Annotated in this window: 49 protein-coding genes, 1 other RNA gene and 1 pseudogene; 22 read left to right on the forward strand and 29 right to left on the reverse strand. The window is 40.9% G+C overall.

Annotated features, from left to right (window positions below; translation table 11 throughout):
- Nucleotides 1–188 (reverse strand): type II toxin-antitoxin system HicB family antitoxin (locus V7K25_RS05815; protein WP_335155919.1); only part of this gene is annotated, 188 nt, incomplete at its 3' end.
- Nucleotides 189–381: 193 nt separating this feature from the next.
- On the opposite strand from V7K25_RS05815, the gene argS reads away from it, so the two are divergent.
- The 3 genes from argS to V7K25_RS05830 all read left to right on the forward strand — a co-directional run bounded on the left by argS (nt 382) and on the right by V7K25_RS05830 (nt 3353).
- Nucleotides 382–2145: an arginine--tRNA ligase gene (gene argS, locus V7K25_RS05820; protein WP_335155921.1), complete on the forward strand. Its 1764-nt coding sequence runs from the start codon at nt 382–384 to the stop codon at nt 2143–2145.
- A 139-nt stretch (nt 2146–2284) separates the two neighbouring features.
- Nucleotides 2285–2848: a Uma2 family endonuclease gene (locus V7K25_RS05825; RefSeq protein ID WP_335155923.1), complete on the forward strand. Its 564-nt coding sequence runs from the start codon at nt 2285–2287 to the stop codon at nt 2846–2848.
- A gap of 16 nt (nt 2849–2864) precedes the next feature.
- Complete coding sequence (locus tag V7K25_RS05830; protein ID WP_335155925.1) at nt 2865–3353, forward strand: cobalamin biosynthesis protein; 489 nt, start codon at nt 2865–2867, stop codon at nt 3351–3353.
- A 5-nt stretch (nt 3354–3358) separates the two neighbouring features.
- Here the strand turns inward: V7K25_RS05830 and V7K25_RS05835 are convergent, their stop codons facing one another.
- The 10 genes from V7K25_RS05835 to V7K25_RS05880 form a co-directional block, all read right to left on the reverse strand.
- On the reverse strand, nt 3359–3712 hold the full coding sequence (locus V7K25_RS05835) for a phage holin family protein (protein WP_335155927.1): 354 nt from the start codon (nt 3710–3712) through the stop codon (nt 3359–3361).
- A 29-nt stretch (nt 3713–3741) separates the two neighbouring features.
- Nucleotides 3742–3864, reverse strand: a complete 123-nt coding sequence (locus tag V7K25_RS05840; RefSeq protein WP_335155928.1) for a hypothetical protein — start codon at nt 3862–3864, stop codon at nt 3742–3744.
- A gap of 232 nt (nt 3865–4096) precedes the next feature.
- Nucleotides 4097–5122 carry a peptidoglycan-binding protein gene (locus tag V7K25_RS05845; RefSeq protein WP_442948065.1) on the reverse strand — a complete coding sequence of 342 codons (1026 nt, stop codon included), beginning with the start codon at nt 5120–5122 and terminating at the stop codon, nt 4097–4099.
- Between the two features lie 89 nt (nt 5123–5211).
- Nucleotides 5212–6483 (reverse strand): M16 family metallopeptidase, encoded by a 1272-nt coding sequence (locus tag V7K25_RS05850; RefSeq protein WP_335155930.1) that lies wholly within the window; start codon nt 6481–6483, stop codon nt 5212–5214.
- Between the two features lie 73 nt (nt 6484–6556).
- Complete coding sequence (locus V7K25_RS05855; protein ID WP_335155932.1) at nt 6557–7822, reverse strand: M16 family metallopeptidase; 1266 nt, start codon at nt 7820–7822, stop codon at nt 6557–6559.
- Between the two features lie 167 nt (nt 7823–7989).
- Entirely contained in the window at nt 7990–13377 is a 5388-nt protein-coding gene (locus V7K25_RS05860) for a trifunctional serine/threonine-protein kinase/ATP-binding protein/sensor histidine kinase (RefSeq protein ID WP_335155934.1), read from the reverse strand.
- A 193-nt stretch (nt 13378–13570) separates the two neighbouring features.
- A non-coding RNA gene (gene ssrS / locus V7K25_RS05865) (6S RNA) lies at nt 13571–13754 on the reverse strand.
- A gap of 60 nt (nt 13755–13814) precedes the next feature.
- Complete coding sequence (locus tag V7K25_RS05870; RefSeq protein ID WP_335155936.1) at nt 13815–14969, reverse strand: 5-(carboxyamino)imidazole ribonucleotide synthase; 1155 nt, start codon at nt 14967–14969, stop codon at nt 13815–13817.
- A complete protein-coding gene (locus tag V7K25_RS05875; RefSeq protein WP_335155938.1) occupies nt 14966–15490 on the reverse strand; it encodes a pentapeptide repeat-containing protein in 525 nt (174 codons plus the stop codon). The genes V7K25_RS05870 and V7K25_RS05875 overlap by 4 nt, the downstream gene beginning before the upstream one ends.
- A gap of 270 nt (nt 15491–15760) precedes the next feature.
- Nucleotides 15761–15913, reverse strand: a complete 153-nt coding sequence (locus V7K25_RS05880; RefSeq protein ID WP_335155940.1) for a lmo0937 family membrane protein — start codon at nt 15911–15913, stop codon at nt 15761–15763.
- 526 nt (nt 15914–16439) lie between these two features.
- Here V7K25_RS05880 and V7K25_RS05885 point away from each other — a divergent pair.
- The 6 genes from V7K25_RS05885 (at nt 16440) to V7K25_RS05910 (ending at nt 23513) form a co-directional block, all read left to right on the forward strand.
- Entirely contained in the window at nt 16440–16763 is a 324-nt protein-coding gene (locus V7K25_RS05885) for a hypothetical protein (protein WP_181373898.1), read from the forward strand.
- A 240-nt stretch (nt 16764–17003) separates the two neighbouring features.
- The gene (locus V7K25_RS05890) at nt 17004–18980 is read left to right on the forward strand and encodes a DNA cytosine methyltransferase (protein WP_335155943.1); all 1977 of its coding nucleotides are present in this window, start codon (nt 17004–17006) and stop codon (nt 18978–18980) included.
- 7 nt (nt 18981–18987) lie between these two features.
- The gene (locus tag V7K25_RS05895; RefSeq protein WP_335155945.1) at nt 18988–20298 is read left to right on the forward strand and encodes a hypothetical protein; all 1311 of its coding nucleotides are present in this window, start codon (nt 18988–18990) and stop codon (nt 20296–20298) included.
- Between the two features lie 224 nt (nt 20299–20522).
- Complete coding sequence (locus V7K25_RS05900; protein WP_335155947.1) at nt 20523–22568, forward strand: FAD-dependent oxidoreductase; 2046 nt, start codon at nt 20523–20525, stop codon at nt 22566–22568.
- Between the two features lie 271 nt (nt 22569–22839).
- Nucleotides 22840–23166, forward strand: a complete 327-nt coding sequence (gene clpS / locus V7K25_RS05905) for an ATP-dependent Clp protease adapter ClpS (RefSeq protein WP_335155949.1) — start codon at nt 22840–22842, stop codon at nt 23164–23166.
- 5 nt (nt 23167–23171) lie between these two features.
- Nucleotides 23172–23513: a DUF2103 domain-containing protein gene (locus V7K25_RS05910; protein ID WP_335155951.1), complete on the forward strand. Its 342-nt coding sequence runs from the start codon at nt 23172–23174 to the stop codon at nt 23511–23513.
- 34 nt (nt 23514–23547) lie between these two features.
- Here V7K25_RS05910 and V7K25_RS05915 read toward each other — a convergent pair whose 3' ends face one another.
- From V7K25_RS05915 to V7K25_RS05935, 5 genes are all read right to left on the reverse strand, one after another.
- A complete protein-coding gene (locus V7K25_RS05915; protein WP_335155953.1) occupies nt 23548–23868 on the reverse strand; it encodes a hypothetical protein in 321 nt (106 codons plus the stop codon).
- Between the two features lie 215 nt (nt 23869–24083).
- Nucleotides 24084–24569 (reverse strand): molybdenum cofactor biosynthesis protein MoaE, encoded by a 486-nt coding sequence (locus tag V7K25_RS05920; RefSeq protein WP_335155955.1) that lies wholly within the window; start codon nt 24567–24569, stop codon nt 24084–24086.
- A gap of 445 nt (nt 24570–25014) precedes the next feature.
- Nucleotides 25015–25431, reverse strand: coding sequence for a KTSC domain-containing protein (locus V7K25_RS05925; protein WP_335155957.1), 417 nt, complete (start codon nt 25429–25431; stop codon nt 25015–25017).
- A 144-nt stretch (nt 25432–25575) separates the two neighbouring features.
- On the reverse strand, nt 25576–26421 hold the full coding sequence (locus tag V7K25_RS05930) for a class I SAM-dependent methyltransferase (protein ID WP_335155959.1): 846 nt from the start codon (nt 26419–26421) through the stop codon (nt 25576–25578).
- A 372-nt stretch (nt 26422–26793) separates the two neighbouring features.
- Complete coding sequence (locus V7K25_RS05935) at nt 26794–28416, reverse strand: 2-isopropylmalate synthase (RefSeq protein ID WP_335155961.1); 1623 nt, start codon at nt 28414–28416, stop codon at nt 26794–26796.
- An 89-nt stretch (nt 28417–28505) separates the two neighbouring features.
- Here V7K25_RS05935 and V7K25_RS05940 point away from each other — a divergent pair, with 89 nt between their 5' ends.
- Nucleotides 28506–29186 carry a GntR family transcriptional regulator gene (locus V7K25_RS05940; protein ID WP_335155963.1) on the forward strand — a complete coding sequence of 227 codons (681 nt, stop codon included), beginning with the start codon at nt 28506–28508 and terminating at the stop codon, nt 29184–29186.
- Between the two features lie 181 nt (nt 29187–29367).
- Nucleotides 29368–29820 carry a (2Fe-2S) ferredoxin domain-containing protein gene (locus tag V7K25_RS05945; protein ID WP_335155965.1) on the forward strand — a complete coding sequence of 151 codons (453 nt, stop codon included), beginning with the start codon at nt 29368–29370 and terminating at the stop codon, nt 29818–29820.
- A gap of 60 nt (nt 29821–29880) precedes the next feature.
- On the opposite strand, the gene V7K25_RS05950 is transcribed toward V7K25_RS05945, so the two are convergent.
- Nucleotides 29881–30417 carry a nucleotidyltransferase family protein gene (locus V7K25_RS05950; RefSeq protein ID WP_335155967.1) on the reverse strand — a complete coding sequence of 179 codons (537 nt, stop codon included), beginning with the start codon at nt 30415–30417 and terminating at the stop codon, nt 29881–29883.
- A gap of 186 nt (nt 30418–30603) precedes the next feature.
- On the opposite strand from V7K25_RS05950, the gene V7K25_RS05955 reads away from it, so the two are divergent.
- A complete protein-coding gene (locus V7K25_RS05955) occupies nt 30604–31872 on the forward strand; it encodes a plasmid pRiA4b ORF-3 family protein (protein WP_335155969.1) in 1269 nt (422 codons plus the stop codon).
- 386 nt (nt 31873–32258) lie between these two features.
- A complete protein-coding gene (gene cobO, locus V7K25_RS05960) occupies nt 32259–32936 on the forward strand; it encodes a cob(I)yrinic acid a,c-diamide adenosyltransferase (RefSeq protein ID WP_335155972.1) in 678 nt (225 codons plus the stop codon).
- A gap of 8 nt (nt 32937–32944) precedes the next feature.
- Here the strand turns inward: cobO and V7K25_RS05965 are convergent, their stop codons facing one another.
- The 4 genes from V7K25_RS05965 to V7K25_RS05980 form a co-directional block, all read right to left on the reverse strand.
- Nucleotides 32945–33646 carry a hypothetical protein gene (locus tag V7K25_RS05965; protein ID WP_335155974.1) on the reverse strand — a complete coding sequence of 234 codons (702 nt, stop codon included), beginning with the start codon at nt 33644–33646 and terminating at the stop codon, nt 32945–32947.
- Nucleotides 33647–34158: 512 nt separating this feature from the next.
- Entirely contained in the window at nt 34159–35142 is a 984-nt protein-coding gene (locus V7K25_RS05970) for an RNA polymerase sigma factor, RpoD/SigA family (RefSeq protein WP_335155976.1), read from the reverse strand.
- 608 nt (nt 35143–35750) lie between these two features.
- On the reverse strand, nt 35751–37481 hold the full coding sequence (locus tag V7K25_RS05975) for an ATP-binding protein (protein ID WP_335156011.1): 1731 nt from the start codon (nt 37479–37481) through the stop codon (nt 35751–35753).
- A 95-nt stretch (nt 37482–37576) separates the two neighbouring features.
- The gene (locus V7K25_RS05980; protein ID WP_229554567.1) at nt 37577–38371 is read right to left on the reverse strand and encodes a glutathione S-transferase family protein; all 795 of its coding nucleotides are present in this window, start codon (nt 38369–38371) and stop codon (nt 37577–37579) included.
- 731 nt (nt 38372–39102) lie between these two features.
- Here V7K25_RS05980 and V7K25_RS05985 point away from each other — a divergent pair.
- Complete coding sequence (locus V7K25_RS05985; protein WP_335155979.1) at nt 39103–39936, forward strand: fasciclin domain-containing protein; 834 nt, start codon at nt 39103–39105, stop codon at nt 39934–39936.
- A gap of 147 nt (nt 39937–40083) precedes the next feature.
- On the opposite strand, the gene hemL is transcribed toward V7K25_RS05985, so the two are convergent.
- Entirely contained in the window at nt 40084–41382 is a 1299-nt protein-coding gene (gene hemL, locus V7K25_RS05990) for a glutamate-1-semialdehyde 2,1-aminomutase (RefSeq protein ID WP_335155981.1), read from the reverse strand.
- Between the two features lie 105 nt (nt 41383–41487).
- Between hemL and V7K25_RS05995 the strand changes: the two genes are divergently transcribed.
- A complete protein-coding gene (locus V7K25_RS05995) occupies nt 41488–41676 on the forward strand; it encodes a ChaB family protein (RefSeq protein WP_100899632.1) in 189 nt (62 codons plus the stop codon).
- A gap of 101 nt (nt 41677–41777) precedes the next feature.
- A complete protein-coding gene (gene hisIE / locus V7K25_RS06000) occupies nt 41778–42428 on the forward strand; it encodes a bifunctional phosphoribosyl-AMP cyclohydrolase/phosphoribosyl-ATP diphosphatase HisIE (RefSeq protein WP_335155983.1) in 651 nt (216 codons plus the stop codon).
- Nucleotides 42429–42561: 133 nt separating this feature from the next.
- On the opposite strand, the gene V7K25_RS06005 is transcribed toward hisIE, so the two are convergent.
- Nucleotides 42562–43833, reverse strand: coding sequence for an MDR family MFS transporter (locus V7K25_RS06005; RefSeq protein ID WP_335155985.1), 1272 nt, complete (start codon nt 43831–43833; stop codon nt 42562–42564).
- 206 nt (nt 43834–44039) lie between these two features.
- The gene (locus tag V7K25_RS06010) at nt 44040–44234 is read right to left on the reverse strand and encodes a hypothetical protein (protein ID WP_335155987.1); all 195 of its coding nucleotides are present in this window, start codon (nt 44232–44234) and stop codon (nt 44040–44042) included.
- A gap of 72 nt (nt 44235–44306) precedes the next feature.
- Between V7K25_RS06010 and V7K25_RS06015 the strand changes: the two are divergent.
- The 6 genes and pseudogenes from V7K25_RS06015 to V7K25_RS06040 form a co-directional block, all read left to right on the forward strand.
- A pseudogene (locus V7K25_RS06015) lies at nt 44307–44498 on the forward strand (DUF2811 domain-containing protein); the annotation flags it as partial.
- 526 nt (nt 44499–45024) lie between these two features.
- The gene (locus tag V7K25_RS06020) at nt 45025–45987 is read left to right on the forward strand and encodes an aldo/keto reductase (RefSeq protein ID WP_335155989.1); all 963 of its coding nucleotides are present in this window, start codon (nt 45025–45027) and stop codon (nt 45985–45987) included.
- A 442-nt stretch (nt 45988–46429) separates the two neighbouring features.
- The gene (locus tag V7K25_RS06025; RefSeq protein WP_335155991.1) at nt 46430–46876 is read left to right on the forward strand and encodes a hypothetical protein; all 447 of its coding nucleotides are present in this window, start codon (nt 46430–46432) and stop codon (nt 46874–46876) included.
- 530 nt (nt 46877–47406) lie between these two features.
- The gene (dxs, locus tag V7K25_RS06030) at nt 47407–49314 is read left to right on the forward strand and encodes a 1-deoxy-D-xylulose-5-phosphate synthase (protein ID WP_335155993.1); all 1908 of its coding nucleotides are present in this window, start codon (nt 47407–47409) and stop codon (nt 49312–49314) included.
- Nucleotides 49315–50055: 741 nt separating this feature from the next.
- A complete protein-coding gene (locus V7K25_RS06035) occupies nt 50056–50265 on the forward strand; it encodes a hypothetical protein (RefSeq protein ID WP_335155995.1) in 210 nt (69 codons plus the stop codon).
- A gap of 235 nt (nt 50266–50500) precedes the next feature.
- The gene (locus V7K25_RS06040) at nt 50501–51703 is read left to right on the forward strand and encodes a calcium-binding protein (protein ID WP_335155997.1); all 1203 of its coding nucleotides are present in this window, start codon (nt 50501–50503) and stop codon (nt 51701–51703) included.
- Between the two features lie 216 nt (nt 51704–51919).
- Here V7K25_RS06040 and V7K25_RS31550 read toward each other — a convergent pair whose 3' ends face one another.
- The 5 genes from V7K25_RS31550 to V7K25_RS06060 form a co-directional block, all read right to left on the reverse strand.
- Nucleotides 51920–52030, reverse strand: coding sequence for a hypothetical protein (locus V7K25_RS31550; protein WP_442948066.1), 111 nt, complete (start codon nt 52028–52030; stop codon nt 51920–51922).
- Entirely contained in the window at nt 52031–52552 is a 522-nt protein-coding gene (locus V7K25_RS06045; RefSeq protein ID WP_335155999.1) for a GNAT family N-acetyltransferase, read from the reverse strand.
- Nucleotides 52553–52955: 403 nt separating this feature from the next.
- Complete coding sequence (locus tag V7K25_RS06050) at nt 52956–54137, reverse strand: catalase (protein WP_335156001.1); 1182 nt, start codon at nt 54135–54137, stop codon at nt 52956–52958.
- A gap of 201 nt (nt 54138–54338) precedes the next feature.
- A complete protein-coding gene (locus V7K25_RS06055; RefSeq protein ID WP_335156003.1) occupies nt 54339–55970 on the reverse strand; it encodes a peroxidase family protein in 1632 nt (543 codons plus the stop codon).
- A gap of 79 nt (nt 55971–56049) precedes the next feature.
- Entirely contained in the window at nt 56050–57060 is a 1011-nt protein-coding gene (locus V7K25_RS06060; protein WP_335156005.1) for a DUF2235 domain-containing protein, read from the reverse strand.
- Between the last annotated feature and the right edge of the window lie 611 nt (nt 57061–57671).

The following is a 57671-nucleotide window of genomic DNA, read 5'->3' on the forward strand; positions in this document are numbered from 1 at the left end:
GATTTAATTATCCTATCGCTGCGGAAGTAATCAGAATTTTCGTGCAATATTACGTTGCCAAAATTGTTAAGCAATATTTCGCCAACAGTGTCTTCTAAAGTTTCACCCACAGCTACACAACCGGGTAAATCAGGGACATAAGCGCCGTAACTAGTTTCTCCTTTTTCAATCACAACTGTATAACGCATTACTCTTCCTCCAATTGAGCTTGTCTCCAGATATTTTTAAGAGTACCAATTGACACATTCACGTTTGGCTTACCAGACTACTAGCGTTGGGGAGCGATCGCTTCATGAATCGAGTGGCTCAAAATGAAATGCTAAAGTTAATAATCAAGCTTTTCCAGAGCTACATTCTCTCTCTCCCAGATAAAATTTATATATGAACGCTACACAAGAAAAACTAAAAGTTCAGCTAAGAGCCGCAATAGTTGCGGCTTTTGGCGCTGATTTTGCTGGAGTAGATCCAATTTTGGTTTCTGCTAGCAATCCTAAATTTGGTGATTATCAGGCGAATGTGGCTTTATCCCTGAGTAAAAAGAAAGCATTGCAACCAAGAGCGATCGCAGGTGCGATCGTTGATAAATTAGATGTATCCGAAATCTGCGAACCGCCAGAAATCGCTGGCCCAGGATTTATCAATCTGAAACTGAAAACGGCATACCTCGAAGCACAACTGAACGAGATTCAAGCTGATTCTAGACTGGGAGTTCCAGCCGCGAAAACGCCGAAGCGCGAAATTGTCGATTTTTCCAGTCCGAATATTGCCAAAGAAATGCACGTCGGACACTTGCGTTCTACGATTATTGGTGATTCCATCGCCCGGATTTTAGAATTTCAAGGACACGATGTTTTACGGTTAAATCATGTAGGTGATTGGGGTACGCAGTTTGGCATGTTAATTGCCTATCTGCGGGAAGTTTACCCAGATGCACTTACCACCGCTAATGCTTTAGATATTGGTGATTTAGTCTCTTTTTACCGCAAAGCTAAACAACGGTTTGATACAGATGCAGCTTTTCAAGAAACAGCGCGGCAAGAAGTCGTAAGATTACAAGCAGGTGCGGAGGATACACTTCATGCTTGGAAACTGCTGTGCGAACAATCACGGCAAGAGTTTCAAATAATTTATGAGTTGCTGGATATCAAGTTAACTGAACGGGGTGAATCTTTCTATAACCGCTTATTACCAGGAGTTGTGGAAGATTTAGAAAAATCTGGATTACTGGTAGAAAACCAAGGGGCAAAATGCGTTTTTCTAGAAGGGTTTACAAATAGAGAAGGTGAACCTTTGCCATTAATTGTGCAGAAATCAGATGGTGGTTATAACTATGCCACAACAGATTTAGCATCTCTCCGCTACCGGATTCAGCAGGATCAAGCAAAGCGGATAATTTATGTAACAGATGCTGGACAAGGAAACCACTTTGCTCAATTTTTCCAAGTAGCACGCAAAGCTGGATGGATTCCCGATGATGTGGAATTAGTGCATGTACCCTTTGGGTTAGTGTTAGGAGAAGATGGTAAAAAGTTCAAAACACGTTCTGGGGATACTGTGCGGTTGCGGGATTTATTAGATGAAGCTGTTTCTCGTGCCCATGCTGACCTAAAAACTAGATTACAAGAAGAAGAACGCCAAGAAACTGAAGACTTTATTAATGAAGTTGCTAGGGTAGTTGGGATCAGTGCAGTTAAATATGCAGACTTAAGTCAAAACCGCACTAGTAACTACATTTTCAGCTACGACAAAATGCTGGATTTCAAAGGTAATACTGCGCCCTATATGTTGTATGCTTATGCCCGGATTCAGGGAATTAGCCGCAAGGGTAATATTAACTTTAAGGAGTTGGGAAACAATGCTGTTTTGTTACAGCATGAAACAGAATTAGCTCTAGCAAAATATTTACTTCAACTGGATGAAGTTATTAGTAGTGTAGAGCAAGACTTGCTACCTAATCGTTTATGTGAGTATTTGTATGAACTGAGTAAAAAGTTTAATCAGTTTTATGACCGTAATCAGGGAGTTCAGGTTTTGGAGGCGGAGGAACCGCAACGGACATCACGCTTGGTTTTATGTGATTTGACCGCTAGAACTCTGAAGTTGGGATTAGAGTTGCTGGGAATTGGGGTATTGGAGAGGATGTAATTTTTTTTAACGCAAAGGTAGCGCATAGGCGCTTCGCTTTCCCGCAGGGTAGGTACGCAGAGTAAGAGCTAAACTGATTTTTTCTTTGTGTACTTTGCGGTTTTTTAATTAGAATTGCTGGACTTGGAGGCGATCGCAAATGGTACGGACACCATCTAAAAACATAACTTTGGCAGAGTTTCTGAAGCTACCAGAAACGAAACCAGCTAGTGAATACATCGATGGTCAAATTATTCAAAAACCAATGGCACAGGGGAAGCACAGTACAATTCAAGGTGAAATGGTTAGCACTATTAACTTAACGGTAAAGCCCAAGCGCATTGCACGAGCGTATCCAGAACTGCGGTGTACTTTTGGTGGAAGGTCAATAGTGCCAGATGTTTCTGTGTTTACTTGGCAAAGAATTCCTCGTGACGAAAATGGTCAAGTTGCCAATGTATTCAAAGCAGCTCCCGATTGGACTATCGAGATTCTATCACCTGACCAAAGACAAACGAAAGTTACAAAAAATATTCTGCATTGCCTGAATTATGAAACACAAATGGTTTGGTTGATCGATCCAGAAGAACAAACGGTATTTGTGTACATTCGCAATCAACAGCCAGTCATGTTGGATGAATTAGAAGCTTTACTTCCTGTGCCAGATTTTGCAAGTGAGTTGAGGCTGACAGTAGGAAATTTATTTGGTTGGCTGTTGGAGTAAACCAAACCCTGACAAATTGAATAAGGAAATACACCAAGTGCAACAGGTTTTATGGGTAGGAATCGGTTGTAAACGGGGAACATCATGGCAGTTGCTCGATCAAGCAATTGAGCAAATATTTCGAGAAAATCAACTTTTTCAAAGTGCGATCGCAGGGATTGCTACCATTGACACTAAAGCTTCGGAAGTTGGTTTAATAGAACTTTGCAACCTACGCAATTTGCCCCTAAAAACCTTTTCTGCTCAAATCCTTCGCTCTGTCTGTGTCCCCAACCCTGCCACAATTACCGACCACAAAGTAGGTACACCTAGCGTAGCAGAAGCAGCTGCTATTCTTGCAGTTATTCAAACCCCATTGTTGACTGCTTCCCCTTTTACCACCATAGAAGCATTGGCAGTGAGATTCGTAATTCCTAAACAAATTTTCCAGCTAAAAGGGCAACCAGGAGCGGTAACGCTAGCTGTTGCCCAAGCCTCAAATATGAGTATTACAAAACCTAATTAATTTATCTAGTCAACAACTCTTAAAAAATAGTTAATTACACTAGAAACAATAGCTAGCACAATGGAACCTAACAAAGCAGGTAAAAAGCCCTGAATCTCAAAACCAGAACCAGGAGTCAAGGTACTTGCTAACCAAAGGGTTAAAGCGTTGATTACCAATGTAAATAAACCAAAGGTGAGCAAGGTAATTGGAAAAGTCAAAATCTGTAAAATTGGTCTAACAAATGCATTAACCAGACCAATAACAAGGGCAGCTATCAAGGCAGTCAAAAAATTCTTGATAAAGAATCCCGGAACGATATTAGCAGTCAGAAATAACGCCACCGCAGTACCGAACCAAGTTAATAAAAAGTGTTGCATAAGTTTTTTTAGAGGAATTAGCAGTAAGTTTAATTAATTTCACTATTTACAGCTGTGATCTGTAACACTATCAGGTGTCGTTGTGCTTGACTCTTAAAGTTGCCATCATCTTTTGTCAGCCCAAAAGCAATGTAATTTTTTTGTGCTGGCATAGAGAGATACTTTTAATCGGTGTATCTTTATCGTATTGCAGGATGTACCACGAATTAAATTCATCAAAAATTAATTGAGCAGCCAAAATTCTATAGAGGTTTCTCGACCGAGAGAAACCTCTGTACCTAAAAGAGGGTATTTACCACTAGCAAGTTCCAAAGTCATTAAGGAAACTGCCAAAATTGCACTATAGTGGATGGCAACTTTAGTATCAGCCTAACGCTGTTGGGGCTAACGCCGCAAAAGAACCTCCCAGGTAGAGCCACCAACTACACCGTCAGCTTCTAAACCATAGCGCGTTTGTGCAGCTTTCACAGCTGCTTCGGTTGTCTCGCCAAAGTCTCCATCGGCATCGCCTTTTAATAAACCAAGCTTTTTCAGTTGTTGCTGCAACTTAACAACTTCAGAACCACGTAATCCTATACGCAAAATTGGCAATCCTTCTGAGGTGTATTGAATACCAGGGGTTCGCTTAGTGGTTGTGTTTAGCTGAGTTCGATTAGTTTGTCCAGTCCGTGTAGTTGATTGACTTCCAGTAGTTGATGTAGTACGCTTCGGCGTTTTTTGTGTGCTTGAAGTTGTAGTTTTTCTTGGGGTAGCAGGTCTTGGCTCAGGGCTAGTCGCAACTCGTGTTACAGCTTTTTTCGGGGTAGTAGCTCTTTGTTCAGGGCTAGTCGGAACTTGTGTTACAGCTTGTCTTGGAGGATTAGGATTTGCAACGTTGGTGAGGTTGCTAGCCTGGGTTGGAACAGGAAAATTGTTAGCTGAGTTAAATCTTGGCTGAGATGAAGGGATGGTTGATGCTGCTACTGGTTGATTAGGGAAAAGTCGTTGCCAAGTGCTGGCATCAACAATGCCATCTGGATTCAAACCAGCAGCTTGTTTAAACCGGGAAACAGCACTGGCTGTATTCTCACTATATGTACCATCTACAGCACCAGAATAAAAACCCAAAAGTTTCAGAGCTGCTTGAAGTTCAGATACGCGTTCGCCTTGGCTACCAACTTTGAGGATAGGGCGGTTGATGCTATCTTGAGGATTTATTTGGGCAATTTTTTGTGGCGCTGCTATTGATACTACAGCCGTTGAGGCAATAATTAGAGGCGTAGTGGAGAACAAGAGTATTTCAATGGCTAATAAAGATTTAGACCTCCTTGGCCACCGACCCTTTGGCCGTTTTTCCATCCTACAGCGATTTACAGTTGGGTCTAGTAATTTTAAGTAACTCAAAATACTTGCTGTCAGGCTGCTTTGCATGGAATTCACTCCCAGAATATTCTCATGCTAATGGTACAGCCGCTTGGTCTAAAAAACAGCTGCTGCATTTTACGATTCTACATTTTCAGTTATGCGATCGCTCGATTAATTGCTTCTTCTTGACCAACTAAAGACAAGTAAGGCTCTTTTAAATACTTACGAGCTGAAGCGATGGCATCCTTGGCAGTCACCGCCGCAATCAATTCTTGGAACTTTGTATCAAAATCAATTCCTAAGCCCAAAATTTCATACCAACCGTATATCTGAGCAATTTGCCCGTTCGTTTGTTTACCCAAGGCGTACTGCCCCAAAATCTTATTTTTAGCAGCTTGAAGGGCGCTATCAGATACTTCGGTGGTAGACAATAAATCTACTTCTGTACGCAGTCCTTCTAGGGCGATGCTGGTATTTTCCGGTGCTGTACCCATATAAACCACAAATGAGGCTGGAAATAGCCTTGTGGAGTAAAAGGCGGATACTTCGTAAGCTAAACCGCGCTTTTCCCGCAATTCAACAAACAAGCGACTAGAAAGCCCATTTCCCAAGTAGGTACACAGCAACTTCAGTGCGGCGTAATCAACAGAACTCACTGATGTTCCCAAATAACCAAGCATCACGATTGATTGTTGTGTTTGTACTGGCTTAACTCTTACCTGCGGTTCCACCTTAATTTCAGGTAAATTCAGTATTGGTAGTGCTTGGGCTGGCGCTTGCCAATCAGCAAAAACTTCTTCCACCAACGCGGTTGCATCTGTGGCTGTGACTCTACCTGCAATACTAATTACTACATTATCTGGACGGAAATAAGTCTGGTGATAATCCACTAAATCTGCACGATTTAAGCTACTCATGGTGGTTTCATCTCCCAGCACCGACATGGAATATGGATGATTTTGGTACATTACCTGCCGCATTTGTTCAAAGGCGACATTGAACGGTTGCTCTTTTTGAGAACGAATATCCTGGAGTGCTAAACGCCGTTCTAGTTCCACTTGAGTTTCGGGAAAAGTAGGCGATCGCAAAATCCGCCCTGCCAATGTTAGAATTTCTCCAAAATCGGATGTTACCGTCTTGAAAGATAGCAAAAAATAATCAGTGCCAGCATCCGCGCTCAAACTCGCCCCTACAGACTCGACTTTTTCTGCAATTTCCAAACTAGAAAGTCCATCGCAGCCCTTTGTCATCACTGCTGATAGCAAATGTGCCAACCCTGCTTGCTCCCGGTTTTCGTTACAACTACCGGCACGCACAAAGATTCGTGCTGCAATAATATCCGCAGCAGGATTTTCTGCCACCAGCACGACAATGCCATTGTTCAATACAGTGCGATGGATAGGCGATTTTTGCAGCAAGGTTGTCATTTATCGTTTGTCCTTTGTAATTTGTCCTTTGTTATTGGTCATTTGTCTTTTGCTAATGACTAATAACTAATGACTAACACGGTTTAAGTACAGTAACCGCGTAATTCTCTGGGGAAAGATACTGTTTAGCTAATTTTTGCAGTTCTTTGGCATCAAAAGACTGAATCTGCTGCGGATATGTCACAGCTAATTCAGCTTGGGCGATGGTATTGTAATATCCATAAAGCCCTGTCAGTTGATTTGGCGTTTCGGTAGAAAACGCATACTCATTACATAGTAGCCTGCGTGTACGGGCAAGTTCCTGTTCACTAATTCCTCTAGTCTGCAAATCATCCAAATGAGCGCAAATTAAAGACTCAACTTCCTCCAGATTTTCTGGTTCCAACCAGGCAGTAATTGTAAATAAGCTTGATTCCCGTTGTAGAGAAAAACTACTGTAAATTCCCTGCACCAATTGCAAATCTTCTCGCAAATCACGCACTAAACGCGAAGTTCGCCCTTCTGCGAGTAACACTGATAACAAATCTAAACCAAAGCCAGTGCGGATTTCTTCTACTCCGGGTACGAGCCACGCCATCAACAATCGCGCTTGTTCTATGCGCGGTAAACAGAGTTCTTGACGGTGAATTCCTGTTATTACTGGCTTTGTGACTTTCTCAAACTGCGGACAATTAGAGCGTTCGGCAAAATCAGCAAATGAATTATTTACTAGTTCCCAAGCTGGTTGCTGGGCTATACCCCCAGCAATTACCACCGTCATATTTTCCGGCTGATAGTGAGTGCGGTGAAAACAGCGCATTGCTTCTGGCGATTGCTGCATCAGTTCTTGCTCTGTACCCAACACCGAACGTCCGTAAGGGTGATGCGGATAGATGCTTTGAATCAGGGCTTGAAATCCTATCCAGTCGGAATCGTCCTGACAAGAACGAATTTCCTCTAGCACCACGTCCCGTTCGCGGCTAAATTCATCTTCTGGAATTGCCGCATTCAGCAGGAGTTCTCCCAAATGGGGCAGAGTATCTTTTAAATAAGGAGCAGCTGTGGTGAGTGAATAATGAGCATAATCATAGCTTGTCGCCGCATTACTGACGCCTCCCCGATTTTCAACTTGGGAATCGAACATTCCAGGGGGTAGCGTTGCCGTACCTTTAAAAATCATGTGTTCTAAAAAGTGCGCCATGCCAAACCACGGTTTTGGCTCTAAGCTGGCTCCAGCACGCACCCAAACATCCGCCACAACTACAGGAGTAGTGGGAATTTCTTGATGAATAAAAGTTAAACCACTCTCTAGTCGGAAGACCGAGGCTGGAAATAGGGTATTAGTTAGTTGTTTTAACAATTTTTTGTAGTTTTAACCACAATTTCAGATAATTTTGTTATCTTAACTCTGAATGATACCTATTTTAGAATCAAGTTATACAGATTTTGTAGAATTTTGCTGTTGTTGTTCTTTGCACTACCGAAAAATTAGAAGTGTTATGCATTGAGAGGAAAATTCCAAATTAATTAAGACACTGGAATCTCAATGACAAATTCTGTTCCTTCGCCAAGCACAGAATTGCAACTCAACCGCCCATCATGGGTTTCCTCGACAATTTGACGAGCGATGGCTAATCCTAATCCCGTTCCCTTTCCAACCTCTTTAGTTGTAAACAGGTGGTCAAAAATCCGCGATCTAATCTCCTCTGGCATCCCCTGAGCGTTATCTTTGATGCAAATTGTTACTGTGCGTTGGTCACTGGATACTTCAGTGTGAATTAGTATTTGCTGATGATCGGCTTTCACTTGGGCGAAAGAACGCCCTTGAATGGATGTATCGAAGACATCAATTGCATTAGCGAGGATGTTCATAAATACTTGATTTAGCTGTCCTAAAAAGCACTTGACTTCTGGTAATTTTCCATATTCGGTGATGACTTCGATCGCTGGACGTTTTTCGTCAGCTTTGAGGCGATACTTCAAAATCAACAGCGTACTCTCAATCCCTTCATGAAGATTACAAGCAACTTTTCCGGCTGTATCGGCTCTGGAGAAGGTGCGGAGACTGTTACTAATGTCTTCAATGCGATCGCTTGCCATCTTCATCGAACTTACTAGCTTTGGTAAGTCTTCAGTTAGGAATTCTAGGTCAATTTTTTCGCTATGCTTAATGACTGCGATCGCAGGAGTCGGATAATGTTGTTGGTAGGATTGGATATGAGCGAGTAAGTCTTGAGTATACTCTTGGGCATTGTTGAGGCTGCCTTTGAGAAATCCAATGGGATTATTAATTTCATGTGCCACCCCAGCAACTAAATTACCCAAGGTTGCCATTTTTTCATTTTGCACCATTTGTAGTTGGGCTTGCTCAACTTCTTGCAGCGATCGCTCTAGTTGATGGGCATAATTTTGAGATTCTTGATAAAGGCGGGCATTTTCTAGAGAGATGGCGGCTTGAGCGCATAGTAGTTGGATAACTTCGGTGCGATCGCTCGTAAATGCACCAATTGTCAGCGCATTTTCTAAATATAGCAGCCCGATAAGTTTACCTTGATTTAATATCGGCGTACACAACACACTCTTAGGTTGTTGCTGCATTAAATATGGATCGGGGATAAAATCAGTTTGTGCTGTTGCATCATCCAGCACAACAGTTTTTAAACTGCGTTTGACAGAGTTTATCAGTGTAAGGGGAATGCCTTCGCTGATTGACAATGGTACAGATAGCAGGGTGATTCCTTCATTGATGGTAGCTATGGTTTCAAGCACTAAGTCGTCCTGTTGGAGTACCAGCAATGCAGCTTTTTGTGCCCCAGCATTTTCCATCACCACTTGCAATAGTGTAGTAAGTAATTGCTCTAATTGAATTTCACTGGAGAGAGCTTGTGAAGCTTTAAAGATGGTGGACAAGTCGAGGACTTCAGAAATACTGCTACTAGAAATATTTGTGTGGATGGTTTGATTTGGTAATGATATCTCGATGGTTGAACTCAATTTAAAGCAATTAAGTTGTCCTTGTAAGATGGGAACAAGGAGTTGGGGATAGCGTTTTTCTAAATCTTCGGTTTTGGCTTTAGCACCCCAACGGGCATAGCAATAATAAGCTTCTTGCATGTAAGCTTGGGCGATTTTTTCTTTGCCCCAGTCGAGGTAGAACTTGGCAGCCAACTCATTACTCAAAGCTTCTTCTTGGATGTATTCGTTTTCTTTAGCAAGAGAAATGGCGCGATCGTAAAGTTCCATTGCTTTGTTCTTTTGCCGCAAAATCCGATGCCGTTCTGCTTCGATTAAGTAAAATTTGTGTTGATGATTTCTTGGGGCGTGATGCGCCCATTTTTTCAGCTTTTTTTGATAGGATGTTACTTTTTTAAGAATCTGCTTTTTCTCGGTAGCTTTTGCTGTTGAATAGAGAATCAGTTGCGTTAGTGCCTGATAAAAATAAACTATTGGTACAACTGCTGCCGATGTTACCCCATCTAAATAGGTTATTGCATTAATTGCAGCCTCAGATGCTCCGGTATAGTTTTCAAATAGGTAGCAAAGTATCAGTTCATTGGTATAGCTAAAGCACAATCCAGTGCGATCGCCTGCTTGCTTTTGTAATGGACAAATAGTTTGTGCATCATAAATAGCACCCGATAAGTAACTGGGATTAGTAGATCCCAACAAATTCAACATGGCTTGGCGAAATGAATTAATATACGTCTGAGGTTTTTCTTGTTTGAAATGGCTGTAAACTTCAGCATAGTCACCCATCTGTTTTTCTAACTCAGCCAATTCCTGCCCCATCAAGTATCCATGAAAACTACAGCTATAGCTAGCCCAAGCAGCATATTCTATATCTCCTGTTTCTAAACCCACTTGATAGGCTTCGATTAATGGTGCAATTGTGTCTTGAAGGGGTTGATGCCAGTGATTAATAAATGTTTGAACAATGAAGAAAGTTCTAGCTTTGAATTCCTTGCTATGGAATTTGTCGAGAACTTGTAATGCTAATTGACCAAATTTATAACCTGACTCAATATTTCCCAGAATGCCACACTCAATCAATCCATACCAAGCATAGCCAAATGCAGATGCTGCTGCATTACCGTACTGCATCGATAAATTGACTTCGCTCAAGATTATTTGTGGGAGTAAATCTGGACGAGCAATATAAGCCGTTGAATTCGTACTAGCCAGAATTCGGATTGCTGCCAGTTGTTTGTCCCTCGTCATGTCAGGTAAATCAATCAAACTTAAAGGAGATTTACCTAAAAGTCGTAATTTTGTTTGGGCTAAACTAAGGAATGTTTGCGTTTGATTTGCTCGATCGGATAGTTTGACACCTAAGAGATTTAGCAGTGCGATCGCACTCCGAATCGAATCATCAAAACGACTCTGAGCTAAATAAGATTGAATTTGGATCTCAATCGATTTCACTTTATCTAGTAAGACGTTAGCATGGTCTTGCACTTGCTTAACAAACTCTTCTACCTGGTCAAATTGACCCATGAAATAGGCTGCCGAAGCAGCTTCTTCATACAAGGCTAATGTGAGTGAATATTGTTGCTGCCAGCTATCTGTTCTCAATAGCTGAATACCGCAACTGATATATTCCATTGTATTAGCATAAGCAGTGGATAGTTTGGCTTTTTGCCCAGCCAGCAAATTTAACTTTGCTAATTGTTCTCTCTCAGACGCCTGAGTGATTAGCTTTACACCAATATTCAACTGATTAACAATCTCAAAAATTCTCTCTTCCTGCTTTATAATGGATATTTTGCTTAATAGCAGTTGGCCAATTTGCAGATGGATGGATTGCTTTTTTGACTCTGGGATTAATGCATAAGCTGCTTGTTGAACGCGATCGTGTAAAAATTTATAATTTACAGTTAGCGAGCTTTGTGCTAAATCCTGTGTTTCCCGCCCAACATAGAATTTGTAAACTTCGCTTTGTGGTATGATTAATCCCTCTTGTAATCCTTTCCAGAGGTATGTTGCTGTTTCGGTTTCGGAATTTTCAGAAACAATTGCCAATGTTGCCAAATCAAATTGATTCCCAATACAAGCCGCTAATTTCAAAACATCCTGCGTTGATTCTGGCAATTTACGCAACTGTAACACCATAAAGTCAACCACATCATCTGTCAAGGCTAACGCTTTCAACTGGGCAATATTACACTGCCAGCTTCCGCTATCTAAATCAAACTTAATTAGCCTATCTTGATACAGTGCTTTGAAAAACTGTGTACTAAAAAATGGATTTCCCTTAATTTTCTGATAAACTAACTGTGTGAGTATTTCTGTAGTTTCTAGCGAACAATTTAGGGTATCAGCAACCAGTTGATTTAAACTTCTTTCACTCAACGGAGCTAATGTAATTTTGTTAATAGTAGCATTAGCTTTGGCAATTTCATCTAATGTCAATATCAATGGATGAGCAGCAGAAACTTCATTATCCCGATAAGCACCAATTAAAAGTAAAGATCCACTTCCTGACTCATTCATCAGCAACTGCATCAATTTGAGCGATGTAGAATCGGCCCATTGCAAATCATCGAGGAAAATTACTAATGGATGTTCTTTTGTGGTGAATACTTGAATGAACTTTTGAAAGAGTAAATTAAAACGATTCTGGGCTGCATTGGGTGAAAGTTCCGTTGCAGGTGGTTGTTGACCAATAATTTGTTCTAGTTCGGGAATTACCTCAAGAATGACTTGCCCCTGCTCGCCCAGCACTTGTAAAATTTTATTTTTCCAAGTTGACAATTGGGCATCACTTTCACTCAGTAATTGCCCCATTAAGTCTCTAAACGCCTGCACAAAAGCAAAGAAGGGAATATTACGATTAAATTGGTCAAATTTGCCTTTGATGAAGTAGCCCCTTTGCCGGACAATGGGTTTATGAACCTCATTGACCAAAGCAGTTTTACCAATACCAGAAAAACCAGCCACCAGCATTAGTTCCGTCTGATTGTTGGTAACCCTGTCAAATGCTTTTAGCAGAGTTTCAACTTCATGCTCGCGACCATAGAGTTTTTCTGGGATAATGAAGCGATCGCACACATCCCGTTGAGCAATTAGGAAACTTGCAATTTTCCCCGTTTCTTTTAGTTGATGTAAACAATTTTCTAAATCATATTTCAGCCCAAATGCACTCTGATAGCGGTCTTCGGCATTTTTCGCCATCAACTTGCTAACAATAGATGAGAGTACAGGCGGAATTTGCGGATTAATCTCATGTACTAAAGGCGGAAGTTTGGCAATATGACAATGTAGCAATTCCATCGGTTCGTGCGATTTAAATGGTAATTCCCCAGTTAGTAACTCGTAAAATGTTACACCCAGTGAATAAAAGTCAGTCCGGTAATCAATTCCCCGATTCATGCGTCCAGTTTGCTCTGGAGATAAATAGCCGAGTGTCCCTTCTAACACATTAGGACTCATCAGGATTTGAGTTTCTCGTGGTAACAGAGATGCAATACTAAAGTCAATTAACTTAACTTCTTTAGTTTCTGGATTAATTAAAATATTGGCGGGTTTAATATCTTTGTGAATGATCCGATTACGAATTACAATATCTAATGCATTACACAGAGCGATCGCAATTTGTAAAAACTCCATCAGAGATTCGACTCTTCCCCCCACTCTCCATTCCTTCAAGGAAATTCCCCCAAAGTCTTCCATCACTAACGCATAGCCATTCTGATAGGATTCCAGGCTGTAGGTTTGGATGATTCCAGGTAGATTCAGATTTTTGGCGATGGTGAACTGGTTGCGAAACTGTACCAATTCACTGAAGCTGGGATAAGCAGTTTTCATCAGCTTAATCACCACAGATTTTTGGTCAGTCTCTCGATTAGCGCGATAAACTAAGGTTCTTGAACCGTTGTAGAGTTCTTGGCTAACGTCATATCCGGGAATGCTGACCATAGGGTTTAATTCTTGAGACTTTACTATCTAGTTTTCCCAAAAATATGGCAATATTTACTGTAAGTTCGCTCATTTTAAATGAAGATTCATCGAACTCACGTTAGTTTAGAATTTCTAATTTTTAGTACGACTAATACTGATTTAAATAATTAAAGCTCCCAAATTCTCATTGACTTTGGAAGCTAATAATTTTAAGTTCACCGCGACGCCGTTTTACCTAAGTTTATGACCTGGGTTTATCCAGGTGGGAACCTAAATTCCTCGTTTAAAGTTTCCGGGTACATGCCCGGTATACTGCCACGAGAACAGTTGACTCCCTTGTCATTAAAGGCATAGATCAAAAAACTTGATGGCAGTCACCAACGTCGTAGTTGAACTTAACTCATTATAGCTTTTCAAAAGATGTTGTGTGTTCAACATCGAAAGTTTCTGAAAATTTACCTGGGATACCAGATAGATTCTATGCTGTGGGCGATGGCACTTCTCGATTCTCGATTCTGATTATCTAGCAAAACGGTGACATGCCCCAACTTCCGTCCAGGACGTGATTGAGTCTTCCCATACCAGTGAACGTGTGCCTGGGGAATTTCTGCTATTTGTTGACGCTGGCTTTGGTAGTCGTTATGAGAATTTTCATACCCCAGTAGGTTCACCATTACAGCGCTGGCGCACTGCAAAGCCGGATTTCCTAAAGGTAAACCACAAACTGCTCTCAGGTGCTGCTCAAACTGCGAAGTTTCACAGGCGTCAATAGAAAAATGCCCAGAATTGTGGGTACGGGGTGCAATTTCATTTACCAGGATTTTGCCATTAGTACCCAGAAATAGCTCAATTCCAAAAATGCCTACAACTTCTAGGCTATTTAATAGAGTATGTGCGATCGCTTGAATTTCTGCTACTTGATTAGGCGTAATCTCAGCTGGTGCAATTACCCGCCGACACACTTGTTGTTCTTGTTGGGTTTCCACCACTGGATAAGTTACAATTTCTCCTTCTACTGAACGAACTGCAATAATTGCTAGTTCTCTTTCAAAAGGGATAAATTCTTCTAACAAGAAAAGTGATTTATTTAAAGTTTTTGTTGTGGTTTTATAACTTAGCTTTTGCTCTAAAGTAGCAAAATCCTGAATTATGAAAGTACCTTGACCATCGTAACCGTGGCGACGGGATTTGAGGACTGCTGGAAAACCTAGATATTCTATTTGTGATTTGAGATTTTCTACCTCGTCAAGAGCTAGAAATTGGGGAACAGGTAAGCCTAAGTCGCGTAAATAGCAACGCTGATGATATTTATCTAAAAGAGGAGCTAAAGCTTCTAATCTGGGACGAAAACAAACACCTTGGTGTGCTAAAATAGATAAAGCATCTAAGTTAACAAATTCGTTTTCAAAGGTGATAACATCGCATTTTTGAGCTAATATTTCCGTAGCAGTTGCGTCATCAACTGGGGCGAAAACAGTTTCTTTGGCAATTGACACAGCCGGGTCATGTTCACTAGGAGTTTGTACTACCAATTTTACTCCTAGCGTCTGTGCTGCATCCGCCATCATCCAGGCAAGTTGTCCGCCACCAATTACACCAACACGTTTCATTGACATCCTAAAGAATCACGAGTTTGCACGCCTGTTTTGGAATTCACACCACTGGCTTTACCGCACAGTTCTTTGATTTGCGCTCTATCCAAAATTGCATCTGTAAAATCTGCACCGTCTATATTCACATCATTAAATATGGCGCGGAGCAAAAGAGCTTCTTTGAAAACTGCATCGCTCAAATCTGCCTTAGTCAAGTTTACCTGATCAACCATTGCATTCGTTAAATCAGCCCCGTGGAGATTTGCATTCGTCATCACCGAAGCACTCATGACTGCTCCCCGCAAGTCAGCGTTAGAAAAGTTAGCCAGTTCCATATTGGCGTTAGAAAACTCCGCAGCTTGCAAGCTGTCACCAGAAAAATCACGTCTTGACAACTCTGCATTGCTAAATGAAAGCGGATGAGTCCAGTCTACAGCCAGTGCGGGATCAGCCACGCACCATATAATTATTCCTAGAAGGAATGCCAACCCTTGCCGCCATAATATATTGAAAGCTAATTTGGTGTCTAATCGCTGCATTTAATTACCGCATTTGAATATTAGCAAGACTGGAGCATCTTAATTAAGACTCCCAGCCTCGCTACTGGACTTGGGAAACGTGTATTTCCCTAGCTTAATATTTTGTAACGCAAAAAGGGTAGATGCGTAGCCTGTGGTAGACATCGCTTCTCCCCCTTAGTAGCTAGACGGCAATATAGCGTTTCCTAAGCAGCTTAGGTACACTCAAATCTTTTTTGCCAAGTTTAGTAACTTTGAAAACCTACCTTACCAGATCGGGAATCACTCTATTTACACATCACGCGCTTTGAAAAAATTATAGATAGCAAGAGCGATCGCTATAAGCAACACTGCATGAATGAAATTTCCGGCAATATGAAGTGCCAGTCCTAATCCCCAAAAAGCAATCAGTACAACAACAATACCCCAAAGTATACTCAACATATATTTGATTTGAATCAAGTAAGTTTTTATTTCATTAGATATCTTACTCCTAGCTTCACTTTGATTCTATTTACCCTTAGAGAGGTATAGAAATTTAAATCATCTTTCTTAAGAAATAAAATTAATTAAAAATTAACCTTTTGACCTTACCCGCAATTCCATTTCCTCTATGACTGAGCCTAAGCTTGTAGATTTGTTTACAATTCTTCATTTTAAGATTTGAATTTCTAGATATAAAGAGTTTTCTTAAGCAGTAATACTCATGAGCTTATTTACAATTCTTGATTTTCAATGTTTCAAGTAAAGTTTATTGTCTTTTAAATTTAACAACCTCCATCAACTGTTAATCTTTTAATTAATGAAAGTAAGGTTTGAGCGTTATTATATACGTCTCAACTTGCTTAACAAAGCTTAAAAATTGGATAATTAGCGTTAATTTTATAGCGAATTAGTTAGTTCTTCAGGAATCTCTAAGAGTTTACATTCACCAAGTACACAACTTCCACAAACCGAACTCTGAAACCCGATGATGAATCATTACTCACTTCAATGGATTGAGGCATGGTGCCAAGAAAATGGCTGGACAGATTTATTTGTAGAGCGACGTAACAACTTCTGGGCTTTCCCTCCGGGTGGGGTAATGCCGGAACCAATTCCAGTTCACGTTCTCAGAGTGATTAAAGCCGAGAAGGGGTTGACTTTTGAAGAAAGATTGTGGTCGATGTCCGCAGTAATTGGCACAATCCTAGCTGTTCTCTGTACCTTTTGGTTGCAATCACCAATGCCATTAGTTTTAGCTTTCGCTTTTAACGCCGTTACGGTAGCTCAATTTGAACTTGAAGATGCCTAAATTCTTATTTTGGGCTTTGCAATTAAAAACTGCTCTTGTCTACTTTCAGCAAGAGCAGTTTTTAATTTCAGAAAAAGAGATGAAATCACGATATATCGGTTGACCTTTGGGATAGGGATTTAACTTGGGCAGATTTTTTCAGGGGTAGATGGATTGGATACACTATTCTAGTCTTTAGCAACTTTGTCCCACCAAAGAATATTGTACACAACCTCCAACCGCTATATTTTAGATTACGCAATGCAACAGTTGTCTCTTTTCCTCGATTTGTCTAGCTCCGAGCCAATTAATAAAACTTGGTTCCAAGATATTTTAGCCATTCTTAGAGTCAGGCAAGAACCAGCATGGACTGACAATTTTGGTAAATCTCTCCGCCAATGGCTGATGGAGCAGGGACATACTCCCATTAAAACACTCAGCTTATTTTCTGGTGGTGGTGGATTAGACATTGGATTTCATGATGCTGGCTTTGAAATCATTCAAATGGTAGAGCTTGAAGCCAAGTATGTTCAAACTTTACAAAGGAATTCTTTACCAGAGAAATGGCTAGAAGGCTCTGAAGCTGTTTGCATTGATATTAGAGATTATTTACCTGAATCTCATCTTACAGTAGACTTTATTATTGGAGGCCCTCCTTGTCAAACTTTCTCTGCTGCCGGACGTAGAGCTGCTGGAGTGTCTGGAACAACAGATGCTAGAGGTACATTATTTCAAGAATATGTTCGTATTCTCAATGTACTTAAGCCGAAAGGATTCTTATTTGAAAATGTGTATGGAATAACTGGAGCCAATGGAGGAAAAGCTTGGCAAGAAATTCAAAAAGCTTTTAGAGAAGTTGGCTACAATATTTATTTTCGGATTCTTGATGCTGCTGATTATGGAGTACCTCAACATCGAGAACGTTTATTTATTGTTGGATTAAAAGAAGGCGAATATTTATTTCCCTATCCTACTCATGGCCCAGATTCTCTGAATCAAAATTCTTATTATTCAGCAGGAGAAGCTGTAGAAGGCGCTGATATTTCAGAAATGGAAATAGGTTTAGGCGGACGTTTTGGACATCTACTCGAACATATTCCACCTGGACTTAACTATAGTTTTTATACAAAAGAGATGGGCTATCCTAACCCAATATTTAGCTGGAGATCAAAGTTTTCAGATTTTCTATACAAAGCAGATCCAACAAATCCAGTACGAACAATTAAAGCACAGGGAGGACAATATACAGGGCCTTTCAGTTGGGAAAATCGGAAATTATCAATTGCAGAGTTAAAAAGATTACAAACTATTCCTGATGACTATGAACTTATTGGTAATAGGCAGGTTTCTATTGAACAAATTGGAAATTCAGTGCCTCCTCAACTTGGGCGGATATTGGCTCTTAGTATTTTAGAACAAGTAATTAAATTTAAATTACCTTTCCCTATAAGTTACTTACCTGAAAATAAAAAACTAGGTTTTCGCCAGCGCAAGAGAAAGTTAACGGAAATTTATTCTCAAAAGGCTAAATCTGCAATTGCAGATTTACGTCAAGCAGGAAAATTTTTATCTATACCTCGTTTTCAATACGAAGGTAAAGGAAAAATGGTCAGATTTTTATCTGCTGATTTTTCTTGGACAACAGAACAAACTTCTGAAGGTGTAAAAATTTATATATCCTACGATTTGAATGATTCTTGTTGGCTGTTCGCAGCAGGTATCAATGATAATTGCGAAGAAGAAGATCAATTCGTGATAGATATTAATCCCTCTTGCGGTCATGATGAATGGGTTCTGGGAACGTGTTCAGTTAAGCTTTGTGCTAAGGCTCTTGATACATGGTTATATACATCTCTTTGGAAAGCTTTTGAAGAAAAGTTAACTGAAGCTACAGGAAAAGCGGATTTAGTTCAGTTATCTGGATATTATCAATACAATCCCCGAATTAGTGGAATAATAACTTTTAATCCTCAGTTGAAAGTTAAACCACTTTGGCGTGTAATCCAATGTGTGACGAGGTGTATTGGTACTGCTGCTCAACTTTCAGCTACAGAGCTGGCAGACCGATGGGGTGTGAAAGCAGAAGATATCTTCTCCTATCTTCAATCTCTGCGAGTTATGGGTTACGAAGTTAGAAATCACAACACAAACCCACAAATTCCCAAAGGTGAGTATTTGATTCCTTATGCCTTTCCTACACTAAACCCTAAAAGCGTGCAACTTCGCAAAAATCTATAAACAGATCATGAATGAGCTACACCTGAGAGTCTATACAAACAGAAGTGAGTTGGTTTTACCTGATGGAACAATTCAATACTTTCAAGAAGGAGGAATGAATCAGGCTGCAAAGATACGGTACAAGAAAATAGCGGTAGAGCTATCTACAGGTTACTTGGAAAAACAGATTTTATTTTGCAGAGATTATTCATCGAATCTTGATTTTTTGATCTTGAACCAAACGCATAAATATATTTTAGATAGACTTGTACAGTCAGTGACCAGCGAAGTTGGTAGAGCATTAGTAGGTTTGTCAATTCTACAGTTGTGCGTTAAGGCAATTGAGCCAGAGCAGAGTATTAGGTTACACAAAGGTAGTACGGCGACAAGAGACTTTTCTTGGTGTGATGGTATTTCTATGCGTTCTCTCGATAAGCAATACATTACACCTGTGTTACGAAAATATGAACTACTGAGATTGAATGCGGATGGTTTCATGATGACACGCAGTTTAGCAGAAAATTACCCGTATTCATCTGTATATAAAGCCAACATGAGAGGCGCACGTTCTGAGTGGGTAAGTCTTGTTGAGGCAATTGAGAAAGACGAAGTAGTTTCTGAAATAGCACTGCGCTATCTTCTTTCGCAACTACTCAATCAAGCAGATAACTTTAGAAGATTAGCTTTACAAACTATTGAGACTCTCACCTTATTTCTGGGAGCAACAGTTTTTGATAAAGGCATTTCATTAAGTCTGATACTGCGTCACATTAATCAATCTGATTATGCGGCTCGTTTAATGGAGATAGCTATGCATAGCTTAATGCAGGCTATGCAAGAATACCAAGTTTTTCCCCACAGGTTGCTAAAACCACTTTCGCAAATGCGTTCAGCCAATAAGAAGCATGGCAATGTTGGCGATATTGAACTTTTAGAGGATAGGCAAATTGTGGAAGCTTGGGATGCTAAGTATGGTAAGTCATACTTGCGAGATGAGATTGAGGAATTATCAGAAAAATTGGAAGTACATCCCGCCCTTAGAAAGGCTGGTTTCGTTACAAGTCTTGAAGCTGAACGAATTGATGAACTGATGCTTAGATGTAATGAAATTGAAGAAATATTTGGGATATCCCTGGAAATAGTTACTTTTAAGGAATGGGTAGAGCTACAGTTTGCTCGTACATTGGCAGAAGAGGCCACAACTGAGCAAGAACTTGCTTCTTCTTGGCTCATAGCTTACACAGAATCTTTAGCGCAGCAACGCAGGGACATTGCCCCAATTGATGAGCCATGTTATCAATGGCTGCTTAAGCTAAACGAGACTTTGACAATTGAATAGCTGAATGCTGCTCATGTTCAAGACTTGGATTAAGTGAGAAATTCAACAAGTTACTCACACTTATTTTCTTAAGATTTTCACCTGGTCGAGCGTGCTATTCGCTTGAAAAACTTTATTCCCCACCATATCACGTAGATTACCTTGTAAAGAATTGCTTGAGTTAAACATTTGCTAGATGCTACCGTCTACAAAATGGAACAGAAGTTGAAGGGGTTTCTTTAACCATGAAAGGTAGACACAAAGTAGCTTTTAGTTTGACATCGCTGATCAGTCTTAATTTAATATCTAGCTTAGTTGCATTTGATGTGGCGATCGCTACAGTACCGAGAAGCCCAGATAAAACTGTCAATTGCGAGATTTTAGTTGTGGGTGGTGGACTATCTGGTGCCGCCACAGCTTACGAGGGGTTACTAGCAGGACGAACGGTTTGTCTCACAGAAATTACTGACTGGCTGGGAGGACAAATTTCTTCTCAAGGGACATCTGCGTTAGACGAACGCCCAACTCAGCGTGCTCTCAAATTCTATTCTCGCGGCTACCTAGAATTGCGAAAGCGCATTGGGCGCAAATACGGTACACTTAACCCCGGTGACTGTTGGGTAAGTGAAGCCTGCTTTCTTCCCCGCGATGCTCACAACATTTTAGTCCAGATGCTCAAAGATGCCGAGAAGCAAGGCAAAGGGAAATTGCAATGGTTTCCCAACACGGTAATTAAGGATTTGGAAATCGCTGCTGATGGCAAAATAATTAATAGTGCGATCGCTATTCAACATCAACCAGCAAAAGGCGCACCACCCCTCAATACCTTTACTTTATCTCAAAGTATTGAAGATTCTTATAGCTACGAAAACTCATCTCGATTTACCAAAACTATTATCCGTTTCCTTCCCAAGACAGATATTCCCAAAACAGATAAAGGGGATGCTCCTAAATGGTATGTCGTAGACGCGAGCGAAACTGGAGAAATTATCGCCCTTGCTGATGTCCCCTACCGATTGGGTATTGATGCCCTTTCTTACCTAGAACCTTCTGCGTCCAGTACCAATAACGATCCTTATTGTCCTCAAGGCTTTACCTACACCTTTGCAATGGAGGCAACTAAAGAACCGCAACCGCAGACGATGCCAGCATTTTATTCACAATACGCCCCATATTTTAGCTATGAATTAACCCGACTAGCTAACTTTGACTTAGTTTTCACCTATCGTCGCATTTTGAGTCCAAAGAAAGGAAAACCAGAAAAATTCGGTGGTGTAAGTTTTACTGCTCCTACACCAGGGGACATCTCCATGCAAAACTGGACTTGGGGTAACGACTACCGCCCCGGAACAGCCCAAGATAACCTGATTTACAGTCGCCAACAGTTAGAAAGTACTGGGCAGTTAAAACCAGGTGGTTGGATGGGGGGGCTACGAACAGAAACTCTCCGTAAAGCTGAGGAAAATGCCCTCTCTTTCTATTATTGGTTGGTAGCTGGGACTACAGATTCCAAGTTGGGGGAGGGTATAAAGCAGCTGCAAAGCAATAACCGCTTTGTTTCCGGGCTAAATTCTCCGATGGGAACAGTACATGGCTTATCGAAATATCCTTATATGCGCGAAGCACGGCGCATCATTGGCCGCCCTAGTTGGGGACAACCTGGTGGCTTTGGTATTTGGGAAATTGATATTTCTCGCCGAGATTACAACGATAAATATTACTCCCAGACTCTGCCAGCAGATATGTATCGGAGGCTACGAGCAGCACTTGCAGGTTTGGAAGCAGTATCAGTAATTGAAGGTAAAGTCTCACCAGAAAAAGCAATGCGACGGACTCGTTCTACTATCTTCCCTGATGCTGTGGGTATTGGTCACTATGCTATAGATTTCCATCCTTGTATGGTGAATAGTCCCCCAGAAGCTCCTGGTAATACAGAACGTCCAGGTGAAAGGCGTGGTGCAGGACAAGCTTATCCCTTCCAAATTGCTCTCAGGGCAATGATTCCCCAGAAAATTGATAATTTGCTGGTAGGAGGCAAAAGCATTGCTAGTAGTCATATTGCTGCTGCTGCTTATCGAGTCCATTCCTTTGAATGGTCATCTGGCGCAGCTGCGGGAACTGTTGCTAGTTTTGCCCTGAAAAATGCGATCGCACCCTACCAACTAGTCGATGACTTACCCAAACAAGAGCCACAACTGGAAGCACTTAAACGGCTTTTGGAACAAAATGGCAACCCCACAGCCTTCCCAGATACATCCATTTTTAACGAAAACTGGGATAATTGGCGGTAGATAGTCATTGGTCATTTGTCATTTGTCATTTGTCATATCAAGTCCGGTTAATCACTTTTGATTACCCAATCTGTGCAAAAATCAGAAAAGCCCCCTGCCCCCTGCCCCCTTGCAGTCTTAATGATAAGTCTTTAGCCGGACACGATATCATTGGTCATTGGTCATTTGTTAAGGGCAACGGACAACGGAAAAATGACGAATGACAACTGACAATAGACTAAACTAGCTGTTTGTAGTGTAGTTTTGTAAAATTATCTTGCTTAATTGTTCTATGGTTATGACACTTTCAGCAGATGTTTACGGGATGGCCACAGCACCAACTAAAGCTCCTGAACGGTCTAATCAAGTTACCCGTAAGACTTATCCGAATTACAAAGTTATTGTATTAAACGATGATTTTAATACATTTCAACATGTGAGTGAATGTTTGATGAAATATATTCCAGGGATGACTGGCGATCGCGCATGGGATCTAACTAATCAGGTACACTATGAAGGTCAAGCGATCGTCTGGGTCGGGCCCCAAGAACCTGCGGAACTCTATCACCAGCAACTGCAACGAGCAGGTTTGACAATGGCACCTCTAGAAGCAGCTTAATTATCATGGGCAAACCCACCGCAGATTCCCTCCGATCGGCTTCTCTACGAGACGCTACGCGAACGCAAAAAGCTGGCAGACTGGTTTGGAATCACTCGACCCACCTTGATGGTCTCATCCCCATTTTAGAACGTCTTTGTCAGCAGGACAACATCCAAACTGTGACGCCCGGAGTGATTGGGCGGGCAAAAGGCCATTGCCCGAAAATGCAATTGCGCGTTTCAGTACCGATTCGCGGCGGCTATAAAGTAATTGCACGGCAGGGGAAGACTGTACAAGAGGTCTTTATTCTAACCCCTTTGGCGCAGTCAGAATTGGAAACGGCATTAGCGATCGCTATGAAATAATCATGCCCAATTCCCAATTCCCCATGCCCTATAACTATTCTTCAACACGGTGGACTGCAAATTTGTGTAGTGGCAGACTAACAATGCAAGAAAAAGTTAAGAAATATGACAGAGCCGTAGTTATTCTCAAGGTCATGAGTACAGATTCCCAGTCGGGTAAAACTATTTTTTCTATACCAAAGGCTACACAGTAAACTAGCCAGTAAGTAAAGCTCATTCTAAATAAAATCCGCTCTGTTTCTTCTACATCATTTTTTTGCTGCTTACTGTCCCACAGTAATACCAGCCCAATAATGCAAGCTACAAAGGAAACAGCAACTACAAATTCGTGACAAAATATATTTAACGAATGCATTTGTGTTTGTCCCCACTTTTGTCTGTTGAAGATCAGTCTAAAGGAATATTCCTTCTAGAAATACAAATTATTTACAAACCTCAATAGAGTCATGCCTTTTCTGTAAACAAATGCAACATAAATTGTTGTTTTGCAAATGTAAATATTTATCTTTGCAAAACTTAATTACGTTAGCGACGTAGGAGCATCATTACGAATTACGAATTACGAATTATTTAACAAATGTCTCCTGATGTTTCGCAAGCAGCAATACTTACCCAACGGCTAGAACCATCTTCCCAATGTTCTTTTTTCCAAATGGGGGCATTATGTTTGAGGGTATCAATAGCATACTGGCAAGCTTCAAATGCCTCGCTCCGATGAGGACAACCTACTGCGACTAAAACACTAATTTCTCCAACTTGCAAACGTCCAGTGCGATGATGAATCACTACCCGATTCACATCAGGCGTAGATAAGCGAATATCAGCAGCAATTTGATAAAATATCCGCAATGCCATAGGTTCGTAAGCTTGATACTCTAGAGCAATTACAGGTTTACCATCAGTTTGATTGCGAACTACGCCACTCATAATAACCACAGCACCGTTAGCTGGATCGTTAGACAAGGCATAGATTTCTTCAAGAGACAATGGTGCAAAGCTAATGGCAAAACTATCTTCGGCTCTTGGTTTAACAGCAGAGGTAAGTGTAGTTGTCATAACTGCGATCGTATTATGTGGGCTTTTTCTATTGTCCCTGAACAAAACACTGCTGGTGTATGTTTAATTGCTCTTGCTATAGCGGGCGTTGCTGATTCCATGTATGAAAATGATTTTGCATAATACCAAAATCCTTGTAGAGACGTAGCAGTGCTACGTCTCTACAAGGATTCATACTTCAATTCAGCAACGCCCTATAGCGAGCGCTTATCGTTTATCTGAGCTACACTCCTCGTGACATTAGTTGCATATATTACCGCTTACTTAATCTAAGCGGAAGTAATTTTATCTGTTAACAAAAAATTATAAGACTGTAAATCTTCTAAAAATTTACTTAAAATTAGCAAAATTCTTGTCCATCCTTCTTAAGACATATTAGTATAATTAAAATCATCAAGCTATATGCTTGGTCGGTTATTTAAATTAGCAGTTATTAGTAAATAGTCTAATCTGCATTATCTAGACGATCGCAGTCATATCTACCTTTAATCTCTTGATTGAAAAAGCTGCCAATTGAGTCAGAGGCATGGAAATCTGACCAAGTATCCTCGTCTACGCCTAAGTACTGATAAACACCTCCATTTTGAAACTCAACTTGCAAAATGTGTTCGTCGCGATCGTAGCCTACAGCGATCGCCATTGATGAACTAACTGGTAACATAGCAATTGGTTCTTCTTCAAAGGGTAGTGCAGGCGTTTGGGCTATCGCCTCGTTCAGTTCTTGCAATCCTTCATAAGCTTGTACTGGCGCTGGAATTTCCAAAAACTCTAGTTCGTCGCCTCGATCTAGCAACAACTGCAAATATCCATCAGAGTGAGCGATCGCAACTAAACTGCTCAAGTCTACCTTAGATAGCTTCATTTATTTTGTACTCTCTTGTTGGCGTAGTCGGGTGTTTAAAGCTTTATGCAACACGCAAGTATTTTAATAGTACAAATATACTACTAAAGGCATTTTACTGTCAAGTTTTTTCTACCAAAAGAGAATTTACTGATCTCAACTGTATTAGCCTATTGGCTTGCGACCAAAGGTATAAAAAATTGTGACATCGTTCCAAATGCCTTGTTCCGTAACTAATGTTGCCAATTCTGCTTCAAATTCCGCCTTGACTTCTTCCAGTTGCCCAGATGAGAGTTGCTTCATGGGATTTGGAAATTGCCCAGGTACTGGATGAGAACCTCCAAACCACATCCCCTTTGCCTGTTCTAGGCTATCTAGCCTAATATAGCTACCATCTTGCTCAGACTTAATTTCAATCGCCTCAAAGCCTGCTGTTTTTAGTAGGTCATGGCACTTTTCAATAGTACCTGTTGGTTTACTTAATGCAAGTGAAACACCATATTTTTGGGCGACTTTTTGCACAGTTACCCCACCCACAAAAGCGGTGTCTGCGAATGCATGAAAGCCGATTAGCCCACCAGGTTTAAGCAATTGATGCCAAAGGCGTAATGTCTTGGGAATGTCAGCCATCCAAATCAGGGCTGAGGAACATAAGACAACATCGAAACTGTTGTCTGGAAAGTTCAGTTTCTCGGCATCCGCGAGTATAAACTCAATATTATTCAGCCCTAACGCCTCAATCTTGCGTTTTGCCTGCTCAAGCATCCCAGTTGAAATATCCACTCCAACAACTCGACCTGCAAAACCTACAAGCTGTGCTGCTTCAATCGCTACCATACCTGTCCCAGTTGCAATGTCTAAAACATGCTGTCCTTGGCTAATGTGTGCATGTTCAACCAGACGATGAGCAATTCGAGGATGCCAATCGCCCTCATCATAAGTTTCGCCTCTGCGACTGTATAAATCGGCAATCTGTTGCTTGTATTTATTCAACTCTAATTGTTCATTCATAATTCTTTTGCAAACAGTGTTTTTTGTCTTACATTTACATAATGCTAAAACACTAATCAGTATTCCAAGAGGTAAAGAACATATCAATGCATCCCTTTGCAATGTTAATGCGTCGCTCTACAATGCCAATGCATCCCTTTGCAATGTTAATGCGTCGCTCTGCAATGCCAATGCATCCCTTTGCAATGCCAATGCATTGCTCTGCAATGTTAATGCATTCCTCTGCAATGCCAATGCATTCCTCTGCAATGCCAATGCGCTAAGATTTTATGTAAAACTGTACTTACTTGTGCAACCAAAACCGTTGTAGAGACGTAAAATTTTACGTCTCTACATCAATGATTCATGCCTGTATTTAGCAACGCATCTGATCTACCCAGACACAACAGTAGACTTTATCTCATGAAACTCGGATTTCTCAGTTTGCAAGTAACGATAAAGACGATTCAGGGCGTTGATATGAGCGTAAGCTGCGGCTACCACGATATCAGTATCAGATGCTTGTCCAGAGAATATCCGCTCTTGATGTTTCAAGCGAACTGTGACGGTTCCTAGTGCATCAATTCCTCCAGTCACAGATTGGACGGAAAATTCAATTAGTTGATTGGGAATCTGTACCAATTGATTGATTGCTTGATACACTGCATCCACTGGGCCAGTGCCTACACTCGCATCTGTGAGGATTTTGCCTTCAGGAGTGACAATTGTAATAGTTGCAGTTGGGCAAGTGCAGTCACCGCAGATTACCTGGACATGTTCGATTTGGAAGCCACTTTCTACTTGAATCTGCGTTTCATCTCGAACGATCGCTTCTAAATCCCAATCTGAGATTTCTTTCTTCTTATCGGCAACATCTTTGAATCGATTGAAGGCTTTGTTTAAGTCTGTCTCGTTCAATTCAAACCCCAATTCCTTGAGCCTGGTACGAAAAGCATTTCGTCCAGAGTGCTTGCCCAAAACAATGCGATTTTCTGGCAAACCAATCGCAGCAGCTTCCATAATTTCATAAGTTTCGCGGTGTTTGATAATCCCATCTTGGTGAATACCAGACTCATGGGCAAAAGCGTTTGCTCCCACGATCGCTTTATTGGGCTGAATCAGCATTCCGGTTAATTGGGAAACCAAGGATGAGGTTTTGTAAATCTCTTGAGTCTTAATATTAGTCAGGGGTGTATCGGCTTCAACCGGACGGCCAAAGTAAGGATTGAAAAATGGTTTGCGAACCTGCAACGCCATTACAATCTCTTCCAATGCAGCATTCCCGGCTCGTTCCCCAATGCCATTAATGGTACACTCCACCTGACGCACACCATATTCAATTGCTGCCAAAGCGTTAGCTGTCGCCAAACCCAAATCATTTTGAGTGTGAATTGAAAGAATCACCCCATCGATATTAGAAACATGTTCTCGAATTCCCTGAATCAAATTTCCGATTTCTTTGGGTGTGCAGTAACCAACGGTATCAGGAATGTTGATTGTAGTTGCACCTGCTGCGATCGCCATCTCCAAAACTTCATAAAGAAACTCTGGCTCAGTGCGGCTAGCATCCATCGGTGAAAATTCTACATCGTCTACAAACGACTTGGCATAAGCAACCATTTCTGATGCGATCGCTAATACTTCGCTGCGAGACTTTTTCAACTGATATTTCAGGTGAATATCAGAAGTAGAAATCATCGTGTGGATTCTCGGACGAGCCGCGCCCTTCAAGGCTTCGGCGGCGACGTGAATATCTTGGCGTATGGCTCTAGCTAAACTACAAATAATTGGCCCACCGGGTATTCCGACTTGTTCAGCAATAGTTTTAACAGCTTGAAAATCTCCCGGACTAGCAATGGCAAAACCGGCTTCAATTACATCGACACCAAGGAGAGCTAGTTGATGAGCGATCGCCAGCTTTTCTTCTACATTGAGGGTTGCGCCCGGCGACTGTTCGCCATCCCGTAGCGTGGTGTCGAAGATGATAACTCGGTCTGGTTGAGATGCGATGCTCATAATTGTCTCCCGTGGTATTGAAGGGATGTTTGAAAAACTTACTTTGGATATTGTATACAATCTTTCGTATTTTGTATACAATATAAAATATGAACTTAAATGACTTGGCAGCAAATGTGTTGCAACAACAACGCAGTACCCCAGATTTAATTGCCGATGCTTTGCGGGAAGCGATTCTGCGCGGCATTTTTCAGGAAGGACAATCCCTGAGACAGGATGAAATCGCCACTCAGTTTGGAGTTAGTCGGATTCCTGTGCGTGAAGCCTTGAAGCAGCTAGAAGCAGAAGGATTGGTAACACTGCATTTAAATCGTGGTGCGATCGTATCGGTGTTGACAGCGCAAGAGGCGCAAGAAATCTGTGAAATTCGTAGCGCCTTAGAAGTGAAAGCGATGCAGTTGGCAATACCCAAGTTCAAGGAAACAGATATAGAAAAAGCTGCTGTAATTTTGTCAGCGACAGATAAAGCAACTGATGCAGGTATGTTGGCAAAACTCAACTGGGAATTTCATGCGACGCTGTACGCCACTGCTGAACGTCCCCGGTTGTTGGGGATGATTAAAACTTTACATGTTAATTGCGATCGCTATGTCCGCGTACAATTAGCGCAGATGGATTATCAAGAGCGATCGCAAAAAGAACACTATCAACTTTTAGATGCTTGTCAAAAGCAGGATACAAAAGCTGCTGTCAGGTTACTGAAACGACACATTGACACCGCAGGAGAACAGTTAATTACATACTTGCAGCAAATTGCTCAGAAACGCTGATTCTTCTTGAAACTAGATGATCTACTAGAACAGACTAAACCGGAAATTCCCACTATCCTGTTCAACAAACCTCTATTAAAGTTCAAGTTTATCCCTCTCCGCTTCTAAGAGGGACGGTTTTACTACGTAAAACCAGGGAGAGGTCTTTTTAAGTTGTTCAGAGAAATAAATAGGATCGTCCATGAAAAAACTGATTCAACGGATTAAAAGATTGCTCCAACGTATCTTCAAGAGGTTTGCATCCAATTCTCAGCAGACATCGCCCTTAATAAATTCTCGCCCCTTAGAAACTTCTATTCCTAGTGTTTCTCCCCGATGGGAATCTGGTTTGGTGCTTGTGTGTTCACAATGTGCAAACGAGCGCTCAAATAGTTTTCATCCAACTAGCAAAAGCTCAACATCTTCCGAAGACTTAGAGAATTGGTTAAAATCTCGTTTAAAATTTGAGGGATTATGGGGAGAATTTCGGGTTGTTAGCACTAGTTGTTTAGGGATTTGTCCAAAATCCGGTATTACTGTCGTTATTGTCAGTAATAGAAGTGGCGGAAATAGCCCATGCTTAATTGTAAATCCTCACAGCGATCGCGAACTTCTTTATTCATACATCAAACAGAATAAAGAATGTAGAGACTGATAAAATTTTCCTGCTAACTCATAAGCTAAAGCTTCTTTTTGGAGAAGCCGACTGTAACTTTTACGCCAACCGCAGATAGGGACACTTTTGCAAGAATGTAGCTGCCTTATTGTGGGCATCTTGGTTATGAGTATGTGCTGGCGTAGGTCGAATAATGCCATCAAACAGGTCATCTAACCCATAGGGAGTAAAAAATTGCCATTGGTTTTGTGCATCTAGCCGAACTCCTACAGCAGTAGCAGTGTGCAGCCAATCTGTGATGCCATCCTCCGTACTAGTGTAGGGTCTGCTACCAAGCCGCCAACGAGCAAAACTAGCTTGATTTTTTACATCAAACTGTTCATGAGGAAATTGTTCTGTGAGAGTCGCCTTTGCTGCTAGTTCTTGAGAACGGTTTCCCTCTATATCAAAGAATGCAATATCAAAATCTTTAATACCTAATTTACACTCATTGCCAAAAATTGAAGACCAAACGGTGTTTCGGACTGCACCGCCGGCTAACCACCAGTTAGGTAAATTTAGTTGAGCGATCGCTCTTAATACTGTATTAATAGGTGTATCAGCTAAAATCATCTGTAGACGAGTGTTACTATTCATATCAAATTCCTGGGATGATTAACTAGAAGGTGAAAATATTATTATTCACATCTCATTAAGCTTACGGTCTTGATAGACCTACTGTGATACTTGGCAAGTCAAAATTTATTAGGGTAACAGCTGAAGTCATAGTATAGAGAACAGGATTTTACGGAAGGTTAAATTGTGAAATTATAACTTTTATTTATGGAAGATTTATTTGCGCGGCTAGAACGCACATTCAATCCTGAACTGCCTTCCTTAACAGAGTCACAACAACAACTTCTACAAGAACTCAGCATTGATGAAAATCAACCTGGTACGATTCTGCATGACTTTCAAATCCTAATAGATTTCTTGCAACCAAATGGAGTGGAAGTTAGTAGTGTTAATAACCTTTTACCCCTGAAAGTACTATCAGAAGTTAATTCTCGGTTAAGTCACCCAATTGAAACTAAACTCAAACGCCCTGTACAGAAATCATACCCCTACATTAATGGACTATATCTGTTATTACGCAGTTCTGGGATAGCCCAAATTAGATCCCAAGGTAAGAAGCAAATTTTAGTATTAGACACAGCTACCTTGGAATCATGGTCAAATCTTAATTCAACAGAACGCTATTTCAATTTATTAGAAGCCTGGTTGATTTGGGGAAATAACGAAATTTTGGGTGAGCATCAAGACTCATTTGGGAATTTATTTAGATGTATTCAACTTTGGCCCCGTGTCCCAGATAAAGGGTTAAAATTTCCTAAATATGAAGACCAACACAATATTAGTTATTACCCTGGTTTGCATAACGTTGCTCTGTTAGAGTTATTTGGATTGTTATCTATCCAGCAGGGAAAACCGCAAGAAGGCAAGGGGTGGCGTATTACCAGTTTACAACGCTTGCCTTTTGGGCATGCTCTGTTACAATTATTATTTCCGCTAGGGATACGAGGAGAATTACAGGATAATATAAATGTGAATTTTGGAAGATTGCAGTCACATTTACAACCATTTTTTCCAGAATGGGAGCATAATTTATTTGTTCCACAGCAAGGATTCACCGATGGAATTTATATTTTTAAAGTGTCTGTTTCTCACGCTTGGAGACTCATTGCCATACCAGCAAAAAAAACATTAAGCTGGCTAGCAGAAACAATTCTTGATGCTTTTGATTTTGACTACGACCATCTATATGAGTTTAGTTATAAAGACCGTTTTGGTCGCACAATTAAAATAGGTCATCCCTACATGGAAACACCCCCATTTGCTGACCAAGTACAGATTGGTGATTTGTCTCTAGAACCAGGTGCTAAAATGACCTATCTTTATGATTTTGGTGATAACTGGAAATTTGACGTGCAGTTAGAAGCAATTAATCAGCCTGATAATAAAATCAAAAAACCAAAGATTTTAGAAGTTCACGGAAATGCACCTGAACAATATTGGAGTGAGGATGAAGATGACGAGAACGAGGGAAAGTAATTGTACTATTTTAGTAACTCGATTCCTACAATAGTACCGTTGGTAAAACTAATGTAACTTTCTAAACAAATGATGTAATGATAATTTTTATCCTAACCAACTGACCTGTAGAAATAAAAGATAAAATTTTCTTACTAAAATGATTTAATAAACCTATTAAATTTTTTAAAATAGTAATATTGAACTCAAATTATAACCTTAGTTTGTATATCATAGAGTTTTACTTAGTTGTCTGCTAATGATGTTAAACAAATTAACACGGTATCAATATTTTCCCGTAAAATATTACTGGACATATTCAATTATGTAATTTAAGTAAAATCAAAGAATAAACTGAATTTCAGTTCCTTCTCGAAACTTTTAACAGTTATTTGCACACAAAATTGATGAAAAACGATACACCAGAAGAATTAAACCCAGACAAAGAGATTGGGCGCTTGATTGATGAAGTCATGTCTTCGTCTATGACTGATGAACAGTATCGCAAAAAGATGCAGCGACGCAAAGAAGTGCAGGATAAACGCATAGCACAAGCTGTACCTGAAAAAGGATTAATTATTGTAAATACTGGTAATGGTAAAGGTAAAACCACTGCGGCTTTGGGGATGGTGTTACGATCGCTAGGCCACGGGTATAAAGTAGCGATCGTTCAATTTATCAAAGGTAGCTGGGAACCTTCAGAAAAAAGGATTTTCAGTAATTGGGAAGACCAGTTAGAATTTAACGCAATGGGCGAAGGCTTTACCTGGGAAACTCAAGACCGCGATCGCGATCTCGATAAAGCTAGCGCCGCGTGGGAGAAATCATTAGAATATATTCGCAACCCAGACTTTCACATGGTGTTGTTAGATGAAATCAATATCGCGCTGAAAATGTCTTACTTAGAAGTAGACGATGTTTTAGCCGGTTTGGCGGAAAAACCAGCCGATAAGCACGTTATTCTTACAGGTAGAGGCGCACCTGCTGCAATAATAGAGCGTGCTGACCTTGTAACCGAAATGACCCTAGTTAAGCACCCTTTTCGCGATCAAGGTGTGAAAGCGCAACCAGGAATTGAGTATTAAATTGAAGATTACTTGCACATTTGCAACGTGCGGCGATCGCTAGCAGTGATAGAACTTAAATGATAAAAATCTTGGAGAGCCAGCGAGTAAGGATAACTGCTTAACTCATCTTCACTCACTTGAGGTAGTCTATTGCTTGCAGCTACCTGATTCGACTGAGGAGAACTGGCTTCATTGGACGAACTATTAACCGTCATCGCCAACTCTCCTGATGGGTTGAGTGTACCCTGAAAACAATTAAACTCTGAGTGGGGCATAAACAATGCACCCGTTACCTTATCCTGTTCCTTTTGAAATATGATGTAACCTTGACCAAGCTGGTTTGATTTTGGGGATTGACCATAGAGGTAAATTCCATCTTTTACAGGAAAATTCGCTTTTGGTAAAACTCCAGCGTCTTTTGTAGCTCCTTGAGAATCTGGAACCAACGCTGTAGTTGTAGGTAATGTTTTTCCGCTCTTATGGGCAAAAAACCCTCTATCTCCAGAAGCCGCGTTGAGTTGACTTCTCTGCTCTCGAACTCTCCTTAGTTGCGACAAAAGAGAGTTTTCGCTGGTTTTCTGAATTTGAGCCGATGATAATGGAGAATTTGTAAATGGTACTACTTGAGTCTGCTTGGCTATAAAGCCCAAACCGAGAAGTAAGCCTAAGCCTGCGATGGAAATTCCCCATTGACGGGGAGATAAGAACTGATGAAGGTTATTAAGCACCCTACTTCTCCTGTTAAAAAATGAACTAAGTTTTTTATAATTTACTTAGATTATCACTAAGTCTTAATTATCAAAGACTTTGTTTACAACTTATATTACTATTGTCCAAAAAAGAAAACTGTCAAAAACTAAAGTTTTTATTTAATTCAGCTCAACAAGCTTAGATTACCATCACTTAGAGTCTTTATTCTTCATCCAATAGATTCGATTCATGCCATTGGGTGAGGTTAATCACAAATTAAACCTTCTCAATTAACGTTCAATTTTTTGACATCTTGCCTTTGAGATTTTTTAGGTGAGAAAAATATTGTAAGTTTTTTATCAGATATATCCCCGTAGGCGCGCACAGATGTGCGCCCCCTCATTTTTTGACAACCGCAGAGGAGCAGAGGACACAGAGAAAATGCTTAACCCAAGTGTAATTGGGTTATCAGCATAAAAAAATAGCCCCCTGAATTCAGGAGGCGTATCACCAAGGTGGTGGAAAGACGCGGCATTTCGCGTCTCTCATTTTAACTAGCAACGTATTCTTGGACATTGGCACGACGGCGACGCAGATGAGCCAAAGCTTGATGCTCTAACTGGCGGACGCGTTCACGGCTGAGATTCAATCTCTCACCCACTTTCGCCAATGACATTTCGTTACCATCTTCTAAACCAAAGCGCAGGGCTAAAACTTGTCGCTGTTGCGGAGTTAGTTCTGCTAGCAGGTTGTTCAAGTCTTGGCGTAAGAATTCCTGGTTGGTGTAATACTCTGGTGATGGGCCGTCATCTTCGAGCATTTCTTGCAACTCAGTATCCTGGTTATCGCCAACTTTAACATCCAAAGATACTGGTTGACGCGCCATGTTCAGGTACTCGCGGATCTGAGCAGGTTCTATTTCCAGTTCTTTAGCAATTTCGGCTGGAGTAGGCGATCGCCCCAAGGTTTGAGCCAACTCGCGCTGCACTTTTTTGATTTTATTCAGTTTTTCGGTAATGTGGATCGGTAACCGAATGGTGCGGCCTTGTTGAGCGATCGCCCGGGTAATCGCTTGGCGAATCCACCAGTAAGCATAGGTTGAGAACTTATAACCTCTCATTGGGTCAAATTTCTCTACACCCCGCTCTAATCCTAGTGTTCCTTCCTGGATTAAATCCAGAAACTCCATATTCCGCTTTTGGTACTTTTTAGCAATAGCAACGACCAAGCGCAAATTCGCTTCGATCATTTTTTGCTTTGCCCGTTTACCTTGCGCCACCGTTTGTTGGATCTCGGTTTCCGATTGTTGAACGTGGTCAGCCCATTCTGACATATCCGGTTCGCGGTGCAGTTTCTTCGCTAAAGCTTCTTTGGCGTCGATGAACTTCATCATTTGTTGCACCTGCTTCCCATAGACAATCTCTTGTTCACGGGTTAGCAGTGGTACACGACCAATTTCTCGCAGATAGGTTCGCACCATATCAGCCGTGAATCTGGTATTGAGGTTTTCCGTTTGGGTGTTGACAGTAGGCATTGATGTGTTATCCTCTACTCCGTAAACACAATGTATATTTTCTTACTACAATCGATGGAGAAAGGTAGTACATCTATCACGAAATATCGGGAGCTATCAAAAGTGATTTTCAATTGATCTAGCCGTTTTTCAGACCTAAACTCCCAATGATAGGTTCCCCTACCTTCCCTAAATTTTCAATCTCTTAAATTTTCAATTTCTATATAAGCAGGCTGGTTGTTTTGGAGAATTTTTCTTTTAGGCAGTTACTAATAGCAACTGGAAATCCGAAGTCGGTATGAGTTCCATTTACTTTATAGTACGATAAATCAGGCAAATAGTAAAGTACTTTAAGATAAAATCTTTAATTATAATTCAAAATTGCCGATTTGCAAAAAAAAATAAACTTCCTTGAAATTACTGACTATATCTATAGTGACGCCAAAAACCTCTCTTCTGTTGCCCAAAACTAGCCGGATAACCGAACTTAATTTCCTGCGATAATGGAGGGATGTTACGAATTAGTCATTGGTCATTGGTCATTTGCAAAGGACATAGACACGCCAGTGGCTACTCTTCGAGTTCTCCAACGGAGTACCCGCAGGGTAGGACAACTGACAAATGACTATCTAGAATCCCAGGTCAGCTTTGGCTAGTTCAGCAGCAGCGAATACTTCTGCGTCAGGTTTTTCTTCCCAGGCTGGTTCACCAATTTCTTCGTAAAAAGTTGCGTCGTAAGGACGGGTACGTACTACTACTGGCATAGGAACAGCATGACCCAAAATTAAAGCCTGTTGCTTAGAGTCTAACTTTGCCAATACCGATCGCAGTCCGCCACCACCAGATACACCCGTAAAAATCGCGTCAATGTCTTTTTCATCATTAAGCAAAGCGGTAATTCGAGTCCCAATCTGGGACATAATTTCATTATCAATACCCGATGGGCGTTGATCAACTACCAAAAGTGTGACGAAATACTTTCGCAGTTCTCTGGCGATAGTCCCAAAGATAGTACTTTGTACGATAGCCGGGTCAAGAAAACGGTGCGCCTCTTCAATAGTAATCATCAATGGCGTGGGGCGATCGTTCGGGTTCTTGCTTTGCAGGAATTTATCTGCTTTTTTGACGTAATGCTCGTGAATACGTCGGGTGATCATATTCGTCACCAACATATAAGAGAGCATATTGGACTGGGAACCAAATTCTATCACAACATTCTTCCCAGCTTCCAGACACTGGACAATTTTACTAATATAATTCTGGGGGCAAACCGCTCGCATATACTTCAAGCTATCCATCCGCAAGAGCTTGCGCTGCAATGCCATAATCGAGCCTTTGTGTCCGCGCTTCTCGTCGCAGAACATTTCGATTTCTTCGTTAGTCATGTTCAGCAACTGGACAATCCAAGACTTGCCAAACTCGCTATAGAGAATATTGGCGTTATCCAAGGCTGCGTCAGAGAGTCCTAAATCTCGGCTACATAACTTAATATCTTCAACTTCAATTTGCTCATAACTCAAATAAAGTTCTTGAGCATCACGCACACCCCGGCGCTTTGTCGATTCTGGGTCGAGGGTGTAAACTTCTACCTTGCTAGGAAATAATTGCTTTAAACCCTTAACTGTATTTACGTTCTTCCCTTCTGCAACGGCTTCCCAGCCATACTCAGAGTGCATATCAAAAATCAAGTTTACTGCTGCATTTTTACGGATAACGCCAGCTAAAAGTAACCGTGTTAGAAAGGATTTACCAGTACCAGATTTACCAAAAACCCCATTACTCCGTTCCACGAAGCGGTTTAAATCGATGCAAACGGGCACATCCATATCCAAAGGTTTACCTATGGAAAAATTACGCCTTTGGGGGTCATCTTCCCAACCAAATACCCGGCGAAAATCGTCAACACTTGCATCATAAACTTGGCTAAAGTGGCTAGGAATAGTTTTAACAGGTAACAATTCCATTGTAGTACTGGTTTGTGGCACAAATGAAGCCAAACCCGTCACCGATGGGAGGAAGGGATTTGTCGATTTGCCGTTTGTTGGGGAGAAAGATTCTTCCGATTCGGGAGTGAACATCAACATCGGCGCGAGGTTGATAGTACCATAAGTACCACTTCCGGCTAAAACATCTCGTAAAAAAGTGTCTTCCCAATTAGGGGGATTGGCAATAATTCGGGCATTAGCAGCCCCCAATGCTACATCTGTCAGCATACAGAAAAAGCGCGATCGCATCCCTTGCACAATGAGAAATTTACCCACTCGCATATCTTCCACAGAAATGTCAGGATGCAATCGTACTTCTAAACCTTCAGTTAGAGAACCTTGAATGACCGAACCTAATGGCTGTGCCGAATTCATTTGATTAGTCATTTGTCATTTGTCATTGGTCATTGGTCATTTGTCTTGAGTTATTATCTCCGAGTCACCAATCCCCAATCTCCAGTCCCAATTACCTAGTCAATCTGAATCGAAGTTGGCGCACTTCCTGTTGGTGGAGTGGTACTGATTAATGGTTTGCGGAATTGGGCGTAAAGGCGATCGCGCCAGGTAAAGAATGGTTCATAATCTATATTCTCGGAAAATATTGGTAATCCTTTACCTCTAATAGAAGCTGGTAAATCCAGATAGGGGCCAGAGGGGAATTTCAACAATATCGATAATCCAGCTACTGCCAAGTCAGCTAAAGTTGGCTCATCTCCTGTTAAATAAGGACTATCTGCCAATAATAACGTTACCGCTTCCAAGTCTTGTTTTAAAGATGCGATCGCTGACTGGATAATATCTGGACTATAACCTACGCCAAAACCTAGCACTGTCAGTAAGTCAGTGGGTACGCCTCCAACCAGACTTTTAAATATATCTGGTGTTGAGGTGGGTAATAAAGACTTGCGGAAATTTTGGTCTTGACTTATGGCTGCAAATAGTGCTTTGCGACCTTTTATGCCTATAGACTCATCCGCCCATTCTTCTATTAATAAAGTCAAACCCCGTTTTTTAGGATCTTGCGGTATTATTGGGCGATCGGGATATTCTAAGTCTAAATACTTAGCTATTTCCGTAGAATCCGCAATATATCTATTACGATCCTTTAATACCGGGACTTGTTTCTGACCAGTCAGCCGGAATAGTTCTACCTGTCCAATCCCAGGCGTAACCTCTATTTTGCGGTAATCTAGTCCTTTAAAATCTAGAATTAGGCGCACTTTCTCTGAGTATTGAGATAGTTCCCATTGGTATAATTCCAGCATGTTGTATACCTTATAACTGGTCAACTTCTTAAGTTTACAATTGTATCTTTAGTTAAAGTAATTTTTCTTTACATTATTTGCTTTTTATCTATCTAATGGAGATTGTGGTTGAACTTATGCCTGATTTTTAGCAAAATCATCGAATTAAAAAGTATTATTTTCTGGTTAAAATATCAAATAATTAAATAATTAAATTTAGCATACATATATAAACTTAACCGCTCAGTTGTAGGTCTTCAGCAGTTACTTTAATTTCCGTCACTGTTTAGACTAAGTTAAGATATCTAGATAATTAATTTCTTCTGGGCTTTTGCTGAATAATTAATGGTTAATTCAAAGATATAGCCTTATTTATATAGGATTCAGAATTTTTTAATCATCTATTCTTTTACGTATGCTATTGTATCTAATTTGACTTCTAAATAAAATATTTTTCACAGTTATTGTAACTCATACCTTGTAGATATAAAATTTTCACACATAGAAGAGTGTTGACGCTATAGCCAGTGAGGCTTTTTAACTCTTTTTGGCGTCAGAAAAAATATGCTCATTATAGAAAATATGTGCTAAATATATTTCATAATTGTCAGCGCAAGCCGACGTTTGATATTTTACCTGACCCGCACAAACTCTTCTGGGGAAAATTTTACTTGCCTCTTAAGTTAGATTTTGTGTATAGCAAAATGTTATAAATCTTTATGTAAGGTGTGGACAAAAAACAAACAAAATTTATGAAGACAAATTACAGCAAATTGCTGATCGCGTTAGCAGGCATAGCAGGATTTAGTAGTTTCAGCCTCATTATTACTTTACCATCTGAAGCTAAACAGGCACTAAATCCTAACCCCAGTATTTTCAACGAAGCTCCTTATAATAGGGGTCAAGGTCTTCAAGTAAACGCTCAATACACACCTGTTCAAGCTGCTTCCAAAATAGAAAAGGGCAATACCAAACCTAAACAAGTAGCGCAGAAAGGTACTGTAACAAATCCCAGACCAAGTATTTTCAACGAGCCACCCTATAACCGTGGTGGTGGTAGTGTTACACCTAGTGAAGTTCCACCCCGCCCCCTACCTGCTACCCCAGGAACTCAACCCTCTCAGACACCTACTACAACTCCACCAGCGCCAGGAGCAAGCGGTAATCAAGGTAAAAACTTATTAGGGTTGGCAGAGTCAAACGCTTCTTTTAAAACCTTAACTAGGGCTTTGAAAGCCGCAGGATTGACTGGAGCTTTGCAAGGCAAAGATAACTTAACCATTTTTGCACCTACTGATGCAGCTTTTGCCAAGTTGCCACAAGATGCTTTGCAAGAATTGTTAAGTCCAGCCAACAAAGAAGTATTGATCAAGATTTTAACTTACCATGTAGTACCTGGTAAGGTATTGTCCACTGATTTAAAGTCTGGTGAAGTTAAAAGCCTTGAAGGTGGCGCAATCAACGTTAAAGTTGATCCTGCGACCGGTGTAACTGTCAATGATGCTAAAGTGACACAGGCAGATATCACAGCCACTAATGGTGTAATCCATGCAATTGATCAGGTAATTTTGCCTCCTGACTTGTAGTTTTGAGATATGAGTACAATCTAGAGCAGATTAGTAGTCTGTCAAGCTAGTTTTGAGGGTTTGTAGTAAGGACTAAAGTCCTTACTACGAAATTGTTTACCCCTCAATTCAAAGCTGACAGACTATGCACTTTTAGGTCGCAAACTGTCAAAGGCTAGACAATACATCCCGTGCAACTGCTAAAGTCTGCTCAATATCTTCTTCAGTGTGAGCAAAAGACGTAAACCCAGCTTCAAATTGAGAGGGTGCTAAGTAAACACCACGCTCTAACATACCCCGATGGAAGCGTCCGAATTTGGCTGTATCAGACTTTTTGGCATCTTCGTAGTTATGAACTGGGCCAGAGGTAAAAAATAAGCCAAACATGGCGCTGATTTGACCACCGCACACCCCATGACCAGTTTCTTTGGCAATTTGTAGCAAACCATCTGCTAACTTCTTAGTAATCCGGTCAAGATATTCGTAAGTACCTGGCTTTTGCAACAATTCTAAAGTCTTAATACCAGCAGTCATCGCCAAAGGATTACCAGAAAGAGTCCCAGCTTGATATACGGGGCCGGCGGGGGCAACCATTGACATAATATCTCGGCGACCGCCATAAGCTCCTACTGGCAACCCACCACCAATTACTTTACCTAAAGTTGTTAAGTCGGGAGTCACACCAAATTTTTCTTGAGCGCCACCGTAAGCAATACGGAAGCCTGTCATCACTTCGTCAAATACCAGTAACGCTCCATGTTCGTGAGTCAGTTCCCGTAATCCTTCTAGGAAGCCAGCGTCAGGTGCAATAAATCCAGCATTGCCGACAACTGGCTCAAGAATGACACCAGCAATCTCGTCGCGGTTTTCTTCAAACAAGGCTTTGACAGATTCTAAGTCGTTAAAAGGCGCGGTTAGAGTGGTGCTAGTTGCCGCTTTCGGAACTCCCGGTGAGTCTGGCAAGCCAAGTGTGGCGACACCAGAACCCGCCTTCACTAGAAAAGTATCAGCGTGTCCGTGGTAGCAGCCTTCAAACTTGATGATTTTATCTCGTTTTGTGAAAGCCCGCATCAGCCGCAAAACTCCCATGCAGGCTTCAGTTCCAGAGTTGACAAATCTAACCATTTCGATGCTAGGAACGGCATCAATGACCATTTCTGCCAAAACATTTTCTAGAACTGAGGGAGCGCCGAAACTCGTGCCTTTTTCTAAAGCTTCATGCAAGGCTGCAATTACTTCTGGATGAGCATGACCGCAAATAGCTGGGCCCCAAGTACCTACATAGTCTATATATTGGTTGCCATCTACATCCCAAATATATGCACCTTTAACACGGTCAAAAACGATGGGTTGTCCGCCCACAGATTTAAACGCACGAACTGGAGAACTGACTCCTCCGGGCATCAGGTTTTGAGCAGCAGCGAAGATTTCTTGTGATTTTGTTGTTTTAATTGTGGTATTTACCAAGGTTCTCTCCTAACAGTGGGCAATAAAAAGCTCTATCTTAGGATAGTGTCAAAAACTACTTAGAATTTCTATCCTCTATAAATAGCTGAACCAAAAAATAATAATATGTTATACAACTCGAATAAAGACTTACCTCTAGATATTCAAACTCGATTATCTGAAGCATACCAGGATCTTTACCGAGCAGCTTTTAATTCGGCGATCCATTGGTATGGTGAAGCCTCAAAAGCTCACAAAGTCGCTTTAAGTGCTGTAAAGATGCAGTCTGCTATGGAACGGAATGTTCTTGTTTAGAGCTAGATAAAATAGTTCAATTCAAAAAAACATGCCAGTTGCCCTATTGAGAATGGTATCGTGAATCCATGAATTATTCTCATTAGAGCAAACTAGCTGGTATGTCTTCTAACGATTCGCACTCTCTGCATGACGCTATCCCTGTTGAGGAAATTCGCTACGATGAACGGGGTCTAGTACCTGCAATTGTCCAAGATTATTTGGATGGTACTGTCCTGATGATGGCGTGGATGAATCAGGAGTCGTTACAAAAAACTTTAGAAACTGAAGAAACTTGGTTTTGGAGTCGTTCCCGGCAAGAGTTATGGCATAAGGGGGCGACTTCTGGACATATCCAAAAAGTGCAAAGTATCCGTTATGACTGCGATAGTGATGCGTTGCTCATCGGTGTAGAGCAATTAGGAGATATTGCTTGCCATACTGGAGAACGCAGTTGCTTTCACCAAATAGAAGGGAAAATTGCCCCACCACCAGGGGATACATTGTCGCAATTGTTTCAAATAATATGCGATCGCCGCGATAATCCTACTGAAAGTTCTTATACCTGTAAACTATTTGCAGGTGGCGATAACAAAATATTGAAAAAGATTGGTGAAGAAACCGCCGAGGTGGTAATGGCTTTTAAGGATGATGAAGCAGATGCGATCGCAGGTGAAGTGGCTGATTTGCTATATCATACTTTGGTTGCCTTAGCTCACCATCAAGTTGATTTAAAATCTGTATATCGGAAGTTGCAAGAACGTCGCCAATGAGGAGGAAAGGGGGCAGGGGGCAAAAGAGGCAGGGGAGCAGGGAGCAGGGAGCAGGGGGAAAGAGGCGAGGCTTTTTCGATTCTTTCTTGCAGAGATGGCTCTCCTGCCTAAATAAGCGCACAGATGTGCGCCCCTACTCAGACAAAATTCGATTAAGATACTGTAAAATTGCCACAGCGATCGCCACACTTAAGATAAAATATAGCCAGTAACTATTGGTAAGAATTTGTGGTTGATCTAATGCCCATCCACCCAAGGGATGACCAATAAATGAGCCAACAGCCCAGCACAAAGCGTTGATGGAAAAATAAACGCCGCGTTGATTTTCTGGGGCTAACTCCGTCACTAAAGAAGCAGCAGATGGGGTATAGGAGACAATCGCCACAGCAAATACTCCTAATGCCAATATTGCCCAAACCAGATTATCAGATGGGGCAGTGCCGCTTACCCAAATCAGGCCAAAACCAATTGCCCAGAAAATAGCGGAAACAGTCAGCGCGAGCGTGTGTGAGCAGCGTTTTAAGATGCTAGTTACAGGCAACTGGCAGATGATGGCGAATACCAAATGCCAAGCAAATAGAACGCTAATCGTAGTTTGAGCAAATCCTTCGGTAGTGCTTTTTATAACAAAGTTTTTGAAGAAAAGCGGCAGGGTGCTGTGGATTTGAGAAATATAGATTGTAAAGAATATATTAACTGCTATGTAGACCAGGAAACGGCGATCGCTTAATACTGCCATCCAAGAAGCAAAAAGTTCTGTCTTTTCAGATTCTTCTACCTGCTGTTGTTCAGTTTCACTAATTCCTGCATAGACAACCCCAAAAAACACCAAAAAAGATATGGCATCAATGACAAATAGCCAGCGATAACTTCCAATGATCGAGATTAAAAACCCAGCCAGCATAATTCCGATCGCTAACCCAAGATTATCAGCTAGGCGAGTGATCGCAAAAGTTTCGCGGCGATTGTCAATCTGGCTAGCGTCAGCAACAACAGATTCAGCAGCAGGCCAATAGAAACCTATCCCTAAACCGCTAATTAAGCTACCAATTACCAAAATCGTAAAATTATCGGTAGCTGCTAAAACTAGAGAACCAATTGCGGAAATCGCCGTGGCTAGCAACAAAGTGCGGCGGCGTCCCCAGTGTTCAGAATCAGCCAAAGAACCACCTACAATCCGCCCTACAACGCCGGAAATCGAAGCGCTACCCAAGGCTACCCCAACGCTGGTTGCAGATAAACCAACTTGATTTACAAAAAAGATTGGGGCGTAAAACAGAGTACAGCCAGTACCAACTTCCGATAGAAATCTACCAATTGCAAAAATCCATACCTGGGGATGTATCGAAGGCAGCCACGATGATAACTGCGATTGCGAAGCTAATTTCATCAGTTTAAATGTCATGGCTTGATGACATTTTTGTAATTCTTATCATTGGCTGCTATTTTCCTCACTTATTCCACAGGGTTTCCACAGGGATTTTAACAGTTTTCCACAGGTTCTCTACGAGCTAATGGGCTTCTTACTCTCTTGTTGGGGATTGTTGATAAACAGTGGAAAGGAATTTAAAGGACTGAGTTCTTATAAAGTTACGTAACGAAAAAGAGCTTCTAATGCTGATTATCTCGTTCGCATTTATTTTTTATACACTGGTTTTTAACATTTCGCAGCATTGACAAACCCACCCCCTCTTGGCGCACAATGATTCGGCTTGCTTCTGTAATCCGTTCAACCGTTGGCATCAAGTGTGTAAAATATATTACTACCAGATGTAAGCGTAGATTGGCGGGCTGGCGAAAGAGCATGTGAAGTAGCCCTAAGCCGCTTCAGCGCAAGCAACTTGTCCCTCTTGATTATCCTCATAGGAGGAAAATCTCATGAAAGCAACGGTTAGCATCTTTACAGAAATTCCCGAAACACTCCACGAATCATTAAAAAACTACTTAGAAACCCATCCCGATTGGGATGAAAACAGAGTATTGACGGCGGCGCTATCATTGTTTTTACTCCAAAATGGAGATAGCGATCGCCGTGCTGCTCGAGTCTATCTGGAAACTTTATTCCACCACTCCACAGTACAAATGCCCTGTAACGACTCACCCGCAACAGCTAATTTACTAGACACCCCATAGGTACTGGTATGAAGCCCTAATAGAGGCACGGTTTGCCGTGCCCCATTAATGGGATTTTGATCCAAAGCGATCGCTTATATCGGGGTAATATTAACAACAAAAAAGAACAGTAGATTTAAAGAGGTTCCAATAGTTTCTCTTGTTGCCAAAACTAGTTGGTAATAGTGCAAAATTTAGAATTGAGACAAAACTTGAATATATTTAGCTGACCGTTAGTACTTGTTACATAACGGTTTTATTTTGAATACAAACATGTTCGTAGGGGCGCATTGCTGTGCATTGGTGTGAAGTCGCTTCTTTATCTCACATATTCCAAATTGCCATCGGTATTTTGGCTTCTTCAGTAATTTCTTAATCGTGTTGAAAAGTGTATCTTCAGCAAGATATTGCTAGCTTATCTTTGTGTTTTGATTAACAGATATCTATATGTATTTAAGTAATAGTTGAAAGATTTGGAGAATAGATGGCAAGAACTACATCAAATTCAGAAATGCTATATCGAGTTCTCGGCAGTACAGAAGAAAAAGTTTCCGCCATCGGATTGGGTGGTTGGCACATCGCCTTGAAGCACGTTGATGAGCAATTGGCAATCCGAATTGTTAGAACAGCCATTGATCGTGGCATTACCTTTATGGATAACAGTTGGGATTACAACGGTGGAGCCAGCGAGATTCGCATGGGAAAAGCGCTGCGCGATGGCTATCGAGACAAAGTGTTCCTGATGACAAAAATCGATGGTCGTTCTAAAAAAGCAGCAGCAAAACAGCTAGACGAATCACTCCAACGCCTGCAAGTTGATTGCATCGATCTCGTTCAGCACCACGAAATCCTTCGGCACGAAGACCCACATCGAGTTTTTGACGAAGAAGGGGCGAATGCTGCCTTGATTGAGGCACGCAAAGCTGGCAAACTCCGATATATTGGTTTTACTGGGCACAAAGACCCCTATGTTCATCTGCACATGCTGGAAGTTGCAGCCACTAACGGGTTTAAATTTGATACAGCGCAGATGCCGCTTAATGTAATGGATGCCCACTACCGAAGCTTTGAAAAGCTGGTTGTGCCAGAACTGGTTAAACAAAACATCGGCGTTCTGGGAATGAAAAGCTTGGCAAACGGTATTATTTTAAGGTCAAATACTGTAACGCCAATTGAATGTTTACACTATGCTTTGAATCTGCCCACATCGGTTGTGATTACCGGAATTGACAGCATGGAGATTCTAGAGCAAACTTTTGAAGCAGTGCGGACGTTCCAGCCAATGAATGACCAGCAGGTGCGATCGCTTTTAGCAAAAACGGCAGAAGCAGCATCACGCGGCAAGTTTGAGCCTTTCAAAACCTCATCAATTTTCGATAGCACTGCCCAAAATCCAGATTGGCTAGGAGAGGAGCCACAACGCATTCAGCAATTGATGTCAGCGTAATGCTTTCTTAGTGTTAGTCATATATATATGCCTGCTCAGAATAAAACATGCCGTTTGCCCGCTTAATTAATTAGTCAAAATATAACCTTTTAAAAGCGTTATTTACGGTTAGTTAGAGTATTAAGTTGCTTACCCGAAAGCCTGGACAATAGCATTGCGGGTGCGATCGCAAGTTAATTAATTGAAGGGCGATCGCTAATTTTTCTCTAAGCGCGATGTCTAAGGACAAGCTGCTACGCGTCTAAGCTCATGTCTAAAATCTGTGAATTGTTTAATTCGCTCTTAAATTACCAGCAACAAAATCTTTACTTAAAATTCAATCTATCAAAATAGTGAATTCATTTCATTACTAATGACGCAAAAACTTCTATCTAGGGATCGATATGGCAAATAAGCTAAATAAAGTAAAAATAGTATACTAAGTCACATGAGATTGTATTCTATGAAATTGAATTATGTTACAAAACAGCTTTCTACCGTAAAACGCTGGATGGCTACAACACTGTTTTGTATGTTAGCGATCGCTTTCGTTTGGCAAGGGGCATTTTTATCCAACACTTCAGCAATGGCTGCTCCTACTGCAACCTTGATTGCATCATCAGATGCAGGCGATAAAGTTCAAGAAAAAACCAGTAAAGATGCTGGACGAGCCAAAAATTTCATCGAAGATACAAAAGATAAAGTTAAAGAAGCTGCTAAGAGCAACGCCAGTAAAGTTGATCAAGCAACAGACAATGGCAGTTTTGTTGAGCGCAAAGCAAAGAGAGATGCGGCTACAATTCAAAGAAGAGCAGACGAAGATTCGGCTCGGACTAAAGAAGCGGTAGACAAGACAAAGAATGTTGTTGAGCGCACTGTTGATAATATCAAAGATGCTTTTGGTAAATAGTAATCCTATTTGATTTTGTTCAAATGGAAAGCCTTAGATTCCCGACTTTTTACAAAAGTCGGGAATCTTGCTGTTTACAAATAATTTGGGAAAGTCTAAATTCTTGCACAGATTAATTTATAAACTTTATGCTGTGATTCTAATTGGCATCTTATTTGCTAATTATCTCAGAAGTAAGACAAAATTTTATAATTATTAATTTAGAAAGATTCTTTTACTAAGGAATACTGAGTTTAGCAAAAGTAAGCGATCTAGTTAAGGAATTTCCGCAAACTGCTGCTGAAATGCTTGTTTTTATACGAATTTAAAGTTATCTTTAAGTAGCATCACTTATTGACAAATGTACTTTGATTTTAACCTTATTTGTACGAATTCTTAAAGGTTAAGAAATTTTTCACCATTATCAATTACGAAGTTATACTTTCCGCTACAACTTAGTAACAATGTAAGAGTCTGAATTATGTGAACAACCCGACCGTGGGAAAATCAAAATACCGAAAACCTGAAGTTAGAGAGGAAAACCCTATAATATGCATCTGAGCGAAATCACCCATCCTAATCAGTTGCACGGTTTATCTGTTCGCCAACTGCAACAGATTGCCCGTCAGATTCGAGATAAGCATCTCCAAACCGTAGCAGTTAATGGTGGACACTTGGGGCCAGGGTTAGGTGTTGTAGAATTAACACTAGGACTTTACCAGACACTGGACTTAGATCGGGATAAAGTGATTTGGGATGTAGGACACCAGGCTTATCCCCACAAACTGCTTACAGGACGTTACGATCGCTTCCACACCCTCAGACAAAAAGACGGAGTTGCAGGTTATCTCAAACTCTGTGAAAACAAGTTTGACCACTTTGGGGCTGGACATGCTTCTACAAGTATTTCAGCAGCATTGGGCATGGCTTTAGCGCGAGACTTAAAAGGAGAAAAATTTAAAGCCGTTGCTGTGATTGGGGATGGGGCGCTGACTGGGGGTATGGCTTTAGAAGCCATCAACCATGCTGGACACATGCCGAAAACTAACCTGTTGGTTGTTCTCAACGACAACGACATGTCTATATCTCGCAACGTCGGCGCGATTCCCCGCTATCTGAACAAAATGCGCCTCAGCCAGCCGGTGCAATTTATTAAAGATAATCTTGAAGAACAATTTAAGCAAATTCCGTTCGTGGGTGAATCCCTGTCTCCCGAACTAGGACGCATCAAAGAAGGCATGAAACGCTTGGCTGTTCCCAAGGTAGGTGCAGTTTTTGAAGAACTCGGCTTTACTTATATTGGGCCAGTCGATGGGCATAATCTTGAAGAATTGATTGCCACCTTCCAACAGGCACATCAAATAGCAGGCCCAGTTTTGGTACATGTAGCAACAGTCAAAGGCAAAGGTTATGAAATTGCCGAACTAGATCAAGTTGGCTACCACGCCCAAAGCCCCTTTAACGTCGCAACTGGCAAAGCTATTCCTTCCAGTAAACCCAAACCCCCAGCTTATGCCAAAGTCTTTTCTCATACTCTGGTGAAACTTGCCGAACAAAACCCCAAAATCGTTGGGATTACTGCGGCGATGGCAACGGGGACAGGCTTGGATAAACTTCAAGCTAAACTACCCAATCAATATATTGATGTCGGCATTGCTGAACAACACGCAATTACTCTAGCAGCAGGACTTGCAACTCAAGGGATGCGCCCTGTCGCCGCCATTTATTCTACCTTTTTGCAACGCGCTTATGACCAGATAATTCACGATGTCTGCATCCAAAACCTGCCAGTATTCTTCTGTTTGGATCGGGCAGGAATTGTCGGATCTGATGGGCCCACCCACCAAGGTATGTATGACATCGCTTATCTGCGTTGCATTCCCAACATAGCAATAATGGCACCCAAGGACGAAGCAGAATTGCAACGTATGGTAGTAACTGGCATTAACCATACCAGTGGCCCGATCGCTATGCGCTATCCTCGTGGCAATGGCTACGGCGTTCCCTTGATGGAAGAAGGTTGGGAACCTTTGGAAATCGGCAAAGGAGAAATTCTGCGTACAGGTGATGACGTGTTAATCGTCGCTTATGGCACAATGGTCTATCCAGGGATGCAAGCTGCTGAAATTCTCAGCGAACACGGCATTGAAGCAACTGTAATTAATGCCCGTTTTGTTAAGCCTTTGGATACCGAGTTGATTTTACCTTTAGCTAAGAAAATCGGCCGCGTTGTCACCTTAGAAGAAGGCTGTGTCATGGGTGGCTTTGGTAGTGCGATCGCTGAAGCGTTACTTGATGCAGATATTCTCGTTCCTGTCAAGCGATTCGGTGTTCCAGATGTATTAGTAGATCATGCTGAACCCAATGAATCTAAGACAGAACTAGGTTTAACTAGTCATCAAATAGCAGAGAGAGTTTTGCAAGCTTTCTTTAAGCAGCAAGTATCTGCTGTGGTTTAGTTAATTCTTTGTAGTAATAAATCGCCCACACCTGAGTTCACAAGTGTGGGCGATCGCTTATCAAAATGGCAAGTTTGATATTAGTAAACCTCATCTATGTTGAGAACCGTAGTTTTTGCCCTCACCCTAAATCCTTCTCCAAGAAGGGAGAGGGACTTCTTTCCGGCTCCCCTTCTCCCAAATTTGGGAGAAGGGGCTGGGGGATGAGGGTTTTCTTTTCATACGAAAAGAACTACAGTTTTCAAGATGGACGCGGTTTAATAAGCTAATCGTCATTCATTTTTCCAGAATGATTCGCTTGTAGTAAGGGCTGAAGCCCTGCTTTTATGCAACTTAAATGCCGATTAGCTTATCATGTTCGGTTAAACCTTATTCAATTACCGAAAATTATCAAGTATTAAATAATTACTGAAATTTATTTTTATTTTTCCATTATCTGTATACTTAATCTAGTTAATTTCTAGGCTCATTATACCATCAATTGAATAGCAGGATCAATTTAGTAGCAGGCGATCGCTTGATAGTTTTCATGGGTTAAACGACTTAAGTTTAACCCCGTATTTTGTCGTGGTCTTTTTCCAAAATCAAACCAAATTCCGATAGATTGATTGAGAGTGAAGAACAAGATAATAATTAATATTTAATATTAATTATTGAGTTCACAAAAATCATGTAATAGATATTACATGATATGTCAAATTCTGTCTGCACATTTTAAACCCAAAAAAGCACAGTAAAACTATGGCTATTCAAGGAACAAACAATAACGATAATTTAGTCGGCACTTCTGGAAACGATACGATTCAAGGCTTAGGCGGTGATGATACCCTTTCTGGGCTAGGTGGAAACGATCAATTATCAGGTGGTTATGGAAGTGATACCTTGTATGGTGGTGCAGGAAACGATCAATTAATTTGTCTTAGAGAACTTTCGTGGTTCTGTTGGTGCTAAAAACCTAGACATCGTAACAGATTTTCAGAAGGGAGCAGACAAAATTGATCTCAGAACTCTTGGCATCAGTGACTTCAATACTATCTCACTTCTGACAAGTGAGGATACAGATACTAATGCCATAATTAGCACTCGCTATAACTTCTATAACGGCGATTATTATTATCGACTCAAAATCAATGGCATTCGCAAAAGTCAATTGCAAGTCAGTGATTTTATTTTCAATAGTGCAGTTGTGAATGACACCATCAGAGGAACTGGTAACAATGATGATTTGTTTGGTGGTTTAGGTAACGATAGCCTACTAGGTGGTGACGGTGATGACCGTTTGTTTGGGGAACAAGGAGATGACAAATTATTAGGTGGTGCTGGGGATGATACTTTGCACGGTGGGACAGGGAATGATACCTATTCTTTCATAGCTAATACTGCCTTGGGAACCGACACAATTATAGAAACCACAACAGGTGGTACTGATACTATTAACTTTAGCGGTACTACAGTTGCCGTAAACCTAAATCTAGGTTTAACCACCTCGCAAACGGTTAATAGCAATCTCAAACTCATTCTCTCTGCCAACAACGTGATCGAAAATGCAACGGGTGGCACAGGTAATGACCGTCTCACTGGTAATACACTAAATAACACTCTGATTGGTGGTAACGGAAATGATCGACTGCAAGGGTTAGCAGGGAACGATACCTATTCTTTCCTAGCTAATAGTGCTTTGGGAACCGACACAATTATAGAAACCACAACAGGTGGTACTGATACTATTAACTTTAGCGGTACTACAGTTGCCGTAAACCTAAATCTAGGTTTAACCACCTCGCAAACGGTTAATAGCAATCTCAAACTCATTCTCTCTGCCAACAACGTGATCGAAAATGCAACGGGTGGCACAGGTAATGACAGTCTTACCGGTAATACACTAAATAATACCCTGATTGGCAGTGGCGGAAATGACCAACTCCAAGGGTTAGCAGGAAATGACACCCTTGAGGGAGATAATGGTAATGATATTCTCACAGGTGGAATCGGTAATGATTTTCTCTGGGGAGGACTGGGCAATGATACTTTGACTGGAGGAGTTGGTAGTGATAAATATGCATTCCAAGGCAATGGTGTATTTAACACAAGCTTAGGTATTGATTACATCACCCAGTTTGAAGCGCGACAAGACCAGATTGTGCTGAGTAAAACCACCTTCAATGCTGTTACTAATACTGTGGGACAAACTTTAACTGACTTTGCTGTTGTCACTAACGATCAATTCGTCAACGCTAGTAAGGCACATATTGTCTTTAGTCAAGGTAGTGACAAGTTATTCTATAACCGGGATGGGAATGTTTTGGGTACAGGAACAGTGTTTGAGTTTGCCCGTTTAGGAAATCCTGATATTACTCTCAATAGTAGCAATTTCAGTCTAATTGCCTAATACCGCTTCGCCCAATTCTAAATAAAAAATATCCAACTATTTATTGTGAGGTGGTTATCTTGCCCACCCCACAAAGTTGGATAATTTATGTATTGGAAGTCCCTTAACTTCCTTCAGCGATCGCAATAAAATTAAAAGCAGACTTTTCTTTCAAACCTATCCCACTAATACCGAAATATCAACCTATCATACTAACTGGAAACTTGGAAATTATTTTTAAAAGGGCTTCTCTTGCCGTCTGTCTGACTTTTTTATTCTCATCAATGCTTTAATTAATGGTTCTGCTGCACTAGAATTTTCAATTTCTCCTAATGCCCAAGCTGCTATTTAGGTATCGTGGTTGAAGTGTAATGCGAGATGCTCTTCATCAAAATATGTGCCATCAATGAATAAAGCGTCACGCTCTAAACCAAAACGCTCGAAACCGCGTGACTTATAAAGGGAGGATGCTGCTAAATTATTCGCAGTAACTCCGAGGACAATCTGTCGCAGAACACCAAGTTGTCGGGCATAGGATAATGCTTGATCGAGAAGCGCTGCTCCAACACCTTGACGGCGGAATTCGGGCAAAACATACATACTCCATAGTGAAGCGATGTGAGCGCGTTTCGGGCGACTCTCACGAGAAAAGCCAAGCATTCCTGCTAGTTGTTCTCTGTCATCGAAAGCACCAAAAATACCACTAGTATAATTATCGTGAGCGTGTAGTTTTGCAGCAAAGGCGGTCAAAGTCAAGCAAGCCTCCTGCTCAAAACTGGAAGCAAAAGCCGTCGGTGATTTACTCAATGCTTGTAAACGCAGTTCGCGGTAAGCGGCGACATCTTGCGAGTTTAAAAATCGGATTTTCATGTTATCTGTATTCGCATGTGGTGGTCGCAATCACAGCGTTTTGGCATTACTTCACTTCAAATAATACACAATATTTTGAGCCAAGATTTATTCTTATACAAATCTTGCCAGTATCCAGTACAACGGGCGTTGCTGGTTGGAAATATGAATTAGCCTCCCGCAAAGTCGCAAAGATGATTTTATAGATTTTACTTTGCGTCTTTGCGTGAAATATTCATCCCTAGATTCAGCAACGCCAGAAAAACAAGCTTACTTATATAGCAGTCCTATTTGATTCGTGAAAAATATAAAACTTGAAAATGAACCGCAAAGTATTGGCTTTGGGCGCAAAAGAAAGAAGAAAGAGATATATAATTTTCACAAATGATTTAGGACTGCTATAGTTAATAATTCTTGTGAAAAATTAAACAGTTGGTTCTTGGTATTTGACTCCTCGTTTTTGATGACGGTCATTAGCAACTATAGGATAAACAATGCTGCGTAACCGATTGATTGCACCAACAGGACGATGCACTGCTAGACCATTCCCAGGAGAAAAACTAAGATTTTCCCCAAAGTCATTATCTTTAGCAGAATTAACCTTCTGATGCTTAACTGTTAGGCGACCAACTGTAATAAAGGGTGATTCTTTTTCATTCCAAACAATAGTAGTATCATCAATAGACATTTCTGGGCTAGTTTGAAATTGAATTTGAAAGTCCCAACAATATTCAGCATCAGGCTTTGCTAAAGCTTGAATGATATCATCTCGGTAGTAGTTGTCCTCTGAACCGGAGGCTTTGGCGCGCTGAAGCTCACTTTCTGGTCTGGATTCGAGAGGAAGTTGTTGATGAGGTGGTTGACTGGAAACTGGAGTAAATGCATATTTAATTACAACCGGATATTCTACAGGAACTCGACCTGGTTGGGATGGGTCAAAATCAGATTTGAGTCCCAAAGAAAATGCTGAAGCACTCCAATAGCGTTCTGTGAGCAAACTCTTAGGAAACCGTTTGAAACTGTTTTTTAAAAGAGTAGATTCGTAGGGATGCAACTTTAGCCAAAAAAGCACCAACAGCTTAAAAAGGGGAAACAGCCCTGCTCGATAAACGGCTACAAAAAAGCTGTGGAAGTCTTTGATGGTTCTAACAAAAAAGAATTCGGTATTGTGGGCAATAATATCTTGGGTTTTTAACTCGTGACTTTGCGGTAGTCGTTCTCCTTCTACCCCTATTACCTTTACGGCCATGGAGCGCGTATCCCCTTCATAATCATTCTTTACTGAAAACGCTCCATTTGCAAATCGTAGCCAAACCGGATATTGTTTGGGTTTGGTAAATAAACCTTGTTTTAGAGAAATAGCTTGAAGTTGAGCTTCAGTTAATGAGGTGCGTTTGCTCAATTCCTGTTTAATTGCTACTTCATCAAAGTCAAAGATTTCTAGAGTCCCTTGTACAGCAGCGTTGGTTTTAGAGTGGGTATCTCTCTTTGCAGTTTCTTTCTTCTTACCTCCATAAAGATTTTCCATATTCTTTTTGACTAGCTCACTCATGAGATCGGAATATTTGGCTTCGTCTTTTTCTGGGTATTCGGTAAATAGTTTCATTTTTTTAGGTAGGATTAATCAATTGATTTTATTTGAAGCTGCTTAGACATCGCTTGTTTGCAATTATTGTAAAATCAGCTTTGAGTGACAGAGTGAAAAGAGTATTATTAAGAGCGATCGCTATACCAAGGTCTTCTTTACAACATGTTATGTATAACAAGCTTTTAAGAGTTAGGGTACGATCGCACTAAAAGCCGATCTTTAGTGAAGGTCAAAACTAACTTTGTACTTTCTGCCTGAGGGAGGAACGTTGCGATTAACTAAATCAGAGACAGTGTTGGTATTTTGAATAATTTCCCAACCCACAGGCGAAAAAGTCTTTTCATTAAATATATTGGGTGATAGTAAAGGATTAGTTAGGGCTTGAGAAAAAGCATCAATCCCAATTAAGCGTGCTACTAGGGAAGGAATAGTTGAATTTTTCCGCCCATCCTCGGCGTAAAGTCCTACAAAGAACTCAATATTATCAACATGACCATATAATTCTTTGAGTTTATTTTGAGCAAATTCATTGCCAGTAATTTGCTCAAACGTCGTGACTCTGGGGAAACCACACAGTTGGCGATAATCGTTGTAGCTTGCTAATTGCAACTGTCGTCCCAGTCGGATTGAGGGTAATTCTGTTAACTCAACCAATATATCAGGGGTGTTAAATAAACCAATTTTTGTACCTGGTTGAGAACAAGTTTCTTCCATCAATGCCCCTAAACCTTGGTCAAAAAACATCTTATTGTTCCAAAGGGATGTAGCAATATGAGTTGGTTTACCGTTATAGTTAAAAGTTTCTGGAATCGCACTATGCCAGCGATAAACAAAGTCAAACTCAATTGCCATATAATTGGGACGATGCCAGCTTTCTTTAGTAAAAGCTTCAGGATCAGCAAACAACTTAAAGTGATAAGGAGTTATGTGGTTAATGTACTCTTCCATAATGATTTTGAGAATAATCGCCATGAGAATATTTCTCGATGTTTGGAAGAGGCGTTCATCATCCCAATTAGGGTAATTCTTTGCTAATTCATCACAAAGCCGATTATGTTCCCGGAGACATAGAGTATTGAGCATTACATAGCCAATTTGCACATTTGCTCGTTCTACTCCCATTGCAAACATATATTGTTTTTTATCTACAGACTGTCTTTTTTCATCATTAAGAGGTTCATAAAGACCGTCAAATTCAGGCTTAACTTTATCCTGTGCTGCATCAGCATAATAAAACAAGGGATATTCTTCTTCTACACCATCTTGGCGTTTGAGTTTCTGAGTTTTTAATTTACCTCCTTGAAAAGCTCTTAAAAGATGTGTTTGTTTTCTGGTTAAGCCATAAACATTACACAAATCAATCTCGTGATTGGAAGTATTTTTTAATTTATTAAAGTGATTAAGGCGAAGAAAGCTATCTGTAAACCACTGTACCCAATAGGGAAACAGCATAGTTGATTTGGGAGAATAGATGGTTTTACCATCCTTTTTACGGAATAAAACAGCTAGGTCTTCAACTTTAGGTAAATTGCCTTCAGCGTTTAGCTTGGGATCGGGGGGTAGATGTCGTCCTGTATAAGTGCGATCGTTGAGTGATTCCCAAGAAGTATAAGTATCAGTTTTTTTAGGAATTTCAGTATCAGGAATATGCTCATCTAGACTCATCATACTGTAGGGATTAGGACGAGTTGGAATTTTATAGATGAGGCTGTTAAGCAAAGTTTTATTAACTTTACGTGCAATAAATTTGTTACTTTGGAGAAGTTGCCAAATCGGTTTAAAGTTCGTTAAAACGTATGTTTGAATTTTATTCTCTAAACCGTCTTTGGATGTATCTCTTTTTCCTGTCATAATTTTTACCTAATTTTTTGCAATTCTGTATTTAATGCACTCAAAAATTATCTGTTTCTATTAACCAAATTAATTCAAATTATTTCAGTTTAGAAATAATTCTTTGTAGGTTTTTTGGTCGATAGTCTTTGCGACTTTTCAAACGGTTGATCGTGCTTTCATGAAGGTCTTCAATGGCATCACTGACCTCACGAAATTTGATTCCTGCCAATTTAAAAAATCCAACATCGTTCTTAAAGTCACATTCGTAATTGGGGTTAATACCTGTCGGAATCACACTTGTATCGAAGTCAAGCCCCAATTTCATTTCACCGATGGCATCAATCATCCACTGTAAGGCAGCATCTGATAACCCACTATGTTCTTTGGTTCCACCACCAACACAGCCGTGCCCACCTGGGAACCACTTTTGAATTACCCTCTGGCTTTCGTCGGCTTCAGGATGCTTTTTCATGGGGGTAACATCAAAGATTTCGCGGATTTCGTCGATTGCCATCGCGTGCAATGCATTTTGAATACATTTGTTTAAAGTAGTGTCATGGAATCTGTACCGCTTATTCAGCTGCTCGTGCAACTTGCTGAAGCCGGGTATCCCAGGAATACCAAGGGCCCCAACTGTGTCAAAACAACCGAGCAATGCGATCGGGACGCGATCGCCATAAGCTTGACGGTATTCTGCTGCTACTTTATCCTTGGGTTTAATATCCCGGTTACGGTAAAGCTCGTAAGCTTCATGTGCTTTGGTGACATGGGGGCGGTCTAAAAGACCGGAGCAATAGATCATCCCCGCCAGACTTCTAACTGTGTAAGCACCACGACTGAAACCAAATAGATAGATTTCGTCACCAGGAACATAGTTGAGGCTAAGAAATCGGTAGCCATCTTCTATATTTCTATCAATTCCTACTCCGGTTGCTCCCCCTAAAACCTTTTGACTCTCGGTTCCAACGCCCTCGTCATAAAATATGATCTGTGTAACCCCGTCACTAGCGATCGGTTTCACGGATTGAGCTAGCTTAACTACATTGCTTGGGTAAATACTTGTTAACTGTTGCCAAGTTCCATCGCAGCAAATGACAATACGTTTCATAGTTAGATTTCAAAGCTTTTAAGTAATTAGTTCAATTTTTCATCAAGGTGTGAGTTCGGCATAGAGTTAAGGCAAAGGTATTTTTTATATCAAAAATATGTCTATTTTTATCAACGCTTTAGCGAAATATAATCTCACTTTTTTAATGAAAAGGCAAGGACATTTAAGACAGATAAGCAGGAAATTAGTTAAATAATATTAAGTAGCTATCCACGTAACAAAACTATAAAAAGCTAGAAATAGTTAATTGAATTTTTGTTTTTAAAATTCAATCATCAAAGTATATTAAACAAGATGCAGAATTCATAATCAATTAAATCGGGAATTCAGCGCAAAGTGCGGTCTTGGGGTCTCCCCAAGAGGAGCAACTTTGTAAGAGAGACCCGCCACTACGAAAGTTGACTACAAAACAAGAAAATTTGGTGTGGTGTTTCACGGCTATTCAAACGCTCTCTACAAGACGTAACACTCTTTCGTCGCTGAACGGCAGTTGCTACCCTGCCTTAACGCTAAGAGCGTAGCTTGCTTGCTTCCCGTAGGGGTACAAATTGGGGAACCGCAAGGGCGCACTGCTTCACCAATGGCGTAGAATTTAGAATTAAATTCTGGCT

The sequence above is a fragment of the Nostoc sp. genome (assembly GCF_036919495.1).
Taxonomy (GTDB): domain Bacteria; phylum Cyanobacteriota; class Cyanobacteriia; order Cyanobacteriales; family Nostocaceae; genus Nostoc.

What these genes read in the sequence shown, in the direction of transcription:
- V7K25_RS06035 (WP_335155995.1), top strand. Translation starts at nt 50,056, where the DNA reads ATGGCTATTCAAGGAACAAACAATAACGATAATTTAGTCGGCACTTCT.
- V7K25_RS05845 (WP_442948065.1), bottom strand. Translation starts at nt 5,122, where the DNA reads ATGCAAAGCAGCCTGACAGCAAGTATTTTGAGTTACTTAAAATTACTA.
- V7K25_RS05970 (WP_335155976.1), bottom strand. Translation starts at nt 35,142, where the DNA reads ATGCCTACTGTCAACACCCAAACGGAAAACCTCAATACCAGATTCACG.
- V7K25_RS05895 (WP_335155945.1), top strand. Translation starts at nt 18,988, where the DNA reads ATGAATGAGCTACACCTGAGAGTCTATACAAACAGAAGTGAGTTGGTT.
- V7K25_RS05910 (WP_335155951.1), top strand. Translation starts at nt 23,172, where the DNA reads ATGGGCAAACCCACCGCAGATTCCCTCCGATCGGCTTCTCTACGAGAC.
- V7K25_RS06045 (WP_335155999.1), bottom strand. Translation starts at nt 52,552, where the DNA reads ATGAAAATCCGATTTTTAAACTCGCAAGATGTCGCCGCTTACCGCGAA.
- V7K25_RS05825 (WP_335155923.1), top strand. Translation starts at nt 2,285, where the DNA reads ATGGTACGGACACCATCTAAAAACATAACTTTGGCAGAGTTTCTGAAG.
- V7K25_RS05935 (WP_335155961.1), bottom strand. Translation starts at nt 28,416, where the DNA reads ATGAGCATCGCATCTCAACCAGACCGAGTTATCATCTTCGACACCACG.
- V7K25_RS06010 (WP_335155987.1), bottom strand. Translation starts at nt 44,234, where the DNA reads ATGCTCTTTCGCCAGCCCGCCAATCTACGCTTACATCTGGTAGTAATA.
- V7K25_RS05870 (WP_335155936.1), bottom strand. Translation starts at nt 14,969, where the DNA reads ATGAAACGTGTTGGTGTAATTGGTGGCGGACAACTTGCCTGGATGATG.
- V7K25_RS05840 (WP_335155928.1), bottom strand. Translation starts at nt 3,864, where the DNA reads ATGCCAGCACAAAAAAATTACATTGCTTTTGGGCTGACAAAAGATGAT.
- V7K25_RS05900 (WP_335155947.1), top strand. Translation starts at nt 20,523, where the DNA reads ATGAAAGGTAGACACAAAGTAGCTTTTAGTTTGACATCGCTGATCAGT.
- hisIE (WP_335155983.1), top strand. Translation starts at nt 41,778, where the DNA reads ATGTCTTCTAACGATTCGCACTCTCTGCATGACGCTATCCCTGTTGAG.
- V7K25_RS06060 (WP_335156005.1), bottom strand. Translation starts at nt 57,060, where the DNA reads ATGAAACGTATTGTCATTTGCTGCGATGGAACTTGGCAACAGTTAACA.
- V7K25_RS05880 (WP_335155940.1), bottom strand. Translation starts at nt 15,913, where the DNA reads ATGTTGAGTATACTTTGGGGTATTGTTGTTGTACTGATTGCTTTTTGG.
- V7K25_RS06055 (WP_335156003.1), bottom strand. Translation starts at nt 55,970, where the DNA reads ATGACAGGAAAAAGAGATACATCCAAAGACGGTTTAGAGAATAAAATT.
- V7K25_RS05980 (WP_229554567.1), bottom strand. Translation starts at nt 38,371, where the DNA reads ATGCTGGAATTATACCAATGGGAACTATCTCAATACTCAGAGAAAGTG.
- V7K25_RS05915 (WP_335155953.1), bottom strand. Translation starts at nt 23,868, where the DNA reads ATGCATTCGTTAAATATATTTTGTCACGAATTTGTAGTTGCTGTTTCC.
- V7K25_RS05950 (WP_335155967.1), bottom strand. Translation starts at nt 30,417, where the DNA reads ATGAATAGTAACACTCGTCTACAGATGATTTTAGCTGATACACCTATT.
- V7K25_RS05955 (WP_335155969.1), top strand. Translation starts at nt 30,604, where the DNA reads ATGGAAGATTTATTTGCGCGGCTAGAACGCACATTCAATCCTGAACTG.
- V7K25_RS05885 (WP_181373898.1), top strand. Translation starts at nt 16,440, where the DNA reads ATGATGAATCATTACTCACTTCAATGGATTGAGGCATGGTGCCAAGAA.
- V7K25_RS05850 (WP_335155930.1), bottom strand. Translation starts at nt 6,483, where the DNA reads ATGACAACCTTGCTGCAAAAATCGCCTATCCATCGCACTGTATTGAAC.
- V7K25_RS05985 (WP_335155979.1), top strand. Translation starts at nt 39,103, where the DNA reads ATGAAGACAAATTACAGCAAATTGCTGATCGCGTTAGCAGGCATAGCA.
- V7K25_RS05835 (WP_335155927.1), bottom strand. Translation starts at nt 3,712, where the DNA reads ATGCAACACTTTTTATTAACTTGGTTCGGTACTGCGGTGGCGTTATTT.
- cobO (WP_335155972.1), top strand. Translation starts at nt 32,259, where the DNA reads ATGAAAAACGATACACCAGAAGAATTAAACCCAGACAAAGAGATTGGG.
- V7K25_RS06050 (WP_335156001.1), bottom strand. Translation starts at nt 54,137, where the DNA reads ATGAAACTATTTACCGAATACCCAGAAAAAGACGAAGCCAAATATTCC.
- V7K25_RS05860 (WP_335155934.1), bottom strand. Translation starts at nt 13,377, where the DNA reads ATGGTCAGCATTCCCGGATATGACGTTAGCCAAGAACTCTACAACGGT.
- V7K25_RS05930 (WP_335155959.1), bottom strand. Translation starts at nt 26,421, where the DNA reads ATGAATGAACAATTAGAGTTGAATAAATACAAGCAACAGATTGCCGAT.
- V7K25_RS05975 (WP_335156011.1), bottom strand. Translation starts at nt 37,481, where the DNA reads ATGAATTCGGCACAGCCATTAGGTTCGGTCATTCAAGGTTCTCTAACT.
- dxs (WP_335155993.1), top strand. Translation starts at nt 47,407, where the DNA reads ATGCATCTGAGCGAAATCACCCATCCTAATCAGTTGCACGGTTTATCT.
- V7K25_RS05940 (WP_335155963.1), top strand. Translation starts at nt 28,506, where the DNA reads ATGAACTTAAATGACTTGGCAGCAAATGTGTTGCAACAACAACGCAGT.
- V7K25_RS05890 (WP_335155943.1), top strand. Translation starts at nt 17,004, where the DNA reads ATGCAACAGTTGTCTCTTTTCCTCGATTTGTCTAGCTCCGAGCCAATT.
- clpS (WP_335155949.1), top strand. Translation starts at nt 22,840, where the DNA reads ATGGTTATGACACTTTCAGCAGATGTTTACGGGATGGCCACAGCACCA.
- V7K25_RS05995 (WP_100899632.1), top strand. Translation starts at nt 41,488, where the DNA reads ATGTTATACAACTCGAATAAAGACTTACCTCTAGATATTCAAACTCGA.
- V7K25_RS06025 (WP_335155991.1), top strand. Translation starts at nt 46,430, where the DNA reads ATGAAATTGAATTATGTTACAAAACAGCTTTCTACCGTAAAACGCTGG.
- V7K25_RS05920 (WP_335155955.1), bottom strand. Translation starts at nt 24,569, where the DNA reads ATGACAACTACACTTACCTCTGCTGTTAAACCAAGAGCCGAAGATAGT.
- V7K25_RS05875 (WP_335155938.1), bottom strand. Translation starts at nt 15,490, where the DNA reads ATGCAGCGATTAGACACCAAATTAGCTTTCAATATATTATGGCGGCAA.
- V7K25_RS06020 (WP_335155989.1), top strand. Translation starts at nt 45,025, where the DNA reads ATGGCAAGAACTACATCAAATTCAGAAATGCTATATCGAGTTCTCGGC.
- V7K25_RS06005 (WP_335155985.1), bottom strand. Translation starts at nt 43,833, where the DNA reads ATGACATTTAAACTGATGAAATTAGCTTCGCAATCGCAGTTATCATCG.
- V7K25_RS05925 (WP_335155957.1), bottom strand. Translation starts at nt 25,431, where the DNA reads ATGAAGCTATCTAAGGTAGACTTGAGCAGTTTAGTTGCGATCGCTCAC.
- V7K25_RS05945 (WP_335155965.1), top strand. Translation starts at nt 29,368, where the DNA reads ATGAAAAAACTGATTCAACGGATTAAAAGATTGCTCCAACGTATCTTC.
- argS (WP_335155921.1), top strand. Translation starts at nt 382, where the DNA reads ATGAACGCTACACAAGAAAAACTAAAAGTTCAGCTAAGAGCCGCAATA.